The sequence below is a fragment of the Arthrobacter sp. NtRootA1 genome (assembly GCF_019976975.1).
In the GTDB taxonomy this organism is placed as follows: domain Bacteria; phylum Actinomycetota; class Actinomycetes; order Actinomycetales; family Micrococcaceae; genus Arthrobacter; species Arthrobacter aromaticivorans.
Genome location: NZ_AP024630.1, coordinates 4016022 through 4072749, shown reverse-complemented (window position 1 = coordinate 4072749; position 56728 = coordinate 4016022). Strand labels below are relative to the sequence as shown.

Annotated in this window: 55 protein-coding genes and 2 tRNA genes (2 of these 57 only partly in view); 32 read left to right on the top strand and 25 right to left on the bottom strand. The window is 62.5% G+C overall.

What is annotated here, in order from left to right:
• Window positions 1-282, top strand: partial view of an MFS transporter gene (locus tag LDN90_RS18535; RefSeq protein ID WP_223946607.1) — the end only. It extends 1143 nt beyond the left edge of the window; only the last 282 of its 1425 coding nucleotides appear in the window; its start codon lies off the left edge, out of view; its stop codon occupies window positions 280-282.
• 51 nt (window positions 283-333) lie between these two features.
• On the opposite strand, the gene LDN90_RS18530 is transcribed toward LDN90_RS18535, so the two are convergent.
• Window positions 334-1509 (bottom strand): acyl-CoA dehydrogenase family protein, encoded by a 1176-nt coding sequence (locus tag LDN90_RS18530; protein ID WP_223946606.1) that lies wholly within the window; start codon window positions 1507-1509, stop codon window positions 334-336.
• 163 nt (window positions 1510-1672) lie between these two features.
• On the opposite strand from LDN90_RS18530, the gene LDN90_RS18525 reads away from it, so the two are divergent.
• Window positions 1673-3013 (top strand): glycosyltransferase 87 family protein, encoded by a 1341-nt coding sequence (locus LDN90_RS18525; RefSeq protein WP_223946605.1) that lies wholly within the window; start codon window positions 1673-1675, stop codon window positions 3011-3013.
• 24 nt (window positions 3014-3037) lie between these two features.
• Here the strand turns inward: LDN90_RS18525 and LDN90_RS18520 are convergent, their stop codons facing one another.
• The 3 genes from LDN90_RS18520 to LDN90_RS18510 are packed head-to-tail and all read right to left on the bottom strand — an operon-like array spanning window position 3038 to window position 6539.
• The gene (locus LDN90_RS18520) at window positions 3038-4585 is read right to left on the bottom strand and encodes an APC family permease (RefSeq protein WP_223946604.1); all 1548 of its coding nucleotides are present in this window, start codon (window positions 4583-4585) and stop codon (window positions 3038-3040) included.
• The gene (locus LDN90_RS18515) at window positions 4582-5787 is read right to left on the bottom strand and encodes a glutathionylspermidine synthase family protein (protein WP_223946603.1); all 1206 of its coding nucleotides are present in this window, start codon (window positions 5785-5787) and stop codon (window positions 4582-4584) included. The genes LDN90_RS18520 and LDN90_RS18515 overlap by 4 nt, the downstream gene beginning before the upstream one ends.
• Window positions 5788-5789: 2 nt before the next feature.
• Window positions 5790-6539 (bottom strand): Tat pathway signal protein, encoded by a 750-nt coding sequence (locus LDN90_RS18510; protein WP_223946602.1) that lies wholly within the window; start codon window positions 6537-6539, stop codon window positions 5790-5792.
• Window positions 6540-6690: 151 nt separating this feature from the next.
• Between LDN90_RS18510 and LDN90_RS18505 the strand changes: the two genes are divergently transcribed.
• From LDN90_RS18505 to LDN90_RS18465, 9 genes are all read left to right on the top strand, one after another.
• The gene (locus LDN90_RS18505; RefSeq protein ID WP_223946601.1) at window positions 6691-8214 is read left to right on the top strand and encodes an ATP-binding protein; all 1524 of its coding nucleotides are present in this window, start codon (window positions 6691-6693) and stop codon (window positions 8212-8214) included.
• Window positions 8211-8885: a response regulator gene (locus tag LDN90_RS18500; RefSeq protein WP_223946600.1), complete on the top strand. Its 675-nt coding sequence runs from the start codon at window positions 8211-8213 to the stop codon at window positions 8883-8885. Before LDN90_RS18505 ends, LDN90_RS18500 begins: the two co-directional genes overlap by 4 nt.
• A 30-nt stretch (window positions 8886-8915) precedes the next feature.
• Window positions 8916-9572 (top strand): MOSC domain-containing protein, encoded by a 657-nt coding sequence (locus tag LDN90_RS18495; protein WP_223946599.1) that lies wholly within the window; start codon window positions 8916-8918, stop codon window positions 9570-9572.
• Between the two features lie 427 nt (window positions 9573-9999).
• Complete coding sequence (locus tag LDN90_RS18490; protein ID WP_223946598.1) at window positions 10000-12168, top strand: DEAD/DEAH box helicase; 2169 nt, start codon at window positions 10000-10002, stop codon at window positions 12166-12168.
• Window positions 12169-12468: 300 nt separating this feature from the next.
• On the top strand, window positions 12469-13029 hold the full coding sequence (locus LDN90_RS18485) for a LysM peptidoglycan-binding domain-containing protein (protein WP_223946597.1): 561 nt from the start codon (window positions 12469-12471) through the stop codon (window positions 13027-13029).
• A 118-nt stretch (window positions 13030-13147) separates the two neighbouring features.
• Window positions 13148-13219, top strand: a tRNA-Thr gene (locus LDN90_RS18480).
• Between the two features lie 61 nt (window positions 13220-13280).
• Window positions 13281-13354: transfer RNA gene (locus LDN90_RS18475), tRNA-Met, on the top strand.
• Window positions 13355-13438: 84 nt separating this feature from the next.
• Window positions 13439-14095: an NAD(P)-binding oxidoreductase gene (locus tag LDN90_RS18470; protein ID WP_223946596.1), complete on the top strand. Its 657-nt coding sequence runs from the start codon at window positions 13439-13441 to the stop codon at window positions 14093-14095.
• 97 nt (window positions 14096-14192) lie between these two features.
• Window positions 14193-15764, top strand: coding sequence for a Na+/H+ antiporter (locus LDN90_RS18465; RefSeq protein ID WP_223946595.1), 1572 nt, complete (start codon window positions 14193-14195; stop codon window positions 15762-15764).
• 36 nt (window positions 15765-15800) lie between these two features.
• Here LDN90_RS18465 and LDN90_RS18460 read toward each other — a convergent pair whose 3' ends face one another.
• On the bottom strand, window positions 15801-17024 hold the full coding sequence (locus tag LDN90_RS18460; RefSeq protein ID WP_223946594.1) for an ROK family protein: 1224 nt from the start codon (window positions 17022-17024) through the stop codon (window positions 15801-15803).
• 235 nt (window positions 17025-17259) lie between these two features.
• Between LDN90_RS18460 and LDN90_RS18455 the strand changes: the two genes are divergently transcribed.
• From LDN90_RS18455 to LDN90_RS18435, 5 genes are all read left to right on the top strand, one after another.
• Window positions 17260-18534, top strand: coding sequence for an extracellular solute-binding protein (locus tag LDN90_RS18455; RefSeq protein WP_223946593.1), 1275 nt, complete (start codon window positions 17260-17262; stop codon window positions 18532-18534).
• A 24-nt stretch (window positions 18535-18558) separates the two neighbouring features.
• Window positions 18559-19473: a sugar ABC transporter permease gene (locus tag LDN90_RS18450; protein WP_223946592.1), complete on the top strand. Its 915-nt coding sequence runs from the start codon at window positions 18559-18561 to the stop codon at window positions 19471-19473.
• On the top strand, window positions 19473-20384 hold the full coding sequence (locus LDN90_RS18445) for a carbohydrate ABC transporter permease (RefSeq protein ID WP_223946591.1): 912 nt from the start codon (window positions 19473-19475) through the stop codon (window positions 20382-20384). Before LDN90_RS18450 ends, LDN90_RS18445 begins: the two co-directional genes overlap by 1 nt.
• A gap of 76 nt (window positions 20385-20460) precedes the next feature.
• Window positions 20461-22215 (top strand): alpha-amylase family glycosyl hydrolase, encoded by a 1755-nt coding sequence (locus LDN90_RS18440; protein ID WP_223946590.1) that lies wholly within the window; start codon window positions 20461-20463, stop codon window positions 22213-22215.
• 33 nt (window positions 22216-22248) lie between these two features.
• On the top strand, window positions 22249-23208 hold the full coding sequence (locus LDN90_RS18435; protein WP_223946589.1) for an aldo/keto reductase: 960 nt from the start codon (window positions 22249-22251) through the stop codon (window positions 23206-23208).
• A gap of 92 nt (window positions 23209-23300) precedes the next feature.
• Here the strand turns inward: LDN90_RS18435 and LDN90_RS18430 are convergent, their stop codons facing one another.
• From LDN90_RS18430 to LDN90_RS18415, 4 genes are read right to left on the bottom strand one after another with little or no spacing between them, the layout of a single operon-like run.
• Entirely contained in the window at window positions 23301-24239 is a 939-nt protein-coding gene (locus LDN90_RS18430) for a TauD/TfdA family dioxygenase (RefSeq protein ID WP_223946588.1), read from the bottom strand.
• 51 nt (window positions 24240-24290) lie between these two features.
• Complete coding sequence (locus tag LDN90_RS18425) at window positions 24291-25235, bottom strand: ABC transporter permease (protein ID WP_223946587.1); 945 nt, start codon at window positions 25233-25235, stop codon at window positions 24291-24293.
• On the bottom strand, window positions 25235-26143 hold the full coding sequence (locus LDN90_RS18420) for an ABC transporter ATP-binding protein (protein ID WP_223946586.1): 909 nt from the start codon (window positions 26141-26143) through the stop codon (window positions 25235-25237). Before LDN90_RS18420 ends, LDN90_RS18425 begins: the two co-directional genes overlap by 1 nt.
• A gap of 2 nt (window positions 26144-26145) precedes the next feature.
• Complete coding sequence (locus LDN90_RS18415; protein WP_223946585.1) at window positions 26146-27198, bottom strand: ABC transporter substrate-binding protein; 1053 nt, start codon at window positions 27196-27198, stop codon at window positions 26146-26148.
• Window positions 27199-27576: 378 nt separating this feature from the next.
• On the opposite strand from LDN90_RS18415, the gene LDN90_RS18410 reads away from it, so the two are divergent.
• Window positions 27577-28440, top strand: coding sequence for a CoA ester lyase (locus LDN90_RS18410; RefSeq protein WP_216925045.1), 864 nt, complete (start codon window positions 27577-27579; stop codon window positions 28438-28440).
• A gap of 117 nt (window positions 28441-28557) precedes the next feature.
• On the opposite strand, the gene LDN90_RS18405 is transcribed toward LDN90_RS18410, so the two are convergent.
• The gene (locus LDN90_RS18405) at window positions 28558-28701 is read right to left on the bottom strand and encodes a hypothetical protein (protein ID WP_223946584.1); all 144 of its coding nucleotides are present in this window, start codon (window positions 28699-28701) and stop codon (window positions 28558-28560) included.
• Between LDN90_RS18405 and LDN90_RS18400 the strand changes: the two genes are divergently transcribed.
• The 5 genes from LDN90_RS18400 to LDN90_RS18380 all read left to right on the top strand — a co-directional run bounded on the left by LDN90_RS18400 (window position 28696) and on the right by LDN90_RS18380 (window position 31721).
• Window positions 28696-29361, top strand: a complete 666-nt coding sequence (locus LDN90_RS18400; protein WP_223946583.1) for a DUF2797 domain-containing protein — start codon at window positions 28696-28698, stop codon at window positions 29359-29361. The genes LDN90_RS18405 and LDN90_RS18400 overlap by 6 nt on opposite strands.
• Window positions 29362-29446: 85 nt before the next feature.
• Window positions 29447-29671 (top strand): DUF3188 domain-containing protein, encoded by a 225-nt coding sequence (locus tag LDN90_RS18395; RefSeq protein ID WP_216925047.1) that lies wholly within the window; start codon window positions 29447-29449, stop codon window positions 29669-29671.
• A 43-nt stretch (window positions 29672-29714) separates the two neighbouring features.
• Window positions 29715-30176 carry a MaoC family dehydratase N-terminal domain-containing protein gene (locus LDN90_RS18390; RefSeq protein WP_216925048.1) on the top strand — a complete coding sequence of 154 codons (462 nt, stop codon included), beginning with the start codon at window positions 29715-29717 and terminating at the stop codon, window positions 30174-30176.
• Between the two features lie 2 nt (window positions 30177-30178).
• Entirely contained in the window at window positions 30179-30616 is a 438-nt protein-coding gene (locus tag LDN90_RS18385) for a MaoC family dehydratase (RefSeq protein ID WP_216925049.1), read from the top strand.
• 37 nt (window positions 30617-30653) lie between these two features.
• The gene (locus LDN90_RS18380) at window positions 30654-31721 is read left to right on the top strand and encodes a UDP-N-acetylmuramate dehydrogenase (RefSeq protein WP_223946582.1); all 1068 of its coding nucleotides are present in this window, start codon (window positions 30654-30656) and stop codon (window positions 31719-31721) included.
• A gap of 25 nt (window positions 31722-31746) precedes the next feature.
• Here the strand turns inward: LDN90_RS18380 and LDN90_RS18375 are convergent, their stop codons facing one another.
• Complete coding sequence (locus LDN90_RS18375; protein ID WP_223946581.1) at window positions 31747-32226, bottom strand: hypothetical protein; 480 nt, start codon at window positions 32224-32226, stop codon at window positions 31747-31749.
• 86 nt (window positions 32227-32312) lie between these two features.
• Between LDN90_RS18375 and LDN90_RS18370 the strand changes: the two genes are divergently transcribed.
• Complete coding sequence (locus LDN90_RS18370; RefSeq protein WP_223946580.1) at window positions 32313-33455, top strand: winged helix DNA-binding domain-containing protein; 1143 nt, start codon at window positions 32313-32315, stop codon at window positions 33453-33455.
• Window positions 33456-34325: 870 nt separating this feature from the next.
• Complete coding sequence (locus tag LDN90_RS18365) at window positions 34326-35330, top strand: type IV toxin-antitoxin system AbiEi family antitoxin domain-containing protein (protein ID WP_223946579.1); 1005 nt, start codon at window positions 34326-34328, stop codon at window positions 35328-35330.
• 23 nt (window positions 35331-35353) lie between these two features.
• On the opposite strand, the gene asd is transcribed toward LDN90_RS18365, so the two are convergent.
• From asd to LDN90_RS18325, 8 genes are all read right to left on the bottom strand, one after another.
• Window positions 35354-36496 carry an aspartate-semialdehyde dehydrogenase gene (asd, locus tag LDN90_RS18360; RefSeq protein WP_223946578.1) on the bottom strand — a complete coding sequence of 381 codons (1143 nt, stop codon included), beginning with the start codon at window positions 36494-36496 and terminating at the stop codon, window positions 35354-35356.
• Window positions 36497-36602: 106 nt separating this feature from the next.
• Window positions 36603-36824 (bottom strand): NF038396 family protein, encoded by a 222-nt coding sequence (locus tag LDN90_RS18355; RefSeq protein ID WP_223946577.1) that lies wholly within the window; start codon window positions 36822-36824, stop codon window positions 36603-36605.
• A gap of 20 nt (window positions 36825-36844) precedes the next feature.
• Window positions 36845-37444, bottom strand: coding sequence for a dihydrofolate reductase (locus tag LDN90_RS18350; RefSeq protein ID WP_223946576.1), 600 nt, complete (start codon window positions 37442-37444; stop codon window positions 36845-36847).
• The gene (locus LDN90_RS18345) at window positions 37441-38244 is read right to left on the bottom strand and encodes a thymidylate synthase (protein WP_223946575.1); all 804 of its coding nucleotides are present in this window, start codon (window positions 38242-38244) and stop codon (window positions 37441-37443) included. Before LDN90_RS18345 ends, LDN90_RS18350 begins: the two co-directional genes overlap by 4 nt.
• 144 nt (window positions 38245-38388) lie before the next feature.
• Complete coding sequence (locus LDN90_RS18340; RefSeq protein WP_216925058.1) at window positions 38389-39357, bottom strand: NUDIX hydrolase; 969 nt, start codon at window positions 39355-39357, stop codon at window positions 38389-38391.
• A 9-nt stretch (window positions 39358-39366) separates the two neighbouring features.
• Complete coding sequence (locus LDN90_RS18335; protein WP_223946574.1) at window positions 39367-41616, bottom strand: RNA degradosome polyphosphate kinase; 2250 nt, start codon at window positions 41614-41616, stop codon at window positions 39367-39369.
• Window positions 41617-41720: 104 nt separating this feature from the next.
• The gene (mshD, locus tag LDN90_RS18330) at window positions 41721-42701 is read right to left on the bottom strand and encodes a mycothiol synthase (protein WP_223946573.1); all 981 of its coding nucleotides are present in this window, start codon (window positions 42699-42701) and stop codon (window positions 41721-41723) included.
• A 241-nt stretch (window positions 42702-42942) separates the two neighbouring features.
• Window positions 42943-43641 carry a response regulator transcription factor gene (locus tag LDN90_RS18325; protein WP_216925061.1) on the bottom strand — a complete coding sequence of 233 codons (699 nt, stop codon included), beginning with the start codon at window positions 43639-43641 and terminating at the stop codon, window positions 42943-42945.
• Window positions 43642-43903: 262 nt separating this feature from the next.
• Between LDN90_RS18325 and LDN90_RS18320 the strand changes: the two genes are divergently transcribed.
• From LDN90_RS18320 to LDN90_RS18295, 6 genes are all read left to right on the top strand, one after another.
• Window positions 43904-44638, top strand: coding sequence for a permease (locus LDN90_RS18320; protein WP_216925062.1), 735 nt, complete (start codon window positions 43904-43906; stop codon window positions 44636-44638).
• A 167-nt stretch (window positions 44639-44805) separates the two neighbouring features.
• Window positions 44806-45405 carry an FABP family protein gene (locus tag LDN90_RS18315; RefSeq protein ID WP_216925063.1) on the top strand — a complete coding sequence of 200 codons (600 nt, stop codon included), beginning with the start codon at window positions 44806-44808 and terminating at the stop codon, window positions 45403-45405.
• A gap of 55 nt (window positions 45406-45460) precedes the next feature.
• Entirely contained in the window at window positions 45461-46183 is a 723-nt protein-coding gene (locus LDN90_RS18310; RefSeq protein ID WP_216925064.1) for a flavodoxin family protein, read from the top strand.
• A 75-nt stretch (window positions 46184-46258) separates the two neighbouring features.
• Window positions 46259-47344, top strand: a complete 1086-nt coding sequence (locus LDN90_RS18305; RefSeq protein ID WP_223946572.1) for a folate-binding protein — start codon at window positions 46259-46261, stop codon at window positions 47342-47344.
• Window positions 47345-47394: 50 nt separating this feature from the next.
• Window positions 47395-47775 carry an ankyrin repeat domain-containing protein gene (locus LDN90_RS18300; RefSeq protein ID WP_216925197.1) on the top strand — a complete coding sequence of 127 codons (381 nt, stop codon included), beginning with the start codon at window positions 47395-47397 and terminating at the stop codon, window positions 47773-47775.
• Between the two features lie 93 nt (window positions 47776-47868).
• Window positions 47869-49437 carry a DHA2 family efflux MFS transporter permease subunit gene (locus LDN90_RS18295; RefSeq protein ID WP_223946571.1) on the top strand — a complete coding sequence of 523 codons (1569 nt, stop codon included), beginning with the start codon at window positions 47869-47871 and terminating at the stop codon, window positions 49435-49437.
• 10 nt (window positions 49438-49447) lie between these two features.
• On the opposite strand, the gene LDN90_RS18290 is transcribed toward LDN90_RS18295, so the two are convergent.
• The 5 genes from LDN90_RS18290 to LDN90_RS18270 form a co-directional block, all read right to left on the bottom strand.
• Window positions 49448-50197, bottom strand: coding sequence for a GNAT family N-acetyltransferase (locus LDN90_RS18290; protein ID WP_223946570.1), 750 nt, complete (start codon window positions 50195-50197; stop codon window positions 49448-49450).
• Between the two features lie 17 nt (window positions 50198-50214).
• A complete protein-coding gene (locus LDN90_RS18285; protein WP_216925068.1) occupies window positions 50215-51240 on the bottom strand; it encodes an ATP-dependent 6-phosphofructokinase in 1026 nt (341 codons plus the stop codon).
• A 207-nt stretch (window positions 51241-51447) separates the two neighbouring features.
• Window positions 51448-51696 carry a PspC domain-containing protein gene (locus LDN90_RS18280; protein WP_216925069.1) on the bottom strand — a complete coding sequence of 83 codons (249 nt, stop codon included), beginning with the start codon at window positions 51694-51696 and terminating at the stop codon, window positions 51448-51450.
• A gap of 67 nt (window positions 51697-51763) precedes the next feature.
• Window positions 51764-52000: a hypothetical protein gene (locus LDN90_RS18275; protein ID WP_223949329.1), complete on the bottom strand. Its 237-nt coding sequence runs from the start codon at window positions 51998-52000 to the stop codon at window positions 51764-51766.
• Between the two features lie 295 nt (window positions 52001-52295).
• A complete protein-coding gene (locus LDN90_RS18270; RefSeq protein WP_223946569.1) occupies window positions 52296-53816 on the bottom strand; it encodes a PspC domain-containing protein in 1521 nt (506 codons plus the stop codon).
• A 125-nt stretch (window positions 53817-53941) separates the two neighbouring features.
• Between LDN90_RS18270 and LDN90_RS18265 the strand changes: the two genes are divergently transcribed.
• Window positions 53942-55486, top strand: coding sequence for an ATP-binding protein (locus LDN90_RS18265; RefSeq protein ID WP_223946568.1), 1545 nt, complete (start codon window positions 53942-53944; stop codon window positions 55484-55486).
• On the top strand, window positions 55483-56157 hold the full coding sequence (locus LDN90_RS18260) for a response regulator transcription factor (RefSeq protein ID WP_216925072.1): 675 nt from the start codon (window positions 55483-55485) through the stop codon (window positions 56155-56157). The genes LDN90_RS18265 and LDN90_RS18260 overlap by 4 nt, the downstream gene beginning before the upstream one ends.
• Window positions 56158-56338: 181 nt before the next feature.
• Here the strand turns inward: LDN90_RS18260 and LDN90_RS18255 are convergent, their stop codons facing one another.
• Window positions 56339-56728, bottom strand: the end of a protein-coding gene (locus LDN90_RS18255) for a pyridoxal phosphate-dependent aminotransferase (protein WP_216925073.1). Its footprint extends 840 nt past the window's final position; the window shows 390 of its 1230 coding nt (coding positions 841-1230); the start codon falls outside the window, past its right edge — the gene reads right to left on this strand; the stop codon is at window positions 56339-56341.

The window sequence follows — 56728 nt, the reverse complement described above, 5'->3', positions numbered from 1 at the left end:
GTGGTCTACGGCCTGGACTGGGTAGCTACGGTGCCTCCCACGGCAGCCATCTGCCGCTCGGTGTTCGGCGCCGATGGCTCCGTGGTGTTCGGCTGGGTGTTTGCGGCCCATCAGCTCGGTGCAGCCGCTGCCGCACTGGCCGCCGGTTTTATCCGCGATGCCACCGGCCACTACAACTACGCCTGGCTGGGCGCAGCCGCGATGTGCACGGTAGCTGCGGTGATCAGCGCAACCATCCGCAAGGATGCAGCAAAGAAACAACCCACACCGGTTTCCGCCTGACCCAGGCCTGCCGAGCCGGCAGCCCCGGCCGAATCCAAGCCCAACTCAGCCTCAGCCCCGGAACGCGGCAACCCCTGTGATGTGCTGCCCAAGGATCAGGGTGTGAACCTCGTCAGTGCCCTCATACGTGCGCACTGATTCGAGGTTGTTGGCATGCCGCAGCGGCGAATAGTCCAGGGTGACTCCGTTGCCGCCCAGGATGGTGCGGGCCTCCCGCGCGATTTTGATGGCCTCCCGGACGTTGTTGAGCTTGCCCACGGAGATCTGCTGGGGCTGAAGGTGTCCGGCGTCCTTCAGGCGGCCAAGGTGAAGGGCAAGCATGGTGCCCTTTTGGATCTCGAGGAGCATGTTCACCAGCTTCTCCTGCGTCAACTGGTATCCAGCGAGTGGTCGCCCGAACTGGAGCCGGCTGCCGGCGTATTCCAGAGCGGCCTCATAGGAGTCGCGGGCTGCGCCCATGGCTCCCCACGCAATGCCGTACCGGGCCTCGTTCAGGCACGAGAAGGGTCCACGAAGGCCGATGGCACCCGGGAGGATTGCTTCCGGACCCAGCCTTACGTCGTCGAACTTTATGTCGCATTGGATTGATGCGCGCATGGAGAGTTTCGGTTCGATAGGCGTGGCCGTTACACCCGGGGTGCCCGCGGGTACCAGGAAGCCGCGGATGCCGTCGCCTGTTTGGGCCCACACCACCATGACGTCGGCAATGGAGGCGAGTCCGATCCAGCGCTTGGCGCCGTTGAGGACCCAGCCGTCGGAGGTCTCTCGGGCGAACGTGGCCATCGATGACGGGTCCGAACCGGCCGTCGGCTCCGTCAACGCAAAGCAACCGATCAGTTCGCCGGCCGCCATCCGTGGCAGCCACTGTTCTTTCTGCTCCTCCGAGCCCCATTTGTGAATGGCTGTCATGGCGAGCGAGCCCTGCACCGAGACGAAGGTGCGGATGCCGGAATCGCCGGCCTCCAGTTCCATGGCCGCCAGGCCATATTCGACGGCGGTGCGTCCGGGACAGCCGTAACCCTCCAGATGCATTCCCAGGACGCCGAGCTCACCCAACTCCGGCACGATCTCCTGCGGGAAGACTGCGTCCTCATACCAGCGTGCGATGTTCGGCCGGATCCGCTGGGTTGTGTAGTCCCGGACCCTTTCGCGGAGAGCCAGTTCTTCGCTGGTCAACAGGGAATCGAGGGCCAGCACATCCGAGGTGTTCGTCGTTGAATCGCTCATTCCAGCATCCTAAGTGGCTGGATGCCCCTAGTGGACGGACGCACCGCGCCGCTCAGCCGGGTCGGGCGGCCGTCGGGGCGTTTGATCCGGGCGTTTAAGTAGTATGTATTCCGGGAGCCACTGGGATCCCCACTGCACAAAGAAAATATTGGGGGACAAAGACATGGCACTGCCCGGCGTCGATTTACAGGCTAAGGCGGATGCCCGAAAGTCTGCATCCACCACCCCACGGGCACTCCATTGGCTCCCGTGGGCGCTCTTGATATGGCCCGTCTGGCTGATGCTTGCTGGCTGGAGTAAGGAGGGCCTGGACTTCAGCGTCTACTGGTTCGGCGGAAGCATCCTCAACGACGCCGGTGCCTCGCCCTCGGACTTGTACGGCCCAAGCGTTGCCGCAGCCGGAGGACCGGAACTTCCCTTTACCTATCCGCCGTTCGCAGCCCTGATCTTCGGCCTGCTCGCCCTCTGGCCGCAACCCGCCGCGCTAATGCTGTTCAACGTGGCCGGTGTGGCGATTGCCGCCTGGGTTGCCGCCACCATTGTGAAGTATTGGGCCTCCAAGCACGACTGGCGCAGTGCGTTGTCATCTAGCCGCAGCCGCTGGGTCGTAGGGGCGCTGTTCCTGGCTGTCCTGTTCCTTGGCCCATGGCGTGAGACGTTGGCGTTCGGCCAGATCAACATCCTGCTCATGGGCTTGATGGCCGTCGACCTGCTGGGCGCCTCCCGTCGTCGGGAGTTCCCTGGCAGCGGCTTCCTGGTTGGCATAGCTGCGGGTATCAAGCTGACGCCTCTTGTCTTTGGCCTGTACTTCCTGGTGCGCAAGGATTGGCGTGGACTGGTCAATATGTCCATCGGTTTCGCCGGCACCGTCCTCCTGGCATGGGTGGTCCGGCCAGCTGAGTCGCTGCAGTTCTGGCTGGAAATACTCCCTGATACGTCCCGGATCGGCGGCGCTGGCTACGTGGACAACCTCTCGATAAAGGGCGCTTTGCTGCACTTCGGCGTGCCCCAGGATTCAGTAACCGTTCCGTGGCTCGCGCTCAGCCTCGCCACGGTTGTACTCGCGGCCTTCCTGATCCGCGCGGCCAGTTCGCAAGGAGCCCGCGTCATTGCAATGTCGACGACGGCACTCACCATGCTGCTCATCAGCCCCGTCTCGTGGTCCCACCATTGGGTCTGGATGGCCGTGGTCCTGCCGGCGTTCGCGTGGACCATCAAGGAAACGCCTGGCCGGTACAGGGCGCATAGAATCGTGATGACCGCCGTGCTGGCCGTTTCCACCCTGGTCTTCTTTTATTCGCCAAAGACCATCGGCACGGCACTGGGTGCCGCGGACCTCAACGTCCAGACGCCGGGGCTCTGGATCATGGCATCCAGCGCAGGCGTGTTCTGCGCCGTGGCGATTCTGGTCTGCTGGTTGGTCGCGTTGCGGCGGGACGCTGTCCAGCTCGAGGTCCCTGACATTCCCACCCGGCTGCGTCAGTGGACCGCAGCGCAACGCTAGGCTTATTCGCCGCTTGCTCGCCGCTTAGTCGCCGCGCACCACCCCGGCGTCAGCGCGCTCCCCAGTGAAGAAGCCACGCGTGGCAGGTGCAAAACGGCACACGATGGCCAGCACCACGCCCAGGAGCAGAAGCAGGACTCCGCTGACAAACGCTCCGCCGATTCCAAAGATCTGGGTATCTCCATACTCCGGATCCCACATCTGCACCGCCGAAATGAAGAACGCCACCGTCAGCGATACCGCTCCCAGGAAGGGCAGGATGCCACGGAACCACAGGTTGCGGGCAGAATCCCGGAGGGTGGAGCGGAAGAACCACACGCACGAGAAACCGGTCAGGGCGTAGTAGAACGCGATGAACAGGCTGATGGCACTGATGGAGTCCGCCAGCAGGTCCTCGCTGAGGAAGCTCATGGCCACGTAATACACCACGGCAGCCACGCCCATGACCTGGGTTGAGAAACCCGGTGTCTGGAATCGTTCGTGGACCTTGCCAAAACGCGCCGGCAGGGCACCGTGCACCCCCATGGACAGCGTGCCCCGGGCTGTGGGGAGGATGGTGGTCTGCGTTGAGGACAGCACGGATGCCAGAACTGCCACCACGATCAGCCAACCCCACGGACCCAGCACTACATCCTTCATAGCCAGGAAGACGTCATCCTGGTTCGCTTCATTGCCCAGGCCGATGCCCTCGGTCCCGACACTCGCGTACATCATCACCAGCAGGGCAACGGAGACATAGATTGCCACCAGGACGAACGCAGAGATGACTGCACCCCGGCCGGGAGTCTTCGCAGGGTTTTCGGTTTCTTCGTTCAGGGCCAGGCAGGTGTCCCAGCCCCAGTAGATGAACAGGGCCAGCAGGACCCCGTGAACCACTGCGCTGGGATCGGCGAAGGCACCGGCAGGGTTGAACCACTCAAAGTCGAAAGGCTGGATGGTTGCGCTGCCGTTGGCTCCCCCAGGCGCGCCACCGGCGATCCCAACAATAATGGCCACCGCGAAGATGCCCAGTGAAATGTACTGGATGTAAGTCAAGGTCCGCTGGACGTGCTCGCCCAGCCGGATGCCGCGGTGATTAACATAGGTCATGAACGCGATGAACAGGACCCCGGTGGCGGTAACCAGCCAGGTGTTGGCGGCCAGGGAACCGTCGCCGATCAGCAACCACAGATATTTCCCGGCGATCTGGGCCAGGTTGGCGAGGACTACGATGCCGGCCAACGCCACGCCCCAGCCGCCCAGCCAGGCAGCCCACGGACCAAAGGCCTTGCGGGCCCAGAAGAACGTGGTGCCACAGTCAGGGAGCGCACTGTTCAGCTCGCGGAATGCATAGGCGATGAAGAGCACTGGAACGAAGGCAAGAACCAGGATCAGGGGCGTGTAGTTGCCGTTGACGGCAACAATGAGCCCCAGCGTAGCGGCCAGCGAATATACGGGAGCCGTGGACGCCAGCCCCAACATGACGGAGTCGCCAAGGTCCAAAATGCCTGCATGGAGGCCTTTGGAAGGTACGACGGCGGTACGGCCGCCGCCCGCTGAACCGCCGTCGGGCGTCGAGGTTTCAGTGCTCAAAGTGCAGCTCCATAAGAAGTAGTGGTGGGGGCGGCAGGCGCCGGGGCGTCGATGGTGTTGGGGACGAAGCGGCAGAAATAATCTGTGATGGGGCCATCCGATTCACGGATGCCGCAGCCCACGGACTCGCCGTCCACCACCCAGAGACCAAGCACCGGATGGTTTCCATCGAAGTCGGGGAGAGAGTGGTACCCCTGGAAGCACCACCCTTCACGGCCATAGCCGCCGGGCTGCTGCAGTTCGATGCCGGGCGCATGGATGCGGATGTTGTCGCCCTCGCGGCCATGAAGAGGCTTGGCCACCCATTCCTTGAGCGGGCCAGGATCGCCAAGGAACGCCGGCAGCAGGTTCTCGTGGCCGGGGTACAGGTGCCACAGCGCAGCGAGCAGGGCCTTGTTGGAGAGCAGCATCTTCCACGCGGGCTCCACCCAGCGGGGGTTGTGTGCCCGCGTCAGCAGCCGGTGTCCGAAAGGTTCCTTCATCATCAGTTCCCACGGATACAGCTTGAACATGGTGTTGATCATGAAATTGTCCAGGTCCACAAAGCGGTTCAGGTTCGGGTCCCAGCCGATGTCGGACATATTGATGCCGATGGTCGTCCACCCACCCTGGCTCGCCACATCCCGCATGTAGGCGGCAGTCATCCAGTCCTCACCGGACTCTTCGGCCTCCGAGTGAGCCACATGCAGTGTGCTCATCCCGGTGCGGAACTGCAGCTTTTTCCATTGCCGGATCAGCGCCTCATGGATTCCGTTCCACTGGTCCTTTTCCGGGAACACATCCTGCAGCCAGAACCACTGCGCAACGGCTGCTTCAATGAGGCCTGTCGGGGTATCGGCGTTGTACTCCAGCATTTTTGCCGGACCACCCTTGCCGTCATAGATGAAGTCGAAGCGACCGTAAATATCCATATCCCCGGCCTGCAACGATTCACCGGCGAGCTCCAGCGCCTGTTGTCCGATGCCAATATCGCCCATGGCCCCGGTGGCAAGGAACTTTGCTGCTTCCAGGCACATGAGGTGCATGTCCTCGGCAGTCTTCTCGAGCGTCTCCACCTCGTCCATGGTGAATTCGTAGTACGCCGACTCGTTCCAGTATTCGATTTTGCGGCCATCGGGCATGGTGGTGGTCGAAAAGACCAGGCCCTGTTCTTCGATCTTCTTTTTCCAGTCCGGCCTGGGCTCGGAGGGCAAACGCTGCACGCCTAGCCTCCCGAGCTTCCGCCGCTTTTGGAACTGCTGCCAAAGCCGCCACGGCTGACTGTGCCGCCCTTGGTGCTGTACCCCGTTGAAGTCTTGGCGCCCTGTGGAACTGTCTTGGTGTAGCTGGGGTAGGAATTGCGGTTCTGTCCCACCGCGGGCACGCTGGCTCCCCGCGAGTAGAAGTACCAGGCGTAGATGGCCGAACCGCGGCCATCCGAGCTGCTGTTGTTGCACTGGGAATCGTCCACGCGCTCGCCGGTTTCATCGTTGAAGCAGACCTGCGCGTAGTCAGCCTCTTGTTCGCTGCTGGCAACCACGGCGGTGATGGTTCCGGCCAGAAGAGCCGTGACGCCCAAACCCACGACGACGGTGCGGCGCCGGGAGCGCTTCTTCCGGGCTTCGGCGTGGGCTGTTTCGCGTTCGCGTTCCTTGGCGAACGGGTCAATGATGGGGAGCGGCCCGCCGGGCCCGGGCTGGGATGCGCCGGGCTTGGAAGTACCGGGCTTGGAAGAGCCTGCGTTTAAAGAGCCTGGCTCCTGTCCGCTCGGAGCTTTGTCCCTGTCGTCATTGGCAGGAGGAATCAGCTCGGGATGGAGCTCGGGTTTGGGCACCTGCCACGGTGGCGGCTTGGGCGGATTCTTCGCCGCGCCCGGGCCTTGGCCGCCCCCGGCAGCGCCGCTGCCTGACGCGCCGTTGCCTGAAGCGCCGTTTCCTGAAGCACCGCTGCCTGCGGCGCCTTCGTTCGGGTCCATGTATATCCCCCTGGATAGACCGTTGGATTGTCCGGCGCCATGCCGGACCAGATGCTGAAAGCAAGCCTAGTCCTTGAGTGAAGCGCGGGCACTGCTCTCACCGCAGGATGGGCAGAACTGCCCACCCTGCCAACCGTGGAAGGATGTAGCCATGCCAGGTCCTGAAGCACAAAGCAGCGATTCCGACGCCGTTCTGCTGCGCCTTCCCGCTGTTCGAGGCATCGGCCGTGGACGCGTCGTGACTGGCCTGGTCCTCGCCCTGCTGTTGCCGCCGGGCGTCGAAGTCATGGTCACTGTGCTGGGCTTCCGTAACTTCGCCATGATCATGCTCCTTCAGCTGGCAGCGGCCGTGGCCGTTGCCGCAATCGGAGGCCTGTGGCCCGCCGTGGTCGCGGCGGTGCTGGGTAGTTTCCTGCTGAACTACCTCTCCGCCGAACCCGTGGGTTCCCTGTCCATCGCCGATCCAACCACCCTGTTTACCCTCGTGGTTTTCCTGGCTGTGGCTTGCGGCGTGGCGCTCGCGGTGGGACTGGCTAGCCGCAGGGCCCAGGAGGCTGCGAGGTCCGAGGCCGAGGCCACGGCCCTGAGCGAGTTGGCCCTGCGCATCCTCAGCTCGGACGGCAGCCTTGAACACTTTCTTGAGAAAGTCCGCGGAAATCTCGGCATGGAGGCTGTGACACTCTTGGGCTCCTCGGGACCGGACAGCGTTACAGTGCCAGGAGCGCCGCCGCAGTGGCGGATTCTTGCGAGCGCCGGCCCCAATCCGCCGGTGACCCATGCAGCCGCGGACCACGCCGCCGTCGTCGATCCCCATTACACGCTGTTGTTGCGCGGTGGTGCGCTGTCCTCCCAACACCAGCGGCTGCTGGCGGCCTTCGGAGCGTTTGTGGTGGCTGTGCGTGAGCGGCAGCAATTGGTCAAGAGCCGGCGGGACAACCTTCGCCTGGCCGAGGGAAACAAGATGCGGACGTCCATCCTTCGCGCCGTTTCCCATGATTTGAGGACTCCGTTGGCCGGAATCAAACTGGCCGTGAGCAGCCTGCGGCAGGAAGAGGTCCAGTTCCCTCCGGACGTGCAGAAGGAGTTGTTGGAGACGATCGAGAATTATGCTGACCGCCTGGATCATTTGGTGGACAACCTGTTGGATATGTCCCGGATTACCGCCGATGCCGTGAACCCTTTGCTCGCGGGCACCACCTGGACCGAGATATTGCCCGAAGCACTTCGCGGGATCCCGAAGGAGCGGATACGCAGCGAGCTGCAACCCAACCTGCCGCCCGTAACAGCAGACGCCGGCATGTTGGAGAGCGTGGTGGCAAACATCGTTGAAAACGCGGTGAAGTACGCGCCTGGTTCGGATGTTGTCCTGACTGCGCGTGCCGGTGCCGGGATCACAGTGGGGGACCAGCCTGCAAGTGAACTGAGGATCGTGGACCACGGAAGCGGGGTGGGGCATAACGAAGTGCTCGAGATGTTCCAGCCCTTCCAGCGGCTTGGTGATTCGCCCTCCCCGGCAGGTGGCGCGGGCGGCGGAATCGGGTTGGGACTTGCGGTGGCCAAAGGCTTCACGGAGGCCATGGGCGGCACGCTCATGGCGGAGCCGACGCCCGGTGGCGGCTTGACCATGGTGGTTACCTTGCCGCTGTGGACCGGTCACGGGGGAGGCAGGGGATGACCCGTGTGCTGATTGTTGAGGACGAAGCGCAGATCGCGCGGGCAATGCAGGTAACCCTGCAGGCCCACGGGTACCAGGCGATGACCGTTGGAAACGGCGCCGATGCCCTAAACGCCGTGGCGAAACAAAGCGTGAACATTGTTGTGCTGGACCTTGGATTGCCAGACATGGACGGGGTGGAGGTCATCCGCCGCATCCGTGGGTGGAGCAGCATGCCCATCATTGTGTTGTCCGCCCGGCACGCCTCGGAGGACAAAGTGGAAGCGCTCGACGCCGGTGCGGACGACTACGTGACCAAGCCCTTCGGACTGGATGAGCTGCTTGCACGGCTTCGGGTCGCCTCGCGCCGGGTCCTTAGCGATCGGGAGGAACCTACCTTGGCGACGTCGGACTTCATGGTGGACCTGGCGGGCAAGAAGATCGTGAAGGACGGGTCAGAGGTGCGGCTGACCCCCACCGAGTGGAACATCCTGGAGTTGCTGGTCCGGAACAAGGGAAAGCTGGTGAGCCAGCAGCAGATCCTGACCCAGGTCTGGGGGCAGGCCTATGCGAAGGAGACGCAATATCTCCGGGTTTATATTGCCCAGTTGCGGCGAAAGCTGGAGCGGGACCCGGCCGTGCCCCGGCACCTGCACACTGAAGCGGGAATGGGTTACCGTTTCGACCCTTAAATCAGGCTCCCCGTCCGTAAACTGTTGTCCATGAACACCGCATCCCTCCTCGCTGTCTGCCGTGTCCACCAGTTGTTGCCGGACCCGGAAGGAAGCGCTGGCGTCACCGCGATAGATAAGCGTCCTGTGGAAGGCCCCGTCAAGATCCACAAGCTCGGCGTCCACGGCGACGTCCAAGCCAACAGGATCGATCACGGCGGTGCAGACCAGGCTCTGTATGCCTATTCCCAGGCGGACGCCGATTACTGGTCAGCCGCACTGGACCGGGAGCTTCCAGCTGGCGTCTTCGGAGAGAACTTGCGGGTGGACGGAATCGAGACCACGGGAGCCGTGATTGGTGAACGTTGGAAGATCGGGCTGGACGTGGAAGTGGAGGTAACGTCACCGCGCGTCCCGTGCGCCACCTTCCAGCGCTTGCTGGACGAGCCGCAATGGGTGAAGCGCTTCACGCAGGCCGGGCGGGTGGGGACCTACCTGCGGGTGATCAAGACGGGGACGGTCTCAGCGGGAGACCATATTCACCGGCTATTCGTTCCGAAGCACGGCGTAACTGTTGGCCAGTGGTTTAGCGAGCCCACGCCGGACATGGTGCAAACCCTGCTCGATGCCGAGGCGGACGGGGAGATCCGGCTTCAGGACGAATACCATGAGAAGTTCGAGAAAGTCCTGCGTCGCAACGGGTTGTGAGCCTTCTTGAACGGGCTGCAGGGCTGCCTTGAGGGCTGCCTGGAGGGCCGAAGGTTCGGGTGTGCTCAAGCTCACCTGGTCTTCATCAGGCCTCAACTCGCGGTGATGGCACTCTGTGCCCTACACTTGAAATATCCCCCACTCCGGAAATCCCTTTATCCTGCCCAATTCTTGAGGCAGGACTGGTAAGTGTTGGGGCCCGCAAATGTGTGCGGGCATTTTCATAGGGAGAGCCGGCTAAAGAAAACGCTGTACAGACTGCTGGGATAGCAGCCAAGAGATGCAGCGGGAAGTCCTGCCATGGGATTGCGATAGCGCCGGACTTCTTGCGAAAGCAGGGCACCTTTGCCTGGCTCTTCGCGACGAGTAATGCGGCCAAGCCCAACCGGGCCGCGCCGACTGCCCTATGGATGAGGAATTTCCCCCTATGACCGAAAATCTCAACGAAAACTTCGACGCCCCCAACGCTGAGTCTGCTAACGCAGCAGAGACCGCCGCTGAAGGCACCGTAGTAGACGCACCGGCCACCGCCGCTGCCCCCGTCGAGAACGCTGCACCCGAGTCTGCAGCCCCCACCTTCACCGAAGCTCCTGCCCCCAAGGCAGACGACGAGGAAGAAGGCGTCCGCTTCGTCGATCTTGGCATCGATGGCCGCGTTCTGGCCGCACTGCAGGATGTCGGGTACGAAAAGCCGTCCCCCATCCAGGCAGCCACCATCCCGCTGCTCCTGGAAGGCCGCGACGTCGTCGGCCTGGCCCAGACCGGTACCGGCAAGACCGCAGCCTTCGCTGTCCCTGCCTTGTCACGCCTCGCTGAGCTGCACGACCTCAACGGCCCGTCCCGCAAGACCCAGGCGTTGGTCCTGGCGCCGACGCGTGAACTGGCCCTGCAGGTTGCTGAAGCGTTCACCTCCTACGCCAAGCACATTGACGACTTCACCGTGCTCCCGGTTTACGGTGGGTCCGCTTACGGTCCCCAGCTGGCCGGCCTTCGCCGCGGTGCACAGGTTGTTGTCGGTACCCCCGGCCGCGTGATCGACCACATCGCCAAGGGCTCCCTGGACCTCTCCGAACTCCAGTACCTGGTGCTGGATGAAGCTGACGAGATGCTGCGCATGGGCTTCGCCGATGACGTAGAGCAGATCTTCCAGCAGACTCCGGAAACCCGCCAGGTTGCGCTGTTCTCTGCCACCATGCCCGGCCAGATCCGCCGCATGTCCAAGCAGTACCTGAACAACCCTGCTGAAATCTCGGTGAAGTCCAAGACCACCACCGGCGCCAACACCAAGCAGCGCTACCTTCAGGTTATGGGCCCGCACAAGCTGGACGCCCTGACCCGCATCCTCGAGGTTGAAGACTTCGACGGCGTCATCGCCTTCGTGCGCACCAAGATGGCAACCGAGGACCTCGCTGACAAGCTGAAGGCCCGCGGTTTCCAGGCTGCCGCCATCAATGGCGACATCCCGCAGCAGCAGCGCGAACGCACTGTTGACGCGCTGAAGGAAGGCCGCATCGACATCCTGGTTGCTACCGACGTCGCAGCCCGTGGTCTTGACGTTGAGCGCATCAGCCACGTCATCAACTACGACATCCCCCACGACACCGAGTCCTACGTCCACCGCATCGGCCGTACCGGCCGTGCAGGCCGTTCCGGTGACGCGATCCTGTTCATGACTCCGCGGGAGAAGTACCTGCTGCGTTCCATCGAGAAGGCTACGCGCCAGCCGGTGGAGCAGATGCACCTGCCCACGGCCGAGACCGTGAACACGCTGCGCCTGGGCAAGTTCGCTGAGCGCATCACCGAGACCCTCGAGTCCGAGGATGTTGCAGCATTCCGCGACCTCATCGCCTCCTACGAGGAAGAGCACAACGTACCGGCCTCGGAGATCGCTGCTGCACTCGCGGTCATGGCACAGGGCGGACAGCCGTTGCTGGTCAAGGAACTGCCTGCAGCTCCTGAGTACCAGAAGCGCGAACGCTCCAAGGACGGCTTCGGCTCCCGTGGCCCGACCCGTGCACTGACCGAGGGCAACGCCACCTACCGGATCGCCGTCGGACGCCGTCAGCGCGTCATGCCGGGCTCCATCGTGGGCGCCATTGCCAACGAAGGTGGCATCTCCTCCGCACAAATCGGTGGCATCGACATCCGCTCGGACCACTCCCTGGTGGAGCTCCCGGCAGACTTGAGCCCCGAGCAGCTGCGCGCACTGTCCCGTACCCGCATTGGTGGTGAACTGATCCACCTCGAGCTGGATAACGGACGCAGGCCCAACAGCGACCGTGGCAGCTACTCCGGTGGTGGCGCCGGTGGCCGTGGTGGCTATGGCGACCGCGAAAACCGTGGTGGCGGCAACTTCAAGGGCAGCGGTGGGTTCAAGAAAGACTTCCGCAAGTCCGAAGGTGGCGAGCGTTCCTCTGCCGACCGCGGCGGCCGCACGTACAGCGACCGCTCCGAGCGCACTGCAGGCAGCTTCGGCGATCGCGATCGCGGCCAGTCCAGCGGCTCCCGCTTCGGCGGACACGGCGACGGCGCCCGCAAGCCCCGCAGCGGCGGCGAAGGCGGACACCGCGATTTCAACCGCAAGGGCAAGTGGTAAAGAGTAAGTAGTTCCCGCAGGGGGTCGGCTTTCGAGCCGGCCCCCTGTGGCGTTTAATCCCCTCAATCCCTGCCCTTGTTCGATATACGGCGCCTTGTACGTCGGGTATGTCGAACAAGACCGGGATTTGTGCACCCGTCCACTGGGCCTGCCCATGAAATGGCTGCCTGACCGCCCCTGCAGGCGATGCAGGTCTCGAAAACCTTGGAACGGCCGGAGTGCCGCCGTACGATCGAGGTGCTACGAGTGGCGTAGCTGCGAAGAGCCTGACGGTCGCACGCTGAATGTAGGAGGGTTCCGATGGGATTGCTCGACAACTTGAAGAAGAACCTGGGCCTTGGTGAGAAAGATCACCCAAGCACGGATGCCAGTGTGGTGGATGCCGGTGAAAAGGATCACGGGAACCAAGGTACGGCCACCATGCCGGACACCTCAGTTGATCCTGCGGATCGGCCCGCTGCCGACCCCTCCGCTGTGGCCCAGGCGGCAGAGGATGCTGCCGCCGTCGATGCTTCTGCTTCGAGCAAGGCCGATGCAGAATCTGCTGCAGCCCAGGCCGCGGAACAGCAGGCGGCCGCCAACGCTGCGGGCGCTCAGATCGCCGAGCAGGCGGGCGTGGAGCCGGAAGCCCCGGAGGTCCAGCCAATGGCCCAGCAGGCAGCCTCTGAGGCCGCAGCCGAGGCAGGACAACGTGGTCCGGTCGCCCCGCGCGTCACGGAGGTCGTGGTGGAGCCCGGCGACACCATGAAGGGTATCGCTGCGCAGTTCGGGGTGGACCTCGGAGCCTTGATCGCGACGAATGCCGACACCGTGCCCAACCCGGACCTCATCTACCCCGGACAGGTGCTCCGGCTGCCCTGATTTGGGCGGTATCTGGATCAGGAAAATGGCGTCTGCGCAAATTGTGTCGGCGCCGTTTTTCCCCGGTTTTTCGCCGATTTGTAGCTTCTGAAAACGTCCGGTAGAGTATTTACTCGTTGCCCCCCTAGCTCAGTGGTAGAGCGCGTTCTTGGTAAGAACGAGGTCACCGGATCGATTCCGGTGGGGGGCTCTGAATGAGGGCCTGTGTCAAGGCGGTTTTGACCGGCTTGACACAGGTTTTTCTCATTCGTGGCGGTGTAGCTCAGTTGGTTAGAGCGCACGACTCATAATCGTGAGGTCGGGAGATCGAGCCTCCCCACCGCTACAGAGCAAGACCCCGCAGGTATCATCTGCGGGGTCTTTTCGTTTGCCCGTCGGCGCCGCCTTCCATCTGGGACAGAATGGGTGCATGAGCCGAATCGCAATCATTGGCGGCCACGGCAAAGTGGCCCTTCATTTATCCCGGATTCTTAGTGGCGAAGGTCACGATGTCACGTCGTTCATTCGAAATCCCGACCATGTGGCAGATGTCACGGAGACTGGAGCCGCTGCGAAGGTACTGGACGTGGAAAACTCGACGACGGCGGAACTCGCCCAGGCGCTGAAGGGCCACGACGCCGTGGTCTGGTCGGCGGGGGCCGGTGGGGGCAACCCGGCCAGGACGTATGCCGTGGACCGGGACGCCGCGATCCGATCCATGGACGCGGCCAAGGAAGCCGGCGTTAAGCGTTACGTGATGGTGTCCTACATAGGAAGTGCAAAGGATCACGGCATTCCCCAGGACCACCCTTTCTTCCCTTACGCAGAGTCCAAAGCAGCGGCCGATGACTACCTGCGCAGTAGCGGCCTGGATTGGACGGTGCTGGGACCCGGAACCCTGACAGAGGAGCCGGCGTCCGGGTTGATCGAAGTCAACCCGGCAAACCCTGGCAACGGCACCGGGACGTCCCGTGCCAACGTCGCCCTGGTGGCCGCTGCCGTCCTGGAACTTCCTGGCACTATCCACCGGACCATCACTTTCAAGGATGGAACAGTTGACGTGGTGGATGCCCTGACCGCGGATTAACGTGGCAAGGCATCCGTGGACCCCGGGATAGGTTGGTAGGTAGCTTCCGCAGGCCAGGCCTGGGGAAAGCTCGTACAACTTCTGGGGAAGCGGGAACATGGATCAGCTGGCACTCATTATCGGATTGCTGCTTGCCACGGTGCTGGCCGTCGGCTTGGGGGACAGGCTTCGGCTTCCTTATCCGGTCCTAATGCTGCTCCTGGCTGTTGCACTAACGTTCATACCAGGCTTCCCTGAGTTTGAGATTTCACCGGAACTGATCCTGCCGATCTTCCTCCCACCGTTGCTCTTTGCCACTGCGCAGAAGAGTTCCTGGGCCGTTTTCCGCGTGCGGTGGCGGACGCTGCTACTCATGGCTGTCGCCTTGGTGGTGGTTTCCACCGCGGTGGTGGCTGGTGCTGCATGGCTCATGATTCCTGGCATCGGGATTCCGGCAGCGATTGCCCTGGGAGCCATGGTTGCGCCGCCGGACCCCGTTGCAGTGGAGTCCGTGGCTGGCCGGGTTCACATGCCCAGGCGGCTCATTACCGTTCTGCAGAGCGAGGGCCTTTTCAATGACGCCGCCGCCATCGTGATCTTCCAGGCAGCGGTTGCCGCTACGGTCTCCGGTAGCGAGGTGGGGCCTAATGTCATCCTGCAGTTCGTGGTGGGTGCGGCCTTGGCGGTGGTCATCGGCATCGCCATGGGCTGGCTGACGAAGTTCATTACCAAGCTTGTGACGTCCATGGTGGCACGCAGCGCGGTCACGCTCGTGGTTCCGTTTGCTGCGTACATCCTGGCGGAAGAGCTGCACGCGTCAGGTGTGGTGGCCGTCGTCGTGACCGCCTTGGAACTGCAACGGCACGCACGGCCGCAGGACGCTGCTGAGCGCATCACGCGGACAGCGTTCTGGGACGTGGTGGAGCTTCTGGCGACCGGACTGGCCTTCGGCCTGGTGGGCTTGGAGATCCGCCACGTCATCCGTGACGAGGGGACGGCGATTTTCGGGATGATCGGCGTTGCCGTGGTGATTTGTGTCCTGGTGTTCGTTGTTCGTTACCTATGGCTCGGTCTTCTAGCTCTAACCGCCCACCAGCGACGAAATCTCCTGCAGCCAACCTCGCCCAAGGAAGTACTCATCCTGACGTGGTGTGGAATGCGTGGGCTGGCCACACTGGCTCTCGCTTTGGCGCTCCCGGTGACCTTGCCGGATGGGAGTGACTTTCCCGCACGGCACGAAATCCTGGTCATCGCATGCGCCGTGCTTCTGGCCACGCTGGTACTGCCGGGCCTGACGCTTCCTTGGCTGATGCGGGTCCTGAAAGCCACGGAGGACGGTTCCCATGAAAAGGACGCGGCACGCGTTCTGGCTAAACGTGCCCAAACGGCAGCGGTGTCGGCGCTGAAGGACCACGAGCTCATGAAGGAACTCCCAGCGGACAAAGTGGCACTGGTCAAGGAAAAGATGCGCCGGCTCCATGCAGAGCTGCTGGATGGGACGTTGCGGAACGAGTCGGCGGCGGAGAAACGCAAGCGGGGGCGTGAACTTGCCATTGCCGTGCAGACGATCGCCCTGGATGCCGCCCGCCAGGAAGTGGTGGAGGCCCGCAATGAGCCTGGGACTGATCCTGAAGTGGCAGATCGTGTTCTGAGGCAGCTGGATCTGCGCACCATGTCCATGCCGGAATAGCGATCCGCGTGGGCCCGCAGCCGGGCACGGACAGGATCAGGAAGCGTTCGCGGGCTTCGGCAATGACGACGGGGAGAGATCCAGCGCGTGCTCCTCGACGTAGTCCAGGGCGTGGCGGATCGCACCGAGGGACACAATGCCCTCACTGAGGGTGGAGGTTGCCAGCCGCGGGGGAGTGAACGTGAAGTCCGGCAACTGCTTTTCAATGGCTGGGATCAGGGCGTTTGCAGAGGATGCGACGGCTCCCGCAATAACAACCAACTCGGGGTTGACCAAAGTGCTGATTGAGCCGATGACCCGGGCCATGCGGTGCGCCAAACGGTCCAGGACCTGAGCGGCGGCGTGGTCGCCTTCCGCGGCTGCCTTGAAAACCATCTCTGCTGTCAGCGCTGCGGGATCATCCCCGCAAAGTTTCCGAAGCTTCGTGCCCTTGGTATCGTCAAGGACTTCCCGCCCCCAGAGCGCAGCGTAGTGCGCGATGCCGTAGGTGTCGCCCACGCCGTCGACGGTGTCCAGGTATCCCAGTTCCCCGAAGCCACCAAGCTGCCCGTGGAGCAAACGGCCGGATTCGAGGATTCCGGAACCCAGACGGTCGCCGGCGAGCATGACAACGAGGTTGTCGACTCCCTGCGCGGTGCCCTGCCACCGTTCCGCGAGGGCTGCGAGGTTGGCGTCGTTTTCAAGGAGTACATGCCAGCCATGCCGCTCTGAAACAATCCCGCGGACATCGAAGGATTTCCAGAATTCCTGGACGGTGAGGACCTCGCCGTCGCGGCTTACCGGGGCAGCCACTCCAACGGACACAGCAAGGATCGAGTCTGCAGATACGCCGGCCTTTTTCAGGACGTCTGCTGCGATCCGGTCCAGCACATCTGCGCGCTCATTGGCAGAGACGTTGTACGTCCGGAAGGGCATCGTGACCTGGGATAATGGTGTTCCGGCCATGTCGGCCACTATGGCGGTGATCTTATTGGCGCCGATGTCGATTCCGAGCACGCTGGCCGCGCTGTCGTCGAAAACAAAGCGACGTGCCGGCCTGCCCTTGATGTAGTCTCCGGCCCCTCGCTGGTTTTCCAGCTCCTGGAGCCAGCCCAGCCGGACAAGTTCGTCGCAGATGGAAATGACGGTGGCGCGGGAGAGCCCAGTGGAAGCCATGAGTTCGGTGCCTGTTACCACACCGGCGCCACGCATGGCCTTGAGCATCGCGCCGGCATTGACCCTGCGAACCAGCTGTGTTGACGGCGCAGTCCCGATCAGCATTCCGGCGCTCCCACCTTTCCAGCCGCCTACCGGAGTGATAGAACGGTCTCTCTAAATTTAGTACATAAATTTAGATGACGACGCATTTCCCCAAAAGCTTGACGGTGTGGTGCTCCTCACTAAATACTAGCGATAGGTCATAAATTTACCTCCTATCTAAAACCGGGTTGAGGTTGAGGTCGACCACTTCCCCCAAGGCATAGCGGCCACTGGGGATCCGCAAGACGAAAGGACTATGGAGTCTGTGAAAGCTACGCGCAAGAAACGCATGGCAGCGATGGGCCTGGGTCTGGCTCTGCTGGCCGGCCTTCTCTCGGGCTGTACCGGAGAACCGGGTAAAGAGACCATCCGCTTCACCTTCAGCAAGCGGGAGGCCATCGGCTTCATGACCAAGCTGGTGGCCGACTACAACGCTTCCCAGGACAAAACCCAGGTGGTGCTGGACACTTCGGGCGTCGACGTCGTGTCCGCAAGCTTCGTCCGCGGCAATCCACCGGACATCGCGCTTGCAAACTACAACATGGAAACGTCCCGCTTTGTTCAGCGAGGAGCGTTGAGCGACTTGTCCGGCACGCAAGCCGCCTCCCGCGTCCGCGAGGACCTCCAGCCGCTGATGGACCAGTACGGTTCCTATCCGGGACGCACCAGTGCCCTGCCCTACTCAGTCATGGCGTCCTCGGTGATCTACAACAAGGAGATCTTCGCTGCGCACAACATCGCGGTGCCGAAGACCTGGAGCGAGATGATCGCGGCGTGTGAAGCACTGAAAGCCGCTGGGGTGACGCCGTTCTATGCCACATGGAAGGATGACTGGACGATCGCCCAGGGGTGGTTTGACTACTCCGTAGGTGGGCAGGTGGACACCATTGACTTCTTCAAGAAGCTTGCTGCCGAAGGCACGGAGGTTGGGCCGGAATCCTCGGTGTCATTCCAGAAGGACTTCAACCAGCCGGTCGAGAAGATGCTGACGCTCGCAAAGAACTACGTCAACAAGGATGCTGCAAGCCGCGCCTACGGTGACGGTAATCTCGCTTTCTCTCAGGGCAAAGCGGCCATGTATCTGCAGGGCCCGTGGGCATTCAGCGAGATCGCCAAGACCGCCCCGGACCTCAAGCTCGGAACCTTCCCACTCCCGATGACCGAGGACCCCAAGGACCTGCGTGTTCGGGTCAATGTGGACCTCGCGGCCTGGATTCCAGAGGCATCCAAACACAAGGACGCTGCGCGTAACTTCCTCGAGTACCTGTACCGGCCAGAGGTGATCGATGCCTACAACAAATCACAGCTGGGCTTCACACCCACCAAGGATTCTGCGAACGTTCCGGACCCCCGGATCGAGGGGATGGTGGAGTACTACGAGAAATCGCAGGTTTATCAGGGCCCGTCGGTACTCGTTCCGCGCACCATACCGATCATGAACTACACGCAGGCAATCGTGTTCGGCGCGTCCCCTGCATCCACCCTTCGCACACTCGACGCAGATTGGGCGCGCCTGGCCTTCCGCCAGTAGTGCAGAACATAGGAAGTCAGAAACATGTCCAGCATTAGCACCCCAACCACATCCGGGCAGAGTCGCCAAAGGCCACGCAGCAGGCGCCGTGTGGAACCGATCTTCTACTTTTTCCTGGTACCCAGCCTCATCCTGTTCACCCTTGCCATCACGATCCCGGGCATCATCGGTATCTTCTTCAGCTTCACCAACTCCATCGGGATCGGCGACTGGGAGTTCATCGGCCTGACCAACTACATCGCGATCTTCAGTGACCCCGCTATCCTGCAGAGCTATCTGTTCACCTTTGGGTTCTCGATCGTCACGGTGATCGCGGTCAACGTGATCGCTTTCCTCCTTGCCGTCGGCCTCACCGCACGCATCCGGATGAAGTCGGCACTGCGGACCATCTTCGTCATCCCGATGGTGGTTTCCGGCATCATCATCGCCTACGTGTTCAACTTCCTGTTCTCGAACTCCCTGCCGGAGGTCGGTGCTGCGGCAGGGATCCCGTGGCTGGAAAGCAGCCTGCTGGCCAACCCCGATCTCGCGTGGATTGCGATTGTTCTTGTCACAGCATGGCAGGCAGTACCTGGGGCGTTGCTCATCTACATCGCGGGCCTTGTTGCCGTGCCCGGGGACGTATATGAGGCCGCGGAAATCGACGGCGCGAGCAAATTCCAGCAGCTCTTGAAGATCACCCTTCCGTTGGTGGCCGGTTACGTGGTCATCAACATCATTCTCGGGTTCAAGGGCTTCCTCAATGCTTACGACATCATCGTGGGGCTGACGAACGGTGGCCCGGGGACCTCCACCAGGAGCATTGCGATGACTGTCATTGCCGGCTTCAATGGCGGCGACTACGCCTACCAGATGGCCAACGCGACGATCTTCTTCGTGGTCGCCATCCTTATCTCACTCCTGCAGCTTTCGCTGACTCGCGGACGGAATGCACTCTGATGACCAAGCAAACCACCCTCGCAATCGAGGACTCCTCCCACGTTGAAACCGCCACCGTTCCAAACATCCGACGGCGGTCGGCTCCGGCTATCGAGCGGGTCAACTGGCCTGCGACCACGGTCCTCGTCCTGTGCGCAGTGACCGTCCTGCTTCCTCTCTATGTCACGGTGTCCATGGCTTTCAAGACCCAGGGGCAGGCTGTGGATGGCAACGCCTTCTCATTTCCCGCCCCCTTCAGCCTCGACGGTTTCATCCAGGCCTGGACCCTGACGAACTTTCCCGTGGGTGCCGCGATGTCATTGCTGGTGACTGCAGGGACCGTCCTTGCCACCATCGTCCTTGCTGCATTCGCCTCCTACGCGATTGTGCGCAACTGGGAACGCCGGTTGTTCAGGTACTCGTTCTTCTACCTTCTTGGAGCGATGTTCATTCCGTTCCCGGTGGTTGCACTGCCGCAGATCCAGCTCACCGGTCGTCTTGGGCTGGACAACCCGTTCGGCGTAATCCTCCTGGCCACCATGTTCCAACTGAGCTTCAGCGTGCTGCTCTTCACGGCATTCCTGCGTTCCATACCCATGGAATTGGAAGAGAGTGCCCGGATCGATGGCGCCACAACATGGCAGACGTTCTGGAAGCTGATCTTCCCGCTGTTGGCGCCAATGAGCGCGACCGTGGGTATCTTCGCATTCCTTTATGCATGGAATGACTTCATGATGCCGTCGCTGATCATTTCCGATCCCGCACTGCAGACCCTGCCGGTACGGCAAAACCTGTTTCAAACCCAGTTCAGCAACAACTACCACGTATCTTTCGCCTCCTACCTGATGGCGATGGCGCCCGCGATCGTCGCGTACCTCTTTACACAGAGGTGGGTCATGGCCGGCGTGACACAGGGGGCCGTCAAGGGCTAGTGGATGTTGACCTTCCGTGCCCAGCGTTTCATACTGGTCCGGGATATAAATTTAGATTCTAAATCAAAGGAGTTTCGTGAGCACTTCCGCCACTCAGGCACACCGTACCGATGCAGAGCGAATGGCTGATCCGAACTGGTGGCGCCAGGCAGCTGTGTACCAGATCTACCCCCGCAGCTTCGCCGATTCCAATGGCGACGGCATCGGTGACCTCAAGGGCGTCACTGCCAAGGTTCCGTACCTGAAGGAACTGGGGATCGACGCCGTTTGGCTGAGCCCGTTCTACCCGTCAGCGCTTGCGGACGGTGGCTACGACGTCGATGATTACCGCAACGTGGACCCCAAACTGGGGACGCTTGAAGATTTCGATGAGATGGCAGCAGCACTCCACGCCGCCGGCATCAAGCTGGTGGCCGACATCGTGCCCAACCACTCTTCGGACCGCCATGAATGGTTCAAGGAGGCCCTGGCATCGCCCAAGGGCTCTGCAGCGCGGGAACGCTACATCTTCCGTGACGGCAAGGGGGAAAACGGCGAGCTGCCGCCCTCGGATTGGGACTCCGTGTTTGGCGGACCGGTCTGGGAACGCATCACCGAGCCCGATGGCACTCCCGGCCAGTGGTACATGCACATCTTTGCCAAGGAGCAACCCGACTTCAATTGGGACAACCCTGAGGTTCGCGAGGACTTCCTCAAGACCCTGCGGTTCTGGTCCGACCGCGGCGTGGACGGCTTCCGCATCGATGTCGCCCACGGCATGGCCAAGGATCTCTCCGAGCCGTTGCCGATGAAGGCAGACCTCGAAGCCCGCGCCCACGGCACGGACGGTTTCGTGGACGGATCGCACCCCTTCTGGGACCGCGACGAAGTCCACGAGGTCTACGCGGAGTGGCGCAAGCTCTTCAACGAGTACAACCCGCCGCGCACCGCCGTAGCCGAGGCCTGGGTCCATGAATCGCGTCGTGCCCGCTACGCCAGCCCCGAGGGACTGGGCCAAGCCTTCAACTTCGACCTCCTGCAGGCCGACTTCGATGCACCATCCTTCCGGAAGATCATCACGGAAAACCTGATCGCGGCAAAGGAAACCGGGGCGTCCTCCACCTGGGTGTTCTCCAACCACGACGTCGTTCGGCATGCCACCCGCTATGGACTGCCCAAGGGGGGTTCGGTTGCGCAGGGAACCAACGCCGCCCAGGACGTCTCGGCCACCAAGCCAAAGGGCCAGGACGGCAAAGGCTGGCTGCTGGCCGGCGCACCTGCGGAAGAGCTCGACGTCGAACTCGGCTTGCGTCGTGCCCGCGCCGCAACGCTGCTGCTCCTCGCGCTACCCGGCTCCGCCTACCTCTACCAAGGCGAAGAGCTTGGCCTGCAGGAAGTAGCTGAGATCCCGGACTCTGAGCGGCAGGATCCGTCCTTCTACCGCAACCCAGGGGTCGAGATCGGCCGCGATGGTTGCCGTGTCCCGCTGCCGTGGACCGCAGAAGGGCCCTCCTTTGGCTTCGGAGAAGGCAAAGCCCACTTGCCGCAGCCGGAATGGTTCGCAAACTACGCGGTGTCCGAGCAGGAAGGACGTGAAGGCTCAACCCTGGAGCTCTACCGCAAAGCCCTGCGCCTGCGCAGGGAACTTCAGACCGACGAGGAACTCGAATGGGTTGAAACCGGAAACCAGGACGTTCTGCACTTCAGCCGTCCGGGCGGTTGGGAAACCGTAACCAACTTCGGAACTGAGCCTTTCGCGCTTCCGGCGGGCAGCGTCGTCGTGAGCAGTGGACCGGTGGAAGGCGGCATGCTGCCGGCCGACACCACAGCCTGGGTGGTCCGCGACGCGTAAGCGCCGGGCAAGTCAACTGGATTGAATACAGGTATGAATAACGCGAACGGGCGCGGGCGCCTGATCTACGGCTGCATGGGACTTGGCGGTCCTTGGGACGGTACGTCCTATGGTGCCGCCGAGATCGAACAGGCCGCCTCAGTCATCGACGCAGCACAAGGTATCGGCATTGAATTGTTCGATCATGCTGACATCTACCGCAGCGGCAAGTCCGAAGCCGTCTTTGGGGAAGTCCTCGCCCGTTCGCAGGGCCTGCGCGAGAAGATCCTGCTTCAAACCAAGTGCGGGATCAGGCTGGGGGAGCGCGGGCTGGATACGCACTACGACCTCAGCCGGGAAGCGATCCTTGAACGGGTCAATGAAAGTCTGAAGCGGCTTCAAACGGATTACGTAGACGTCCTTCTCCTGCACCGCCCGGATCCTTTGATGGATCCGCGCGAGGTGGCGGACGCCGTCGGGCAGCTTGTTACGGAAGGAAAGGTGCGGCAGCTGGGTGTGTCCAACATGTCCGGCGCGCAGATCGAGTTCCTGCAGGACTGCCTTGAGATGCCCATCGTTGCCAACCAGCTGGAGATGAGCCTGCTGCGACGGGACTGGCTGGAAAGCACCGTGTTGGTCAACCATGCCGACGGGCTGGGCTTCAACTTTCCCCATGGGACGGTGGAGCTATGCATGGCCAAGGGGATTGAGCTCCAGGCCTACGGCTCCTTGGCTCAGGGACGCTACACAGGGGCGCCGTCCGAGGAAATGTCGCCGGCCGAGTCCGCAACCGCTGGAATGCTTCAGCGGCTCGCGGCGGAGAAAGGCACCACCCCCGAATCGGTACTGCTGGGGTGGCTGATGCGGCATCCGGCGCGGATCTCTCCCGTACTCGGAACCACCAATCCCGGGCGGATCGCTGCCTGCTCTGATGCCGCGTCCGTGGCTGCCGCCATGACCCGCGCCGAGTGGTATGGCCTATGGGTGGCAGCTCGGGGAAGCAACATCCCTTAAACCCAACTGAGTCGCAGTTAAGCACGTTTTGAGGGTTCAAAACGCGCTCAGCTGCGACTCAGTTGGGTTACGACAGCAACACATACGGGCTCCTACGAAGCTGCCGCGGCAGCGACCGGGGCCACCACCGAGTAGGTGCTTGAATCACCCTGGATGGCCTGGCTTGCCTTGCCGTCGATGCTTACAGGAATGTCGCCGGCAATGGTCACACGGTTCAACTTGCGAGGCTGGCCGTCGTAGTTGTCCGGGGCGTAGTGCTGGGTGATCCGGTTATCGAACAACACAACCTGGTTGGGCTCCCAGTTCACGCGGACCACATTCTCAGGACGCGTCACATAAGCCTGCAGCAGCCTGATGATGTCCCGGGATTCAGTGTTGGACAAGCCCACGATCCGAAGCCGCTGCGCGAAGCCCCCAATGAACAATCCGCGCTCGCCGGTCAACGGGTGGACCCGCACCACGGGGTGGGCGGTTTCGAACTTCAGGCGGGTGAACTCCTTGCGGCGCTCCTCGGCATTCTGGTGCTCAAGGTTTTTGGGCACGGAGTAGTCGTAATCGTTGGTGTGGATGGCCCACAGAGTGTCTGCGAAGTTGCGCAGTTCCTCCGGCAGGTCCTGGTACGCCCCAGCGGAGGAAGCAATGAGCGTCTCCCCGCCATAGGCGGGCAAGTCGATGCTGCGCAGCGTGGAGGCCTGCGGCGGATTGACGACGAACGTAACGTCCGTGTGCCAGTTGTTCGCGGAGCCGTTCTCGCTGTCCACCGGCAAGACGTTTTCTTCACCTTCCACGGAGGCAACCGTGGGATGCGCCTTCGTGAGCGGGCCGAAGTGGCTGGCGAACTTCACCTGGGCTTCGTCGGTGAGGATGTTGGCCTCCCGGAATACCAGCGCCTTGTGCTCGTTGAGCGCGGTCCGGATCTGAGCGATCGTGTCCTTACTGAGGTCTCCACTGATATCGAGTCCTCGTATTTCCGCGCCGATGCGGGAGCCTAGCTTGGCGAATTCAAGCTTGGTTTCGGTAATGACGGTCATTATTTCTTTCCTTACTTTGTGATGGGTTGTGGCAAGTGCCACGGGGTGGTTTTAGGAAGCAGCCGCGCCCACTGCGGTCCGCCAGCGCGAGAAATGGCGTTCCAGCGCGACCAACAGGAAGTTCACGCCAAGGCCCAGGAGCGAGACTGTGAGGATGCCCGCGTACATGTCCGGGATGAGGAAGCTGCTCTGTGCGTTCACGATCAAATACCCAAGGCCGGCCTTGGCGCCCACCATCTCGGCGGCGATCAGCACCAGGATGGACGCGGTACCGGCCATCCGGATACCGGTAAAGATCGTGGGCACGGCCGATGGCAGGATGACCTTCTGGAAGAGCCGGAAACTGTTCAGTCCCAGCGAGCGCGCAGCCCGTATGAGCAGCGGATCCACGGTTTTCACTCCTGCGATCGTGTTCAGCAGCACCGGGAAGAAGGCTGCGTAAGCCACGATGCTGATCTTGGATTCCTCGCCGATGCCCAGCAGCAGCGTGAACACAGGCAGCAGAGCCAATGCGGCCGTGTTGCGGAAGAGTTCCAGCAAGGGGTTGAGGACTGCGTTGAGCCGTCCGTACCAAGCGATCAGGAGTCCCAGCAACACACCTGCAACGAGCGCCGCGCCGAAACCGGTGATTGACCTGGTGAGGCTGGCCGCGATGTGGCCTTGGATGGTGCCGGCTTCAAAGAGCTTGCCCCATGCCAACAGCACGTCATGCAACGGGGGCAGGAATACCTTGGTGGAGGGGCTGGCCAGATACGTCGGGCCGAATTCCCACAGTGCCAGGAAGGCCAGGATGCCAGCGGACTTCCACACGCCTGATCCGGCTGCTGCCGTAACCCTGCGCGCTGCGGCGAGGACCGGCGTCGAACGTTGCGCGTTAGCCTCGGGGGCGGGTGCGGCGGCAGTACCGGAAGGCCCGACGGCGTTACCCGGCTCGGTCCTGACGCTTGCTTTGCGCGTTGCCGCCGCGGTTTCTGTCTGGGTCAATGTGGTGCTCATCAGGCCGCAGTCCTTTCACTGGTGACGGTTCCGTCTTTGGGGGCGGTTGACGGTTCATCCGGTGCGCTGCCGTCCGGGAGGATCTTCCGGTGCCCGGCGTCCTGCGCGCGGCGGACTTCATCGTGCAGGAGCGTCCACACCCCGTGCCGGTGCTCGACGAAGGCCGGGTGGGAGCGAATGTCCTCCTCGCCGTCGCGATCGGGGATGTTGATGTCCACAATTTCCTTCAGACGGCCAGGACGGGCGCTCAGCACAGCCACGCGCTCGCCGAGATAAACGGCCTCGTCAATGCCGTGCGTGATGAACACGATCGTCTTGCCGGTTGCCCTCCAGATGCGCAGCAGTTCGTCCTGCAACTGCTCGCGGGTTTGGGCGTCCAATGCCGCGAAAGGCTCGTCCATCAGCAGGACGTCGGGCTCATAAGCCAAGCTGCGGGCAATGGCGACACGTTGCTTCATGCCTCCCGAGAGCTCATGGGGATAGCGGTCCTCGAAGCCGGCCAGCCCGACGAGCGCCAGATACTCCTTGGCCTTCGCCGCCCGTTCCCGGCGGTTCAATCTCCTGCCGTCCGCCCCTGTTCCTTCCAGGCCGATGGACACGTTGGCCGAAGCTGTCCGCCAAGGGAAGAGTGCGTACTGCTGGAACACCACAGCGCGGTCCTTACCGGGACCCGTTACGGGCTTGTTGTCAACGAGAACCTCGCCGGACGTGGGTGTTGAGAGACCCGCGAGCAAGTCCAGCAGCGTGGTCTTGCCGGAACCACTTGGCCCTACCAACGTAAGGAACTCGCCGTCGCGCACGTCCAGGCTTAGCGAATCGATGGCCGTGAGCGTCGTTGCGGCCGTGGACTTCGTAGCCCGGACCGTGAATTGCTTGGTGACATTGCGGAGGCTGATTTTGGCAGTCATGGCTATCCCTTCTTGGCTGCGTTAGTAGTTGTGCCGTTCGTGGCGCTGGCGAGATCGTTGAATTCATTGGTGTAGTACTTGGCCGGCGTGAGCTTGTCCTTCACGATCCCGGCAGAGTTCAGCCACGCCTCCCACCGGGTAAAGTCCTCGTCCTTGATCACGCCGCTGTCCGGAACACCAGGGCTCTTCCAGAACTTCAGGTTGGCTGTGCTCTCATTGCGTCCGCGGTTTTCGATGATCTTGGTGAAGCGGGCAATGACTTCGTCGCGCGGTGTTTCTGCCGCCCATTTGATGGCCTTGGCAACGCCGGTAGTGAAGGTGCGGGCGGTGTTCGGGTTCTTTTCGATGAAGTCGTTCCGGAGCACGATCTGGCCGCCTGCAAAGTTTCCGAACAACTGCACATCGCTGAACAGCGAACGTAGTCCGCCAGCCTCAATGGCCCTGTCCTGCAGGACGCCGCCCAGAGTTCCCGCGTCCACTTGCCCGCGGCGGATGGCTTCCTCGGTGTCGTTCGGAGCCAAGGGGACGAGCTGGACCTGCTTGATCTCGTCCTGGCTGAGACCGTTCCGCGTCAGGTATGTGTTGATGACCGCTTCGTGGTGGGCGCCCAGTGTGTTGACCGCGATCTTCTTTCCGATCAGGTCACGGGGTCCCTTGATGGAGCTGTCTGCCTTCACGTAGTAGCCACTGAAGGTCTTCTCATCCGAGCCGTAGTAGTTGACCACGGCCTTCACCGGGGCGCCCGCTTCGATCAGCTTCACCACCGCTCCGGAGAAAGCGCCACCGAAGTCGGTCTGGTTGGTGGCTGTGGATTGGATGTCCTGGGGTCCGCTGGTGGTGTTGCCCACCCAGTTCAGTTTCAGGTCGCGCAGGTATCCGAGGTCTGCGGCAAGTTCGGGGAAGGTCACGTTGTTGGCTGAGCCTTGGTAGCGGAGTTCTTTGACCTCCGTGCTTTGGTTGGCTTGTCCGGCTTCGGCTGCACCGCCGCAGCCGGACACCGTCAGCGCTAGTACGACGGCGGCCGCGACGCTCAGCAGGGGCAGGTGCAGTTTCATGGGAGCTACTTTCGAGTGCAAGTTGTTAGTTGGAGAGCCGTACGTTCACCGGCTTGGGAACGATGTAAGCCCATCCACGTGGCCCGTGGAAAGCGCCGCGGTCACGCTGGGAAACCGCGGGAAATGGTGTGAAACAGCGGGCAACGCGAAGCCATGAACTGCAATCGACGGACACAAAGTCGCAGCGTTGAGCTTGATGAAGACTGTGTTAAGGTCAATGACTCACGGCGGGTGGTGCGTTGAAAACGAATGGTTCCTGCCGCCGTCGGCCGGTCATACTGGGCGCGGGCACAGTCATAAGGGATTTAGTTCGTATTGATCCTCACAACCGGGCGGATTTCTTCGCCTTGCGGGCCGCCGGGCGGATACGGTAGATACATGACGTCTAGCATCGCCGCCGAATCCATTCGGCCTACCCGCAACATTCCCGCCGACATCGCCCGCTCCTGGCTCCTTGTGAATGCCATGAAGACGGAGCTTTTTGACGAATCCGCGGGTTCACGGGCAGACGCCATCATCCTTGACATCGAAGACGCCGTTGACCCCTCCCAGAAGGACGCGGCGCGCGAGAATGTCGTGAACTGGCTGAGGTCCGGCGGTCAGGCGTGGGTTCGCATCAACGATGCCACCAGCCCGTTCTGGGCAGACGACCTCGCCGGCCTGCGCGGCACCCCGGGCCTGCTCGGCGTGATGCTCGCCAAGACTGAGTCCGCGGACCAGGTGACGGAGTCCTACCACCGCATGGACGGCAAGACTCCCGTGATTGCACTGGTCGAGTCCGCCCTCGGCATCGAGGAAGCCAACCACATTGCCCGCGCCCAGGGTGCGTTCCGCCTGGCCTTCGGTTCCGGTGACTTCCGCCGCGACACCGGCATGGCCGCCACCCCCGAGGCCATGGCCTACCCGCGTGCCAAGCTCGTCGTAGCCAGCCGCGTGGGCAACCTGCCCGGCCCCATCGATGGCCCCACGGTCGGCACCAACCACCCCATCCTGCGCGAGCAGACCGGTATCACGGTAACCATGGGCATGACCGGCAAGCTGTGCCTGGCCATCGACCAAACCACCGTGATCAACGAGGTCATCAGCCCCACTCCGTCGGACGTTGCCTGGGCTACCGACTTCATGAGCGACTTCGAAGCCAACGGCCGGGTCATCCGCGATGGTTCGGACCTCCCACGCCTTGGCCGCGCCGAGAAGATCATGAAGCTCGCAGTTGCCTTCGGGGTTCAGCCCTCCCTGTAGCCATGCTGGTCCACGGCATAGCTTGGGACTCTTCATCACCGGCTTTGAAGTTGTTGTCGCCGGATGGGGAGTTCACTGACGTTGCGTTGGCCCCGGGTTCAACCCTGGGCCTGCGCGTCATGCCCGGGGTGGTGCCTTGGCCATACCAAGGTCCACGGGCCGGGCAACCGTACCCATGTTCCTTGCCGCAGCGGTTCCCCAGCCGAGCGGGGAAAGCAGTGCGGGGCCTGCTTTGCCCGGGACGATTCCCGGCTCATGCATGACTTCCACCGGGGCGGCTCTGTGCCCGCGGGTCTTCGCGCTTACCTCATGCAGCCACACTGGCTGTACGTTGCAACGTTCGCCAATGGGGCAACCAAGGTCGGGACTGCCTCGGCGCCGCGCAAGTGGAACCGGCTGGCAGAGCAGGGTGCCGTTCAGGCTTCCTATGTTGCCCTCGCCGAGGACGGCCGGGTTGTTCGAGTGCTCGAGGACCTTGTGACCCGCGAGCTTGGACTCGTCCAGCAGGTCCGTTCCGCTGCTAAGGCGGCGTCGCTCGTTGAGCCGCGCCCCGGCGTCGAGCTTGTTGCCACCAATCGCCGGCATGCCGCGCAGGTGCGTGGCTTGCTGGGCGGACTTGCCATGACCGGATTCGCCCTTGTGGAGGAAGAGTGGGAGCGGCCGGCCTTGGCTGACCGGCTCTGCACCGTTCGTGCCACCGGTTCTTCGCGCCACCCGTACCCGGCAGCGTTCGACGGCGGAGGGCATGGCCTGCGGGTCCACTCACTTTCCGGTGCTATCGCCTTGGCTGGCCTCCCGGATGCCGAGGGAAACGAGGTGGAGGGTAGCTTCGTGGCAGACCTGGGCGCGTTGAAAGGACGAAAGATCGAGTTCGGCGCCCACGTCACGGAAATCCCCGCACTGCAGGATTCTTTGTTCTAACTCCTTGTGGGGCCTGCTGTGCGCACTATTCCTGGGTTTTGGGGCGCAGAGCGGGCCCCGCAACGCGCACCGGTAGACTTGGACGGTGCTGAACGAATTCTGGGCCACCTCCTCCACCGCCTACAAAACGCTGGTTTTCAGCGCCATGGGGCTCATCGCCGTCGGACTCATCCTTTCCATTGCCGGAAACACCACCGGCAACCAGGGATTGGCCATTGCATCACTGCCCGTGATTGGCGTCGGGCTGCTGCTCCACGTCACAGGGCTCGTAGTCCGGGGCCAGAAGATCCGCAAGAGCTACAAGAAGTAGTCGCAACACCACCGTAGGCTCGCTGGCCCGATAGGGTTGGACCATGAGTATCAATCCGGACCTGCAGGGCCGAAGCTACCCTGCCGCAGAGGTTTATGACGTCTCCCGCGAGAAGATCCGCGAATTTGCGAAGGCCGTGAAGGCCAGCAATCCCGCGCACTTCGACGTTGAGACAGCACGGGCCATGGGGCACAGCGATCTTGTAGCCCCGCCGACGTTTGCCATCATTGTTGCCCAGCGCGCCGACGCCCAGCTTGTGGAGGACCCCGAGTCCGGCATCGATTTCTCCCGCGTGGTGCACGCGGACCAGCGCTTTACCCATCACCGCGCCATTGTGGCCGGGGACCGCCTCGTGGCTGAACTGCACGTTGATGGGGTACGGGCCATGGGCGGCGGCGCGATGATCACAACGCGTTCAGAGATTTTCGCCCTCGACGGCAACGATGACCGTGAAAAAGTAGCCACCACCACCTCGTCCATCCTGGTCCGCGGAGAGGGACAGTAACCATGAGCCCAAAATTTGAAGAACTGACGGTAGGCCAGGAAATTGGCACCCGCAGCATTGAGGTCACCCGCCAGGACCTGGTCAAGTATGCCGGCGCTTCGGGGGACTTCAACCCGATCCACTGGAACGAAGCTTTTGCGACCTCTGTTGAGTTACCCGGCGTGATCGCCCACGGCATGTTCACCATGGGCTCGGCAGTGCAGCTGGTCAGCGACTGGGCAGGGGACCCCGCCGCCGTCGTCGATTACCAGACGCGCTTCACCAAGCCGGTCCTGGTGGCTGACACCACCGGAACGGACGAGGCCGGTGCTGTTATCGATGTCACCGGGGTAGTGGGAGCCCTCGACGCCGAGGCCGGCACCGTGCGCATCGACCTCACCGTTGTAGCCGCCGGGCAGAAGGTCCTCATGAAGTCCCAAGCAGTCGTTAAGGTTTCTTGAATCAAGTGAGCACTTCATTCCCCGTTAGGCTTGATTGGTGACCCAGACGCTGCTTTCCGACCTGACCACAGCTGCCGTCGGCGGCCCGGCAGGAAAATATGTAGAGGCCCGCACTGAGGCCGAAATCATCGACGCCGTGCGGTCGGCTGACGCTGTGGGGGAGAAACTCCTCATCATTGGCGGGGGTTCCAACCTCCTGATCTCGGACGACGGCTACCCCGGCACGGTCCTGAAGATAGCGTCCGAAGGCTTCACCGTGGACTCGGAAGACAGCTGTGGCGGTGTGTCCGTGGTAGTTCAGGCCGGCCATAATTGGGACGCGCTGGTGGAGTACTCGGTTCTGCATGCGTGGTCCGGGCTTGAAGCTCTGTCCGGCATCCCGGGGGCCACAGGTGCCACGCCCGTACAGAACGTTGGCGCGTACGGCGCGGACGTCTCGCAAACCATCGCCGCCGTGCGGACTTGGGACCGGCAACGCAATGCAGTTCAGACATTCACGAACTCAGAACTCAAGTTTGGCTACCGCGATTCCATCCTGAAGCAGACCACGGTGGAAGGTTCCCCGCGCTACGTCGTGCTGACTGTTGAATTCCAATTGCCGCTGGGGCGAATGAGCGCCCCCATCCGGTACGGTGAACTCGCCCGCGTGCTGGGCGTGGAAGCCGGCAAACGTGCCTACTCCAACGATGTCCGCCGGGAAGTCCTCCGGCTCCGCGCGTCCAAAGGCATGGTCTTGGACGCCGCAGACCGGGACACTTACTCCACAGGCTCGTTCTTCACCAACCCGATCATCCCTGCCGAACGCGCCGCAGGGTTGCCGGAGAACGCGCCGAAGTACCCGGCAGGCGAGGACGGACTAGTAAAACTTTCCGCTGCCTGGCTCATCGATCACGCAGGATTCGGCAAGGGTTTCGGACTCGACGAAAGCAGTGTTTCCGGTGGCAGGGCATCCTTGTCCACCAAGCACACCTTGGCGATCACCAACCGCGGCTCGGCCTCGGCGTCGGACATGGTGGCTATCGCGCGCGAAGTGCGTGCCGGCGTCGTGAATCGCTTCGGCATTGAGCTGCACCCTGAACCCTTGCTGATTGGCGTTTCCCTCTAGCGCGACACAGCGCGCCGCCGTGGGCTTAGCGTGTGCGTCGTGCCGCGATGGGCAGGACTTTGTTGAGTAGCAGGAAGGTCAGCCCGCAACTCACTGATCCCAGTAGGAAGATCTGGCTGAAGGCAATACTTTGGGGTGAAGGGCCGCTAGGCATGAAGAGCCCTGCCATGGCGAAGCCAACCAGGCCCAGGAGCATCACGATGGCACCAAGCAGGAAGCTGCGTACTTGTGCTGCAGCCGCGGGGTAGAACCAGGGTTCCGGGGCGTCGTCCCCGGGATCGGCAACAGGTTGGATAGCGGCTGCGGAACCTATGAGCAAAGCGGCAGTGGCAGTCGCCACCAGCCCCGCCATCTGGATCACTTGCATGGCCGGCGTGAGGCTGACCCCGGTACCGACGGCCACAACGAGTCCCGTTCCAAGCCCGACGACGGTGCAGCACCAGCCAGCCGCAGCCAACCATCTGCTGAGCGGCCGCACAAGCGGAGCAAGATCACCAAAGAGCATGCGTCCATCCTAGGAAACTGTGCTGGAAGGCTGCTGGGAGGTGTTGCAAGGTTCCCTGTACCGGCTGGGCGCTTTTAGGATGGAGCATGCCTGCACCCCAAGCGCGTCCTGCCGCTATCACTCCGCGAGTTATGGGCCGCCTGCGGCTCGCTAGCCAGGGACTCCTGAATGGTGGTCTTGCCGCCGTGCCTGATGCCGTTCGCTGGATGACAGCCATGCAGGCGCAGGACCTCGGATCCGCGCTGTGGGCCGTGGGGCAGCGCGTCCCGGGATCTGCAGCATCCGACGTCCGCGCAGCCCTTGACTCCGGAACCATAGTCCGGTCATGGCCAATGCGGGGAACACTGCATCTACTGGCACCCGAGGATCTCCGCTGGATCCTGCGAATCACCAGCCCACGACTCATGAACATGGTGGCAGGCCGGCATCGGGAGCTTGGCATCACCGCCGAGGACATCAGCCATTGTCGGGACATCGCGCTGAAGACGTTTGAGTCCCTCAACACTGCCGACGGCGGACGTGGGGCCACGCGCGAGCAACTCTTTGACGCCTTCGAGGAAGCCGGCCAGATCACCAAGGCCCAGCGTGGCATCCATCTGCTTGGAAGCCTGTGCCAGCGTGCGTGGCTCGTCCAAGGCCCCATGGCTGGTTCACGCGGCAAGGTGGGTGTCCAACAGTTGTTTGTGCCCTTCGACGAGTGGATCAAGGACTCCAGGGACCTTGATCGCGAGGAAGGAATTGCGGAGCTCCTCTTCCGTTACATCCGCAGCCACGGACCCGCGACGGTGAAGGACTTCGCCTGGTGGAGCCAGGTGCCCCTCACGGAAGCGCGCAAGGCCCTCGCCTCGGTTCAGGATCGACTGGTGGAGCTGCCGTTCGGCGATACCAGCTATTGGCTTTCGCCTGAAACAGCAGCACTGCTCGACGACGGCGTCCCCGGTTCGCGGGGGTTGCTGGCTCTTCCTGGTTTCGATGAGTTCCTGCTCGGTTACCAGGACCGAAGCCTGGTCCTTGCGCCCGAGCACGCGGAAATGGTAGTGCCGGGCAGGAACGGAGTGTTCAAACGAATCATCGTGGCCGGGGGAGAAGTGGTGGGCACGTGGGCCAGGACGGGCAACGGCAAGGCGCCCGGCGTTGTTCCCGAGCCCTTCGAAGGGCAGCTGGGCCCGGCCGCGGAGCGTTCGTTCCAAGCGCAGGGGCGGGCTTACCTGAAGTTCATGGCGGGCTGAGCGCTGGGGGCCGGGTGCTGGGGGCTGGGGAACCCGTCGCTTGCCCGCAATCTCGTTGCCTGCCCGCTTCCAAGTTGTTGGCCAACAACGGGTTATCGGGCCCACGACGTTGCTAGGGGGCAGGCCCTTGTGGCCAGGGCAAGGCGGGGCAGGGCAGGGCAGGGCCGAGCCGCGCTTGGAAATCCGTCGCTTGCCCGCAATCTCGTTGCCTGCCCGCTCCTGCGTCGTTTGCCAACAACGGGTTAGCGGGCCCACGACGTTGTTAGCTGGCAGGTCATTGTGGCGCAGGGCAAGGGCGGGGCAGGGCAGGGCAGGGCTCGGCTGCGGCTTGGAACCCCGTTGCTTGCTGCATTCTCGTGGCTTGCCCGCTTCCAAGTTGTTGGCCAACAACGGGTTAGCGGGCCCACGACGTTGTTAGCTGGCAGGTCATTGTGGCGCAGGGCAGGGCAGGGCAGGGCAGGGCAGGGCAGGGCTGCGCTCGGAAATCCGTCGCTTGCCCGCGATCTCGTTGCCTGCCCGCTTCCAAGTTGTTGCCCAACAACGGGTTAGCGGGCCCACGACGTTGTTAGGTGCCAGGCCTTTGTGGCGCAGGGCAAGGGCGGGGCAGGGCAGGGCAGGGCTGCGCTTGGAAACCCGTCGCTTGCCCGCATTCTCGTGGCTTGCCCGCATTCCCGTGGCTTGCCCGCTTCCAAGTTGTTGCCCAACAACGGTTTAGCGGGCCCGCGACGTTGTCAGGTGGCAGGGCATCGACAGGGCAGGGCTGTGCTGACAGCTGCGGCTTGGAGTGTCCAGGGCCGACAGGCCGTAGTTGTCCACATACGCCCTTGAAGGGCTGTCCGCGAGGCCCACGGCAGACGCACGATGGACCCCATGAAACCACAAAAACTTGACGCCCTGATCGCCGGGAACTGGCCGGATAACATCATCGCCGTGACAGCGGATCTCGCCGAGAGTGGTCTCGGCGACCGGGTGCTTACGGCGGGTGTGCGATCGGGAAAGCTGATCAGGCTAAGACGCGGCGTGTATGCCCGTGCCGCTGACTGGCGCGGACGAAGTCCTTGGGAGCAGGACATGCTGAGGATCCAGGCACATCAGAGCGGGTCACGCGTCGCGAGCATCTACAGCCATCTGAGTGCCGCGCGACTACATGGGTGCTCACCCTGGGATGGTGGCCCACTGGTGCACGTCACCACGCCGTTTTGGCCAGCTCAGGCGAGTTCCGGGGAAGATGTATCGGCGCACGGTGCTCCACTGGAGTCCGCGGAGATCGTTGAGCTGCAGGCGCCGTGGCGACGACCCGTCAAAGTTACGAGCCTTGAGCGCACTGTTGTGGACTGTGCACGGACCCTGGATTTTGAACGGGCATTGGTGATCGCAGACCAAGCTGTTCGCAGGGGCGCTGATCCGCTTTTGATGCATGACTATGTGGACACTGGCAAAATCACAAGAGGTGCACGACGCTTGCGACGGGTTCTCGACGCAATGGATGCACGTTCGGAATCCGTGGGAGAAACCCGGACGCGCGCACTCCTGAGCAAATTGGGGATCCACGGAGCGGTGCTTCAGCTCGAAGTCGATACACCCCTCGGTCGGTACCGAGGAGACTTCGGCTGGCCGGAAAACAAGGTGATTTTGGAATTTGACGGCCGGGCCAAGTACTTCGATTACGCACCAACCGATGAGGTGCTCTTTCAGGAGCGACGCCGGGAGAAGGCACTCCAGGCTCAGGGTTGGAAAGTGGTCCGCATCGAATGGGATGATCTCAGCCGCCCGTGGGACGTTGACCGGAATCTCAGGCAGGCACTTGCCGAGACACCCCTTAAGCGTGGAAAACCCGCTGTTCCGTTGCTGGGCAGCAACAGAACAGCGGGTTGACGACGAAACAGCGCGGACAGGGCCTAGAGCTTGCCCGTCACGATGTTCAGCATGCGGCGCAGCGGCTCAGCTGCACCCCAAAGGAGCTGGTCACCCACCGTGAAGGCGCTGATGTACTCCGGACCCATTTCCAGCTTGCGGATACGTCCAACGGGAATGTCCAGGGTGCCGGAGGCAGCCACAGGAGTCAGGTCCGCCATGGAGGCTTCCTTGGTGTTTGGAACAACCTTGGCCCACTCGTTGTCCTTGGCCAGGAGGTTCTCGATCTCCGTGACGGACAGGTCTTCACGCAGCTTGAGCGTGAGGGCCTGGGAGTGGGAGCGCATGGCGCCGATGCGGACGCACAGGCCGTCCATGGCGATGTGGTCCTTGCCCGCGGTGCCCTTGCCCGTTCCGAGGATCTTGTTGGTCTCCACTCCTGCCTTCCACTCTTCCTTGGACTGGCCGTTGCCGAGGTCGGCATCGATCCAGGGAATGAGCGAACCGGCCAGCGGAACGCCAAACTGGGTGGCGTCAACGCCAGTGCGCTGGGCGGCGAGGACCTTGTGGTCGATCTCCAGGATGGCTGAGGCCGGATCCTGCAGTTCGCTGCTTACCTCGTTGTTGAGGGTGCCGAACTGGTTCAGGAGCTCGCGCATGTGGCGGGCGCCGCCACCGGAGGCAGCCTGGTACGTCATTGAGGTGCCCCATTCGACCAGGTTGTTCTTGAACAGTCCGCCAAGGCCCATGAGCATGCAGGAGACCGTACAGTTGCCGCCGATGTAGTCCTTCACGCCGCCGGACAGACCGGCGTCGATTACGTCGCGGTTGATCGGATCCAGCACGATGATCGAGTCATCGTTCATGCGCAGTGTGGAGGCAGCATCGATCCAGAGGCCATCCCAGCCGCGGTTGCGGAGTTCGCCGTGAACCTGCTTGGTGTAGTCACCGCCCTGGGCGGTAACAATAATTGGCAGCTTGGCAAGCGTCTCAATATCGAACGCGTCCTCGAGCTTGCCAGCCCCGTCAGCAAAGGAAGGGGCGGCACCTCCTGCGTTCGAGGTGGAGAAAAATACCGGGTTGATGTTGGCGAAGTCGTTCTCGTCCTGCATACGCTGCATCAGGACAGAGCCGACCATGCCACGCCAACCGACCAGTCCTACGGACGGATTAGCTGCTGTAGTCATTTACCCAGTCTAAACTTTTGCGGCGGAGAGCCGCTGTTGGTTACGTCACGCGCGCAACGCACGACGCCGGCACTCGCCCCAGGGTCACGTCAGCCGACCGCCGCGGCTAGCTCCCGGCGTCGGGCCCTTGCAGCAGGACGGCTTTGCGCTTGCGCAAGGCAAAGAACGCACCGAACGTGAAGACCTGTGTGACCACGATCAAGACGATGATGCCGACGACGCGGTTGCCGCCAAGAATCATGGTCAGTCCAACAATGGCTGAGATCAGCGCGAAAAGCGGCAGCAGCATGTATCCCAGCACGAACAATGTTTCGGGTTTCTTCAGCATGTGGAGCATGTCCTGGTTTTCTAGTTTTCCGTCCGGCGCCACGTGGTGAACCGGTATTGTGTGCCGTTCTTGGCGGCCAGCCAGCCTTCGGGCGGCGCGGCAATATCAAAGGTCCAGTCGTCGCCGAGTTCAGGCGCGAAGGTATCGCCGTCGAGGTCGGCATCGATGATGGTGACGACGGCAACGTTGGCAATTCCCATCGACTGTTCAAAGATCTGGCCGCCGCCGATGATCCAAACCTTCTGGCCACCGGGTGCGAACTGGGATTCCAGCAGGGCTGCGTCCAACGAGGAAACCACGACGGCGCCCTCGGCCTCGGGCGTGGAAGCCCACTCCGGGTTGCGGGTCACCACAATGTTGGTGCGCCCAGGCAGGGGTCGGTACTTGTCCGGGAACGATTCCCAGGTCTTGCGGCCCATGATGACGGGGTGTCCCGTGGTCAGTTGGCTGAAGTGCTTGAGGTCCTCGGGGAGGTGCCACGGCATGGAGCCGTCCTTGCCAATCACGCCGGATTTGGTCTGGGCCCAGATCATGCCGATGCCGGTCATCTTGGCCGCGGTTTCCTGAGTGAAGATAACACCGGGAAGCTGGGAAGGATTCTCGGACGGGGGAGTGCTCATACGGCGATCGGCGCCTTGATGGTGGGGTGGTGCCGATATCCCACAACTTGGAAGTCGTCCAAGGTGTAGTCGAAGATAGAGTCCGGTTTGCGCAGGATTTTCAGCTGCGGATACTCGTACGGTTCACGGGTGAGCTGCTCGGCGACTTGCTCCACGTGGTTGTCGTAAATATGGACGTCACCGCCTGTCCAGACAAACTCGCCAGGCTCAAGGCCCAGCTGCTGGGCGACCATGCACGTCAGCAAAGCGTAGGAGGCGATGTTGAACGGGACTCCCAGGAAAGTGTCCGCGGAGCGCTGGTACAGCTGGCAGGACAACTTGCCATCGGCTACATAGAACTGGAAGAACGCATGGCAGGGCGGCAGTGCCATGTCCTTGAGCTCGGCGACGTTCCAGGCGGAGACGATGTGTCGCCGGGAATCCGGGTTGGCCGCCAGGTTGGCCATGAGCTCGGAGATTTGGTCGATGTGCCCACCGTCGGGCGTGGGCCAGCTGCGCCACTGCACACCGTACACGGGGCCGAGTTCGCCGTCGGCATCCGCCCATTCGTCCCAGATGGAAACACCTTGGTCCTGCATCCACTTCACGTTCGAATCGCCGCGAAGGAACCAGAGGAGCTCCACTGCCACTGATTTGAAGTGGACCCGCTTGGTGGTGATGAGCGGGAAGCTTTCGGCGAGGTCGAAGCGCAATTGACGGCCGAAAACGCTTCGCGTTCCGGTTCCGGTGCGGTCCGACTTATGCGTGCCGTTGGCCATGACGTCGCGCAGGAGGTCTTCATACGGGGTGGGGATGCTCACGAGTCCAGCTTACTGGTTTCGACCATGCGGACCCTCAGTAGATCGATGAGTGTCTCATCACCGACGCCGGCTGCCCAAGCTCCTTGTAGGCGCGCGTGACGCTCCCCGCGGCAGATCCCCGGATCGCCGCCGGGAGCGTCGCCACTAGTCGTCGAAAGGTTTGACCTGTTCCACGGACACAATCTTCCGTTCAGAGCCACGCGCCACCTGGCAGACGATGACCTCGCCCGGAGAAAGGAACGGATCGGACGTTGGCAGCAAGCCCCGCAAGGCGGCCGACATGTGCTGGCCCAGTTGGTTCAGCACGGTGGGCAACGCCGGGCGATGGGTGCACACAGCGATTGGCACCTGCTTATCGAACAGGGCCTCCACTGTAGCCGCCGTTTTCTTTGGTGACCGGTTGTGGTTGTGCTCGGTGAGGGCTTCAACCAGCTTTACCTTCGCTCCACTTGCCTTCGCATAGGGGGCAATGGTTGCTACGCAACGGGTCCACGGGCTGGTAACTATCCGTTGCGGCTTCCACACTTCCAACAGGCGCCGGACGGCAGCAGCCTGGCGTTGTCCGCTGGCGGCCAGCGGACGCTCGCCCTCAGCCTTGGTCCATGAGGACCTGGGCTTTGCCTTTGCATGGCGGATCAGTACGAGCGGCCACGTATCGAGTTCGCCCCGGATATGAGCCTTCTCGAGGTACTCGAGGGGCTCCACATCCGTGGGGTTGCTGAGGAAGGATGCAGCCCTGTCCGGGCTGCACCACATGACGCTGTCTACTTCCTTGCCGTCGGGCCTGAGCTGTTCGCCGTTGACCCGCATGGCCCAGTAGTGCACAACTTTCAGGCCGGCACTGACGTGGTAATGAATGGGCGGCAAGGGCAAGCCGAGCCAACTATTGAGGCCGATCTCTTCATGCACTTCACGGACGGCACACTGCGGAACTGTTTCGCCGTCGTCGAGCTTTCCTTTGGGCCAGGACCAATCGTCGTAGCGGGGCCTGTGGATCAGGAGCACCTCAAGGGCGCCCTTCTGAACGCGCCAAGGAATGGCACCGGCCGCAACAACGGCCACCCGTTCACCGGGGTGGTCCGTTTGATCCGCCACGGGGGTATCGCTTTTCAACTCGTTCCCTTACCGCCGGGCCGCAGCCCGCTGGCGTGACCGGGATGCAAGGAGCCAAGACTGCATGTCCAACAGAGGCTTTCCGTCCTCGTCAAGGTGGTGCCTGGTCCAATGACCTTGGTTGTCCAAGTGCCAACTCGCGGTTCCGTCGTCTACGTAACGGTTCATGAGGTCCACGACCGTCGCGGTGTCTTCCTTGCTGGCCAACTGGACGAGCGCCTCAACACGCCGGTCCAGGTTGCGGTGCATCATGTCTGCGGATCCGATGTAGACCACAGGATCTCCACCGTTTGCAAAAGCAAAGACGCGGGAGTGCTCCAGGAACCGGCCGAGGATGGAGCGGACCGTGATGTTTTCGCTCAGGCCCGGTACGCCCGGCCGGAGGGAGCAGATGCCACGGACCACCACGTCCACCTTCACACCGGCCTGTGAGGCGCGGTAGAGGGCGTCGATGATGGCTTCGTCCACCATGGAATTGACCTTGATCTGGACGCGGGCAGGAACGCCGGCGCGGGCGTTGCGGATTTCCGCTTCGATTCTTTCGATCAGGCCGGCACGCACGGAACGCGGCGCTACGAGCAGGCGTTTGAACGTGGACTTCGGCGCGTAACCGGAGAGCTGGTTGAAGAGCTTGGACAGGTCTTCGCCCACTTGCTCGTTCGCCGTAAGCAAGCCGAGGTCCTCATAGTAGCGGGCGGTCCGAGGGTGGTAGTTGCCGGTACCAATGTGGCAGTAGCGGCGCAGGCCGTCCACTTCCTGCCGAACCACCAGGGACAACTTGCAGTGGGTCTTCAGGCCCACAATGCCGTACACAACGTGCACGCCTGCCTGTTCCAGCTTCCGGGCCCAGGAGATGTTTGCCTGCTCATCAAAGCGGGCCTTGATCTCCACCAAGGCAAGGACCTGTTTGCCGGCCTCGGCCGCATCGATCAACGCGTCAACGATGGGGGAGTCGCCGGACGTCCTGTACAGGGTCTGTTTAATGGCCTGGACTTTGGGGTCCGCGGCAGCCTGCTCCAGGAAGGCCTGAACGGAGGTGGAGAACGAGTCGTACGGGTGGTGGAGCAGGATGTCCCGGCGGCGCATGGCGGCAAATACGTTGGCCGCCTTGGACGTTTCGGATTCGTTGAGATACCTGGACGTGTGCGGGACATGCTTGGGGTAGTGGAGATCGGGGCGGTCAATGGCGCTGATCGCAGAGAGACCACGGAGATCCAGGGGTGCCGGAACGGAGTAGACCTCGGACTCTTCAACGCCGAGTTCCCGGATGAGCAGCGCTTTGATGTTCGGGTTGATGTCCGTGGTGACTTCCAGACGCACAGGAGGACCGAAGCGGCGGCGAAGGAGTTCCTTCTCCAAGGCCTGGAGGAGGTTCTCGGCGTCGTCTTCTTCTACCTCAAGGTCCTCGTTGCGGGTGACGCGGAAGGTGTGGTGCTCCAGGACTTCCATGCCGGGGAAGAGCTTGTCCAGGTGGACTGCGATGACTTCTTCCAACGCAATGAAGCGGGCAACACGGCCTGGAATGGCACCTGCACGGGGGCCATCCACGGAGATCAGGCGCGGCAGCTGGTCCGGAACCTTCACACGGGCGAAGAGTTCCTTGTCGCTGATCGGATTGCTGACAATCACCGCAAGGTTCAGTGAGAGGCCGGAAATGTAGGGGAAGGGGTGCGCAGGATCCACGGCCAGCGGCGTCAGGATCGGGAAGACCTTCTCCTGGAACATGATGCTGATCCGGTGACGGGCATCTTCATCCAATTCATTCCAGTGCATGATGTGGATGTGCTCGTAGGCCAGGGCAGGACGGATCTGTTCGGCGAAAACACGTGCATGGCGTTCCTGGAGCTTGTGCGCCTCCTCACCGATCTGCTCCAGCACCTCGATCGGGCTCAAGCCTGCAGGGGAGGGAACAGCCAGTCCGGTTGCAATGCGCCGCTTCAAACCTGCAACGCGGACCATGAAGAACTCATCGAGGTTGGAGGCAAAGATCGACAGGAAATTCACGCGTTCCAGGAGGAAGAGGTCCGGATCCTCTGCGAGTTCCAGAACGCGGGAGTTGAACGCCAGCCAGCTGAGCTCACGGTCCAGGAAACGGTCCGGCGTGATGTCGCCTTCGGGTTCCAGGCTCGGCGCAAATTCCGGGATGTCAATGCGGTCCTGGGTGGCTCGTGAAGCCGGAACTTCCGATGATCCGAAGCGTGGGGGCAGCGTGGCGCCCTTCGAAGTGGATCCGGCGGTGCCGACGGGGTCCGGCTGCATGGGGGTTCTCCTAAGCTCAGGACTGGGTTTCCTCCCACATTACAAGCAATTCCAGTGCCCGAATCCAAGAAGTCCCGGGCTTTCCTTGCGGCGGGATGCTGACGTTAATTCTTGGTTAAAGGTCCATACATCACATCGGTGTCCCAGCGGATAAAGCCAAGCTTCTGGTATAGGGATACGGCGGCCTGGTTGTCGGCGTCGACGTAAAGCATGACGGCGTGCAGGTCCTTGTCCTGCAGATGCCTGATTCCGGCCACGGTGAGTGCCTTGCCCAAGCCCAGGCCCTGCGCCTCGGGCGTCACACCCACTACGTAAACCTCGCCGATCGCGGGATGGGGTCCCTGCCGCGGGTGAACCTTGGTCCAGTGGAACCCCAGTAGTTCGCCGGCATCATTAACGGCCAGGAGGAAGCCGGCCGGATCAAACCAATCTTCGGCCTTGCGGGCCTCAAGGTCGGCGCGCGTCATCGAGCCCTGCTCGGGATGATGCGAGAAGGCCGCGCGGTTAGCTGCCAACCAAGCGTCCTCGTCCTGTCCCGGCACGAAGGCACGTAATGAGACCCCGTCCGGAAGGCCAACGTCGGGCAGTGCGGACGTGGAGGTCATCAGCCGCATCTTCCACAGTTCCCGCACGGGACCGTAGCCAAAACGAGTGGCCAGCACCGCCGCGGCCTCGTGATTGCCGTGGGACCAGGCACTCAAGCCGTCAAAACCGCGTTTGCCTTCCAGCGCTTCCAGCAGGCGGCCCGCTACGCCTTGGTTGCGGTAGGCGGGGTGGACCGCCAATTCGAGGACACCCGTTGTTCCTGATGGGCCCGGCGCTTCAACGACGACGGCGATTCCCGCCAGATCTTCTCCGGTCGCCGGATCCGAATCCTCATCAGGGGCATAAAGGGCAAGCGACAGGACGGAGTGATCGCCCGCATCGACGCCCCGCAACATGACCAGTGTCTGTTCAGACAAGGGAGGGTTGCCGTCGGATTCCTCGGCGGCCGCTGCGAGGGTCCTGAAGTCCTTGAGGAGTTCGGGATCGAGGGCGCCGGTGACGAGCAGTACTGGCCAGTTCTCGGGGTGCGCGTGACTCATGATGCAAGGCTATACGTCCGGGGCAAGCACTGTAATTTGAAGTCCCCTTGAATCGGCTGTAGGCTCGTTATCTCGTTCGGCTTTGCGGCGGGGTTCTGTAGCTCACCGTGAAGTCAACACAGGGGGGATCCACCAGTGGGGTGGCCTCGATACGTTCGACCCGTATGTCCTCCACGAAAAGAAGAAGAGGCCAGGATTCTTGTGAATCCTGGCCTCTTCGTTTGTCTCTGAAGTGGAAGCCTTACGCTTCCGAGAGTTCGTCATCCGGGAGCCTGACCAACGTCAGGCGATAACCGACGTTGCGGACTGTGCTGATGAGGTTCTCGTGGTCAACACCGAGCTTGGCGCGAAGGCGTCGGATGTGCACGTCTACAGTCCGGGTGCCACCGTAATAGTCGTAGCCCCAGACTTCAGTCAACAGCTGCTGACGGGTAAACACGCGTCCGGGGTGCTGGGCGAGGTACTTGAGGAGCTCGAATTCCTTGAACGTCAGGTTCAGGGGTTGGCCGCTGACCCGGGCGGTGTAGCTCGCTTCGTCGATAACGACGCCGGCGGCGCGGATCTCCGTCTGGGTCTCCTCTTCGCCTGGTACAGCCCGGGCCATGGCCAGGCGGATTCTGGCTTCGACCTCAGCAGGGCCTGCAGAGTCCAGCACGATGTCATCCACTGACCACGCAGAAGAAACGGCTGCCATGCCGCCCTCGGTAAGAATCAGCATGAGCGGGGCGCTGAGTCCGGTGGCCTTCAGCAACTGCGTTAGGGAGCGTGCCCCCACCAAGTCCTTGCGGGCGTCCAGGAAGACGATATCCGTGGGATCGGTTTCGAGCAGCGCGGTCGGTTCTGCCGGGAGAATGTGAACACGGTGGTTGAGCAGCTCAAGGGCAGGCAGAATGTCCACCGAAGAGCCGGTGCTGTTCGTCAGGAGCAGGATGTGCGACATAGTTCCTCCAATGGGCTTTACGCGCATCATCGGGCGTCGAAACCGGAGTTTCACCGGCCGGTCACGGCAGCTGGCAAACCTTTGCCCGTTGTAACGGGATCAAGGCAAACAGTGTGCGCCGTTGAAGTCCGAGTATACCCACCCGAGCCCCGCCAGTCAGGGATTCGTGACGGGCTGCCACCGGAATTACGACATATTTGCCCGCCATAAGGCAGGATTGTCGAGAGGTCGTAAGGCGCATCGAATTGAGGTCGGGCACACAGTGAAGTCTTGGAGCATCGGGGTATTCGGACTCGTGGCGCTCGCAGCCATCGTGGCCAGCACCTTCGTTTCCCGGGAAGCCATGGTGGGCGTTGGCATCGTGGCGTCCGCGGCCGTGGGGCTTGGTTGGCCGCATTTCCTTGCAGTCCCGGCGAAGAAAACCCTGGCCTCCGTCATTGCCTTGGCCGGCGCCGGCTCGGCAGTCACGGCAGCTTACATGCCGGCTCCTGGATTCCTGGATGGTACCCCCGCCTTTATTGCCTTGGGGGTAATGGCGGTGTTCATCATCCAGCTCGTGCGGGGAACGGGGCAGGCACAGCGCCTGGAATCCACGCTCGGCTGTTGCGCTGGCGTCCTCTTGAATTGCCTCGGTGCCGGATGGATTGCCGGCGCCCGGTTCAACGGTGTCAAGGAAATGGTCCTGGTTGCCGGGTTGAGCGCCGCAGTTGCACTCCTGGTAGGCATCATTCGATGGCCGGACCGGATTGTGGCTCCCCTTGGCATCGTCATGGCCGGCCTCATGGGCCCCTTGGCCGGACTTGTTTTTTCCGACATCGCCGTCCTGCCTGCTGCCTTGGTGGGCATGGTGGTCGGATCGGTTCTGGTTTGCTTCCGGCGGATGACTACTCTCAGGCGCGGGCGGCTCAATATTCCCGCAGCACTGGGAATGGGTGTCGCGCCAGTTTGGGCCGTGGGAGCCTTGGCCTACTTCATAGACAAACTACTCATCTACTAACGGTTAGGATTGCATCATGTCTGTACTCGCATTTGAAATCTTCTTCCTCGTTCTCCTTGGCCTGGCAAGCATTGCCATGGCGTGGTTTGCGGGTTTCGTTGTTTACCGCCTTTTCAAGGGCCAGAAGTAGAGCCTTCTGATCCTGCAGTCCAAAAGAGGTAGTCGTTGTGCCTATTGAGATTCCAACAGACCTGACGCCTGAACTCGTCCCGCTTTCCTGGCTCATTGGTGAGTGGGAAGGCCGCGGCCGGCTTGGCAGTGGTGATGAGGATTCGGAACATTTCGTCCAACACGTCTCCTTCACCCATAACGGTTTGCCGTACCTGCAGTACAGGGCCGAGACCTGGCTCAGCGACGACGCTGGCGCAAAGTTGCGCCCGCTGACCGTGGAAACCGGGTTCTGGGCCCTGGAGCGCAAACTCCAGGAAGGCGACGGTGGTCCCGGACTTATCCCGGCGGACATCGTTCCTGTGCTCAAGACCGCCGATGAGGTTGAAGAACGCCGCAACAAAGAAGGCGGCTTCGATATCTCCGTGTCAATTGCCCACCCCGGGGGAATTACCGAGCTCTACTACGGCCAGATCAAGGGGCCGCAGATCCAGCTCACCACGGATATGGTGATGCGCGGCAGCCACTCCAAGGAGTACACCGCCGCAACACGGATCTTTGGCCTGGTGGATGGCAATCTCCTCTGGCGCTGGGATGTTGCCGCCAACGGCAAGGCGCTGGAAGCACACGCATCAGCGTTCCTGCACAGGGTTTCCTGACGCCGGCACGAGGTCTCACTGAACGTTCCACACGCAACCAGCAAAGGAGCAGCTAGTGAATAACCACCTCAAGCCGGGAGGCTACGAGGGCCTCAAGGCCGTGTTCTTCAACGGCACCTTGAAACCTTCGCCTCAGGTCAGCAACACCGATGGGCTGATCCGCATCAGCCGCGACATCATGGAAAAGCAGGGCGTCACCACCAGCCTCATCCGGACCGTGGACCACGATATCGCCAGTGGTGTCTATCCGGACATGCGCGAGCACGGCTGGAAAACCGATGAATGGCCAGAGATCTATCCCATGGTCGCCGAGGCCGACATCGTGGTGGTGGCCGGTCCCATCTGGCTGGGTGATAACTCTTCCCAAACCAAGAAGCTCATCGAGCGGCTTTATGCCCACTCCGGAGAACTGACTGACAAGGGGCAGTGGGCGTTCTACCCGAAGGTGGGCGGATGCCTTATCACCGGCAACGAAGACGGCATCAAACACTGTTCCATGAATGTGCTGTACAGCCTCCAACACATAGGCTTCACTATCCCTCCGCAGGCTGACGCCGGCTGGATTGGCCCAGTAGGCCCAGGGCCCAGCTACCTGGACGAAGGGTCTGGTGGTCCGGAGAGTGATTTTACTAACAGGAACACCACGTTCATGTCCTGGAACCTGATGCACATGGCCCGCCTTCTCAGGGATGCAGGTGGCATCCCTGCCTATGGCAACCTTCCGCAGGAATGGAAGGCCGGCACACGATTCGATTTCGAGAACCCGGAATACCGCTGACCCCGGAATATCTGCGAGTTCCGGAATACCACTGAGTTTCGGAATACCACTGAGCCGCAAGGACTTCTACTACATATGACTTACAAGAGCCCCCTGTTGTCGCGCCCTGGCGCCGTTGAAGACACTGGCCTGGATGCCGGCGTCGCGGCCCACTACGGCGAGCCCCTGCGGGAGCAACGCGCCCTGGCAACCGGAACCGCCGTCGTTGATCTTTCGCACCGGGGCGTGGTGACGGTGTCCGGACCGGACCGCCTCAGCTGGCTCAACACGCTGTCTTCCCAGCAGGTGACCAATCTCCAGCCGCAGGTTGGTAGCGAACTATTGCTGCTCAGCGTCCAGGGCCGCATCGAGTTCGATGCACGGGTCATTGACGACGGTGAAACCACCTGGCTTATCGTCGAAACCGCGGAAGCGGCGCCGTTGGCCGAGTGGTTGAACAAGATGAAGTTCATGCTGCGTGTGGAGATCACGGATGTCTCCGGGGAGTGGGCTGTCCTTGGTTCCACGAAGCCCGTGGAGAAGCTCGGCGGTTACTTGGCTTGGGAAGATCCGTGGCCGCATGTAGGCCCGGGCGGCTATTCCTACAGCACCGTCCCGGAGGAGTCCCACCCTGGGCTGGAACGCCCATGGTTCGAATACCTCGTCCCGGCGGCAGAGTTGGAATCCGTGGTCGAAGGCCTTCCTCTAGCGGGTGCCATGGCGGCCGATGCCCTGCGGATTGCCGCGTGGCGGCCACGCCTGGGGGCGGAGACCGATGATAAGACCATTCCGCATGAGCTGGACCTTATTCGTACTTCCGTTCACCTGAACAAGGGCTGCTACAAGGGCCAGGAAACCATCGCACGCGTTCATAACCTCGGCCATCCGCCGCGGCGCCTCGTCTTCCTGCAACTGGACGGCTCACAGCACACGCTTCCGGCCGTTGGCAGCGTTGTATTTGCGGGGGAGCGCAAGGTGGGTACTCTGACATCTGTGGCGCAGCACTTCGAGATGGGCCCCGTGGCTTTGGCTGTCATCAAGCGCTCCGTTCCGGCGGATGAAACGTTGACAGTCATGGACGGCGAGGAGCCTTATGTCGCAGCCCAGGAAGTGATCGTCGCCTCCGACGCCGGCCAGGTCGTCGGGCGCCAAACCGGATTCCTGAAGGGACCCCACCGATGAGCCAACCAAGTCACAGCACCGGACCCGAAACCGGGTCCGCCAGCACCGATATGGGCGCCGACGACGAAGCAGTTGCCTTGGCCCATGCGCTCTTCGATGCCGCACGCGAAGGCGACACCGAGATGCTTCGCAGCTACCTGAACGCCGGTGCACCCGCCACGCTCACCAACGCTTCCGGAGATTCGCTGCTCATGCTTGCTGCCTACCATGGGCATGAGGAAACCGTGCAGTTGATTCTGCACCACGGCGCTGACGTGAATACCCCCAATGACCGTGGTCAGACCCCCCTTGCCGGGGCCGTATTCAAGGGATACACGGGCGTCGCCCGGGCGCTGCTGGACGCAGGAGCAGACCCCGACGCCGGAACTCCCACCGCGCGCGAAGCAGCCAAGATGTTTGCCAGGGCGGAAATATTGGCCCTTCTCGGCTAAGGCGCGGGGGGGTTCCAAGAAAGCCCGGCAGCTACGACAACCGCACTAATGGGTGCGGGATCAGAGAACTTTCATACCAGCCGAAGGAATCCCTTGGAAAACGTAGCTAAGCCGTGGCCGGCGTTGTGGTCACTGGTCATAGGCTTCTTCATGATCCTTATCGACACCACTATCGTGTCGGTCGCGAATCCGCGGATCATGGAGGGTCTCAATACGGACATCAATGCCGTCATCTGGGTTACCAGCGCCTACCTCCTGTCGTACGCAGTTCCACTGCTCATCACCGGCAGGTTGGGTGACCGTTTTGGGCCGAAGAATCTGTACTTGATCGGCCTGGTGGTCTTCACTCTGGCTTCGCTGTGGTGCGGCCTCTCCGGCGATATCACCATGTTGATCGCCGCCCGCGCGGTCCAAGGACTCGGCGCGGCCATGATGACGCCCCAGACCATGGCTGTCATCACCCGTATTTTCCCTCCGGACCGCCGGGGTGCCGCCATGGGACTTTGGGGAGCAACAGCCGGCATGGCTGTACTCGTGGGTCCCATTCTGGGCGGGGTCCTGGTGGACGGACTGGGATGGGAGTGGATCTTCTTCGTCAACGTCCCGATTGGAATTGTTGCCTTCGTCATGGTCACGCGTTTCGTCCCGAAGCTGACTACGCACAGCCATTCATTCGACGTCGCGGGCGTGGTACTCTCCGCCGTCGGCATGTTTCTTTTGGTCTTCGGCCTCCAGGAAGGCCAAACCTATAAGTGGGGAACCGTAACCGGTGCCGTTACCGTGTGGGGCTTGATCATCGCAGGGCTCGTGGTCCTGGTTCTCTTTGTTCTCTGGCAGTGGCTACTGGGCCGGCGCGGCGGGGAACCGCTGCTGCCGCTCGCTTTGTTCAAGGACCGCAATTTCTCGCTGGGCAACACCACCATCATGGTGGTCGGCTTCACCGTGACGGCGTTCCCGCTGCCCACCATCTTCTACTACCAGGTTGTGCGGGGCTTGACCCCCACCCAATCAGCCTTGCTGATGATTCCCATGGCAGTGATCTCCGGCGGCCTGGCGCCGGTGGTGGGTAAGCTGATCGACCGTGCCAACCCGCGCTGGTTCGCATCCTTCGGCCTGGTTTGTATGGCAGGAGCGCTCTTCTGGACAGCTTCACTTCTGCGTCCGGATACTCCCATTTGGATGTTCCTGCTTCCCAGCGCCCTGCAGGGTGTTGCCAATGGCTTCATTTGGGGGCCGGTATCCAATGCCACAACGCGCAACCTTGAGCCACGCCAAGCTGGCGCCGGTTCGGGCGTGTTCAACACTACCCGCCAGATCGGGGCAGTCCTTGGATCGGCGGCCATTGCCGCCCTGATCCAGGCCCGGCTTGCGGCCGAGTTGCCTGCAGCGCCAGCGGGAGCTCCGGCGAACGAAGCGTCCATGAACGGTGCCCTGCCCGAGGCCCTGCATGCAGGATTCTCGACGGCGATGGGCCAGTCGATCGTGCTGCCCGCCTGTGCGATTCTCGTCGGGGCAGTGGTGGCCATGTTCTTTGCCAAGCCGAGGTCCGTTGAAGGGTGGGGCGGTGCTGCTGCAAAGGGCGGTGCCGCTGCAAAGGAGGCTCCTCATGGCCGGGACACCGATGCAGCCGGTGCTTCGCGCCAGGACGCCGGGCGGAAGTAAAGGCTTAGGCTCAGCCGAGCAGCACGCTCGCATGGAGTCCGCCAGTGGCGAATCCCAAGCTCCGCGCCATCGCGAGCGCGCTGCTGTTGCTGACATCGGCCTTCCACTGGAGTGTCAGCCCGGCGGCCAGGGCTTCGTGGGCAGCAATCGATGCAGCGAGAGTTCCCAGACCCCGCCGACGCCAGGGGGGAGCTACCAGGACGCCCATGTTGGCCAGGATTCCCTCCCACTCGGAGTAGGCCCCGCACGCCACGGGAGTGGGCTGCTCTTCCTCGGGATGCATGATGGTGAAGCGGTGCTCGAGGGCTTGCAGGCCCACTTCGTTGACGTCATCCGGCGGGCACAGCCCTTCCAGCGCGATCGCCTCTGGATTGCCACGTGAGACCGTGAGGTCTTCGGAAGGTTGATTGAGCGGGAGGTCGTCGGCAAAGAACAAGGCCGAGGATCCCAGGCCGTGTCCACCGTGGGACCGGGTGAGGGTCAACAGCGTGACATGCTGGGCAAGCTCAGTGTCTGGAATCCCAGCGGCCGCGTCGAGGACCCACTGGGGTCCCACCAGTGCTGAGGCACCAAAAAGGCGGAGGAAAACGACCGCCCGCGCCGATTCGTCGGCGAGGGTGATGCGGTTTGAGGGGTCGGTTGGGTCTACGTCCGAAGTGGTGACCCGGGCCGCAGCGGCGGCGAAAGCGTCGTCGTCGAACCCCAAATGGCGAGCCCACGCCAGCTGGATAATGGCAGCGGACGTGGGCTCAAGAGTCATGGATTCAGCCTAGCCGACTAGCCGAACAGCACCGACGCTTCGTCGTAGCGGTGCTGGGGAACGGTCTTGAGCTTACCCAGTGCTTCTTCGAAACCAACGTGGGAGATGTCCGTCCCCTTCAGGGCCACCATGGTGCCCCAACGGCCTTCTACCACTGAATCGATGGCTGCCATGCCCAGGCGGGTCGCCAGAACGCGGTCATAGGCAGTTGGTACGCCGCCACGCTGGATGTGGCCAAGAATTGTGGCGCGGGTCTCTATGCCGGTGCGTGCTTCGATTTCCGGTGCGAGCTGGTCCGCGATTCCGCCCAGGCGGGGTCGGCCAAAAGTGTCCAGTCCGCGTTCGGAGTGAGGGGATTCCATGTGGTCAGGAACGAAGCCTTCAGCTACCACCACCAGGGGCGCGCGACCGCGGTCGTGGGCTTCCTGGACCCACTCGGTGATCTGCTCGATGCTGACCGACTGTTCCGGGATAAGGATGGCGTGCGCACCAGCGGCCATACCGGCGTGCAGGGCGATCCAGCCTACGTGGCGGCCCATGACCTCGGCGATCATGCAGCGGTGGTGGGACTCACCTGTGGTGCGGAGGCGGTCGATTGCTTCGGTGGCGATTTCAACCGCGGTATCGAAGCCGAAGGTGTAGTCGGTTGCATCGAGGTCATTGTCCACGGTCTTGGGAACACCAACAATTTTCAGTCCGGCATCGGTGAGTCGTTTTGCCGCCGCCAGCGTGCCTTCGCCGCCAATTGCGATGATGGCGTCAATGCCCAGGCGTTCCATGTGGGCCTTGATGACGTCCGGGCCACCACCATTTTCAAACGGGTTGGTACGCGAGGTGCCCAGGATAGTGCCGCCCTGCTTGGCGATGCCGCGGACCAAGGTGCGGGGGATGTCGATGACATCACCTTCCACAACGCCGCGCCAGCCGTCCTTGAAACCCACGAACTCCTGGCCGTGGATTGCGATCCCCTTCAGGACCGCTCCCCGGATTACTGCGTTGAGTCCGGGGCAGTCGCCACCGCTGGTAAGAATGCCAATTTTCATGTTTGCTCACTCATGGCTTGGAGGAATACGTGTAGAGCGCCACGCTGAGCTCCCAACGATTCTAGACGTGGATGTGGGGTGGGACACAAATGGTTACTTTCGACCCCGGCCGTGCGGTATTGGAAATCTCCCTGAAAATAACGAAAGCGCCCCGCAGGTGCGGGGCGCTTTGTGTCGCTGACGTCGAAGTTGTTGGTCGTTGTGACCCTAACGGGAACGCTGGCTGATGAACGATTCCAGCGCGATCCTGTTCTTCTGGTCCGGCAGGATGAGCCAAGCGAGGATATAGAACACGGCAGCCGGCCCGGGCAAGAGGCAGAAGAGCAGGAAAGCGACGCGAACATATGCGACGTCCACCCTGAGCTTCGCAGCGATCCCACCGCAGACGCCACCCAACCAGCGCTGGGGTCCACGCTTCAGGCCGAAGCCCCTGACGATGCTGAAGAACTTGTCCATGGCTACAGACTTCCTTGTTGTGGTTGCTTTGTCACGTTGTTGGTACCTGTCCCGATGGTGTTGGCAGTTACTTCGCAGGGCTCTTCGGTTTGCCAGCACTCTTGCGGGCGGCGAGGAGTCCTCCGATGACCAAGGCTGCGCCTGCACCGATCATGAGGCCAATCAGCACGTAGGTGCCGTCCAGCACCACCCAACCCAGGGTGGAGATCACCAACAAAGCGGCCAGGGCAATCACAATCAATCCCCACACCACGGTGCCGATCCGCGCCTGCTGCGGTTCGTCGTCGTCGATGTTCCGTTCCACCCGATAGCTGGGCTCAAGCGGTGGCGTGAGCGGTATTGGCTGGAGCGGCGGGGTTGGCTGGAGCCGCGGTGTTGGCTGGAGCGGGGGTGTTGGCTGCAGCCGCGGTGTTGGCTGGGGCTGCGGGGAGGGTGCCGGCTCCTCTGCCAGCGGCTCCCTTGCCGGGGTTTCCCTTGTCAGCGGTTCCGTTGGATTGTTGTCCTGTTCCTGGGTGAGCGGAGTGGTGGGCACTGGATTCTTGGCATCACTGCTGGATTCCGCTGCTTCACGTGCATTGCTTGACTCGTTCGTGCTCATGTCAGTTTCCTTCTTGGATGGTCACGTTGCTGAAGGTGCCATCGATCTGCACCACGAGGTTGGCTCCGGGCTTTTCGGCGTTGTAGACCGTCCGCTCGTCCTGGAGGCGGCCGCCGCGGTCCGAGCCGTGTTCGTTGAGGTTGCCGAAGGTCATATCCGCCCTGACCTCAACGGGAACGTCGTCCGGGATGATGACGGTTACGTTGCTGAAGGTGGCGTCCACGGGGACCACGATTTCGGTGGTCAGCGGAGGCGTCAGGGCCAGGTCGTCCAGGTTCACCGTGCCCTTGCCGCCAGTGACGTCAACCCCCTGTCGGGCCTGCTCGATGCTCAGCGGTGCCCAGTTCACGTCATGGAAGGTGAAGCGATCGCCATTCCGTGGGACAACATTGAAGATTCCACCGATGATCAAGGCCACTACCGCCAGGAAACCGAGGAAACCGGAGGTCCGTCCGCGCAACCCCGCGATGAGGATGCCCAGACCCAGAACCGCTGCGCCCGTGGCCCACACCACGGTGTTGGCTGAATGGCCGAGCTCGATGACGTTGCCGGCGTCCAACGCTTTCAGGGTGCCCCCAACCAGCAGTGCCACACCCGCGGTGACTGCAACTATCGCCGGCCCGGGGCCCCTGCGCCTGGCGCGGGGCGGCTTGGGTTCACCGTTGTGCGGCTGGCCGCTAAAAGGCTCGCCGCCCTGGGGAGGAGTAGGGCCGAAGGGCGGTCGCGGGCCTGAAGGCTCGTACGGGCCGGCCCCAGGACCGTGCGGTTTGGTGCCTGCCTGGCCTGGGCCGTACACGGGAACACCGCTGTTGGTCCCGGTAGCAGCGTTTGTCCCGGTTGCTGTTGGCGTTCCGTACGCTGGCGGGGCTCCGTAGGAGGTGGCCGTTCCGTAAGAAGCGCCCGCAAAGTTCTGTTGGTTCATGGGCTGGCCGGTCTTCGGTCCCTTGTTGCGTTGTACCAGGTAGTAGATGAGGTAGATGACGCCGCCCACCCAGAAGAGCGTCCACAACAGGCCAGGAAGGCCGTTCCAGCCCCAGCCCCAGAACCCGCGGCCCAGGCCGGGCAACCCGATGATCGTGGTGATCAATGCACCCGTCATGCCACCGGACCAACGCCCGGCGGCTGCCTCCTGAACGTGGATGCGGCCGTCAGGTTCAGGCAGCAGGGCCCACGCCAGGCCGTAGAGGAGGACGCCAATGCCGGCAAAGAGCGCAAGGACGATGAATATGCCCCGAACAATCAGGGGGTCGATGCCGAACCGGTGCGCCACTCCGCTGCAGACACCACCGATCCAGCGGTCCGGCCCACGGCGGACGCCCTGGCCGCGGATCCAGTCGAAGAAGTTCTGCTGGGGTGCACCGCCGGGTTGGGGTGCAGCGGGACCGGTCCCGGAGGAAGGATCGGTCTGGGGAGACGGTTCCCCTGGGGCGCCGGCGGAGGTGCTGGCGTTGGCGCCAGGATCAGGTGTGCCGGCATTGCCAGGCGTTCCGGATCCCTCTGGGTTCATGCTGTTCGCGTTCATACTTCGATCCTGCCGTCCCGGGCATCCTGTCCTCTACTGGGGGATACCCTGAATGATCCCTGAGGGCCCCCCGAAGAACGCTGGTTTCCGGTCCTGGCAACCCTGATCCGTGTTTGGATTGGTACATGACAACCGCTGTAGAACGCCCGCCGCTGGTCCGCAGCAGCGACCGCATGATCGCCGGCGTCTGCAGCGGACTGGCCGACCATTTGGGCTGGCCCGTGAAGTACGTCCGGCTGGGCATGGTTCTCGCATGCTTCGCCGGGGGAGCGGGGCTAGCCTTCTACGCCTGGCTGTGGACCATGGTTCCCACCGCTGATGAGAGCGCGCGCCGCAATGCCCGCCGGCCGGCGTCGCCTATTGCTCCCGCAGTCAGCTTTCCGCCGGCAACGGAGTCCGTACCAAGAGCGCCCGACGCCGGACCCGCACCGCCGGTGGTCGGCTCTCCAGCGGTGAGTGGCAACCCTTCGGCACCCGATGGCACAGGTGGCTTTGGTCCACCGTTTGGTAGCCCACCGATTAGTAGCCCCCTGCTTGGTAGCTCAGCGTCTGCCAGGACAACTACAGGCAGCCCGGCGGCTCCAGCCGGCGGTTGGGCCGAATCCGGAAGCACCGCACTAGCCGTCTCGCGCTTCAACCTGCGAAGAATCCCCTATGGCAAGGAGATCCTGCTCGGAGCCGGCCTGCTTCTTGTCGCTGTGATCCTGATTGTCCGCCAGTTCGGCGTAGATGTGCCCTTGGGAACGCTGATTCCGGCAGCTGCCATCCTGGGCGGCGCGGCGATCGCATGGATGCAACTCGACGAGACCCGCAGGGCCGGTTTGGTGGACAAAACCAAGGCCGACCAAGCTGGCGGCTGGGTCCGCCTGGCTGCTGGCCTTGCGTTGGTGGTGGCCGGGGTCCTGGTCATGGTGTCCGGATCGGGATCCTGGGAGCAGACCTGGCTGGCGCTCCTGGCGTCCGTTGCCGTCCTGGGCGGCGTTGCACTGGTCCTACTGCCGTGGGGACTGAAATTCTGGAAGGACCTTGAGACTGAACGGGCGGGGCGTGTACGGGAAACCGAGCGCGCAGAGATCGCAGCCCACCTGCATGATTCGGTGTTGCAGACCCTTGCGCTGATCCAGCGCAGGGCAGGCTCGGAGCAGGATGTTGTCCGGCTGGCGAGGGCCCAGGAACGTGAACTTCGGTCCTGGCTCTTCACCGATGCCGCCAAGGATGCCGGACTCCTGGCCGAGCGGATCAAGGCCGTAGCCGCCGAAGTGGAAGATGCTCACGGCCAGGCCGTGGAGGTGGTTACCGTGGGCGACGCAGATATGACTGACAGGCACGAGGCCCTGGTCCAGGCAGCCAGGGAAGCCATGCTCAATGCGGCCCGGCACGGCGGGGGAACAGTATCCGTCTACATGGAGAGCACCGCAGGAAGTACCGAGGTCTTCATCAAGGACCGCGGTCCGGGATTTGACCTCGAATCTGTCCCCGATGACAGGCTGGGCGTCAAAGAATCAATCATCGGCCGCATGAAGCGCCACGGAGGCACGGCAACCATCAACAGCAGCAAGGACGGAACCGAAGTCCGGCTGGCCCTCCCCTCGATAAACGCCGACGGTAGCGATACACGCACTGGAGATGTGCCCAGCGGCGAAGTACGGAATGGAGAACCACGGCAATGAACAACTCCTCCCACAGCGGTGAGCCGCGCAGTGTACGAGTGGTGATCGTCGATGACCACACGATCTTCCGTTCCGGGCTGAAGGCGGATCTCGATCACCGCATGGACGTCGTGGGCGAGGCGGGCACGGTTGAGGAGGCCATTGCTGTCATTGCGGAAACCCGGCCTGAGGTTGTCCTGCTGGACGTGCACCTTCCCGGTGGCCTTGGTGGCGGAGGGCGCGAGGTCATTGCGGGGTCCGCGGCGCTGCTGGGCACCACCAGCTTCCTGGCCCTGAGTGTTTCCGACGCAGCCGAGGACGTCGTGGCAGTGATCAGGGCTGGTGCCCGTGGCTACGTCACCAAGACGATTTCCGGTGCCGGTATTTCCGATGCCGTGATCCGCGTGGCGGACGGCGACGCCGTCTTCTCACCCCGGCTGGCTGGCTTCGTCCTGGATGCCTTCGGTACGGCACCGGCGGACATCGCGGACGACGAATTGGACCGCCTCTCGGCGCGTGAGCTGGAAGTCATGCGACTCATCGCGCGCGGATACAGCTACAAGGAAGTGGCCAAGGAGCTGTTCATTTCCATCAAGACCGTGGAGACGCACGTGTCCGCAGTGCTGCGGAAACTGCAGCTCTCCAGCCGCCACGAACTCACCAAGTGGGCCGCCGAGCGCCGCCTCCTCTGATCCTCTCGCACATCCGCCGGCCTTTGAACGGATGTTCTCTCATATCCGCCGGCTTTTGGACGGATCCTCTCTCATATCCTGCCCGCCGCTTAAACGGAAATGCTCCCGCACCAAACATTGGTGCGGGAGCATTCAACCTTGAAGCGCTGCCGGCAATCCTGAAGCGCTATTGGGCCATGAGCTATTTCGCCCGGCCCAGGAATTCCTGGATCCGGCGGACACCCTCGGCGAGGTCGTCGTCGCCCAGTGCGTAGGAAAGGCGGACGTAACCGGAGGGGCCGAATGCTTCGCCGGGAACGATGGCAACCTCGACCTCGTCCAGGATGAGCGCGGCCAGTTCTGCCGAAGTGCTCGGGCGCACGGGGCCGTGGGAGGTTTCGAACTCCTTGCCCAGCAGTCCGCGGACGTCGGCATACACGTAGAAGGCGCCGGTCGGCGTCGGGCATTCCACGCCCTCAATCGCGTTCAGGCCGGCGACGATTGCCTTGCGGCGGCGGTCGAAGGCGACCTTCATTTCGTCGACGGCGGTCAGCGGACCCGTGAGGGCAGCGGCGGCGGCGACCTGCATGAT

Excerpts from the sequence above, each read along its gene's own strand:
- LDN90_RS18410 (WP_216925045.1), top strand. The coding sequence starts at position 27,577 with ATGACGTCTAGCATCGCCGCCGAATCCATTCGGCCTACCCGCAACATT.
- LDN90_RS18505 (WP_223946601.1), top strand. The coding sequence starts at position 6,691 with ATGCCAGGTCCTGAAGCACAAAGCAGCGATTCCGACGCCGTTCTGCTG.
- LDN90_RS18260 (WP_216925072.1), top strand. The coding sequence starts at position 55,483 with ATGAACAACTCCTCCCACAGCGGTGAGCCGCGCAGTGTACGAGTGGTG.
- LDN90_RS18290 (WP_223946570.1), bottom strand. The coding sequence starts at position 50,197 with ATGACTCTTGAGCCCACGTCCGCTGCCATTATCCAGCTGGCGTGGGCT.
- LDN90_RS18500 (WP_223946600.1), top strand. The coding sequence starts at position 8,211 with ATGACCCGTGTGCTGATTGTTGAGGACGAAGCGCAGATCGCGCGGGCA.
- LDN90_RS18425 (WP_223946587.1), bottom strand. The coding sequence starts at position 25,235 with ATGAGCACCACATTGACCCAGACAGAAACCGCGGCGGCAACGCGCAAA.
- LDN90_RS18370 (WP_223946580.1), top strand. The coding sequence starts at position 32,313 with ATGCCTGCACCCCAAGCGCGTCCTGCCGCTATCACTCCGCGAGTTATG.
- LDN90_RS18470 (WP_223946596.1), top strand. The coding sequence starts at position 13,439 with ATGAGCCGAATCGCAATCATTGGCGGCCACGGCAAAGTGGCCCTTCAT.
- LDN90_RS18375 (WP_223946581.1), bottom strand. The coding sequence starts at position 32,226 with ATGCTCTTTGGTGATCTTGCTCCGCTTGTGCGGCCGCTCAGCAGATGG.
- LDN90_RS18325 (WP_216925061.1), bottom strand. The coding sequence starts at position 43,641 with ATGTCGCACATCCTGCTCCTGACGAACAGCACCGGCTCTTCGGTGGAC.
- LDN90_RS18485 (WP_223946597.1), top strand. The coding sequence starts at position 12,469 with ATGGGATTGCTCGACAACTTGAAGAAGAACCTGGGCCTTGGTGAGAAA.
- LDN90_RS18300 (WP_216925197.1), top strand. The coding sequence starts at position 47,395 with ATGGGCGCCGACGACGAAGCAGTTGCCTTGGCCCATGCGCTCTTCGAT.
- LDN90_RS18265 (WP_223946568.1), top strand. The coding sequence starts at position 53,942 with ATGACAACCGCTGTAGAACGCCCGCCGCTGGTCCGCAGCAGCGACCGC.
- mshD (WP_223946573.1), bottom strand. The coding sequence starts at position 42,701 with ATGAGTCACGCGCACCCCGAGAACTGGCCAGTACTGCTCGTCACCGGC.
- LDN90_RS18420 (WP_223946586.1), bottom strand. The coding sequence starts at position 26,143 with ATGACTGCCAAAATCAGCCTCCGCAATGTCACCAAGCAATTCACGGTC.
- LDN90_RS18465 (WP_223946595.1), top strand. The coding sequence starts at position 14,193 with ATGGATCAGCTGGCACTCATTATCGGATTGCTGCTTGCCACGGTGCTG.
- LDN90_RS18385 (WP_216925049.1), top strand. The coding sequence starts at position 30,179 with ATGAGCCCAAAATTTGAAGAACTGACGGTAGGCCAGGAAATTGGCACC.
- LDN90_RS18510 (WP_223946602.1), bottom strand. The coding sequence starts at position 6,539 with ATGGACCCGAACGAAGGCGCCGCAGGCAGCGGTGCTTCAGGAAACGGC.
- LDN90_RS18445 (WP_223946591.1), top strand. The coding sequence starts at position 19,473 with ATGACCAAGCAAACCACCCTCGCAATCGAGGACTCCTCCCACGTTGAA.
- LDN90_RS18450 (WP_223946592.1), top strand. The coding sequence starts at position 18,559 with ATGTCCAGCATTAGCACCCCAACCACATCCGGGCAGAGTCGCCAAAGG.
- LDN90_RS18400 (WP_223946583.1), top strand. The coding sequence starts at position 28,696 with ATGCATGACTTCCACCGGGGCGGCTCTGTGCCCGCGGGTCTTCGCGCT.
- LDN90_RS18495 (WP_223946599.1), top strand. The coding sequence starts at position 8,916 with ATGAACACCGCATCCCTCCTCGCTGTCTGCCGTGTCCACCAGTTGTTG.
- asd (WP_223946578.1), bottom strand. The coding sequence starts at position 36,496 with ATGACTACAGCAGCTAATCCGTCCGTAGGACTGGTCGGTTGGCGTGGC.
- LDN90_RS18490 (WP_223946598.1), top strand. The coding sequence starts at position 10,000 with ATGACCGAAAATCTCAACGAAAACTTCGACGCCCCCAACGCTGAGTCT.
- LDN90_RS18460 (WP_223946594.1), bottom strand. The coding sequence starts at position 17,024 with ATGCTGATCGGGACTGCGCCGTCAACACAGCTGGTTCGCAGGGTCAAT.
- LDN90_RS18365 (WP_223946579.1), top strand. The coding sequence starts at position 34,326 with ATGAAACCACAAAAACTTGACGCCCTGATCGCCGGGAACTGGCCGGAT.
- LDN90_RS18350 (WP_223946576.1), bottom strand. The coding sequence starts at position 37,444 with ATGAGCACTCCCCCGTCCGAGAATCCTTCCCAGCTTCCCGGTGTTATC.
- LDN90_RS18285 (WP_216925068.1), bottom strand. The coding sequence starts at position 51,240 with ATGAAAATTGGCATTCTTACCAGCGGTGGCGACTGCCCCGGACTCAAC.
- LDN90_RS18305 (WP_223946572.1), top strand. The coding sequence starts at position 46,259 with ATGACTTACAAGAGCCCCCTGTTGTCGCGCCCTGGCGCCGTTGAAGAC.
- LDN90_RS18530 (WP_223946606.1), bottom strand. The coding sequence starts at position 1,509 with ATGAGCGATTCAACGACGAACACCTCGGATGTGCTGGCCCTCGATTCC.
- LDN90_RS18415 (WP_223946585.1), bottom strand. The coding sequence starts at position 27,198 with ATGAAACTGCACCTGCCCCTGCTGAGCGTCGCGGCCGCCGTCGTACTA.
- LDN90_RS18430 (WP_223946588.1), bottom strand. The coding sequence starts at position 24,239 with ATGACCGTCATTACCGAAACCAAGCTTGAATTCGCCAAGCTAGGCTCC.
- LDN90_RS18270 (WP_223946569.1), bottom strand. The coding sequence starts at position 53,816 with ATGAACGCGAACAGCATGAACCCAGAGGGATCCGGAACGCCTGGCAAT.
- LDN90_RS18390 (WP_216925048.1), top strand. The coding sequence starts at position 29,715 with ATGAGTATCAATCCGGACCTGCAGGGCCGAAGCTACCCTGCCGCAGAG.
- LDN90_RS18335 (WP_223946574.1), bottom strand. The coding sequence starts at position 41,616 with ATGCAGCCGGACCCCGTCGGCACCGCCGGATCCACTTCGAAGGGCGCC.
- LDN90_RS18405 (WP_223946584.1), bottom strand. The coding sequence starts at position 28,701 with ATGCATGAGCCGGGAATCGTCCCGGGCAAAGCAGGCCCCGCACTGCTT.
- LDN90_RS18355 (WP_223946577.1), bottom strand. The coding sequence starts at position 36,824 with ATGCTGAAGAAACCCGAAACATTGTTCGTGCTGGGATACATGCTGCTG.
- LDN90_RS18280 (WP_216925069.1), bottom strand. The coding sequence starts at position 51,696 with ATGGACAAGTTCTTCAGCATCGTCAGGGGCTTCGGCCTGAAGCGTGGA.
- LDN90_RS18525 (WP_223946605.1), top strand. The coding sequence starts at position 1,673 with ATGGCACTGCCCGGCGTCGATTTACAGGCTAAGGCGGATGCCCGAAAG.
- LDN90_RS18455 (WP_223946593.1), top strand. The coding sequence starts at position 17,260 with ATGGAGTCTGTGAAAGCTACGCGCAAGAAACGCATGGCAGCGATGGGC.
- LDN90_RS18435 (WP_223946589.1), top strand. The coding sequence starts at position 22,249 with ATGAATAACGCGAACGGGCGCGGGCGCCTGATCTACGGCTGCATGGGA.